The following is a 56802-nucleotide window of genomic DNA, read 5'->3' on the forward strand; positions in this document are numbered from 1 at the left end:
CGGTGACCTCGTCCCCCACGGCGGATTGCAGCGCGGGGTCGGTGAAGACCAGCTGCGACAGGGCGGCGTTCAGGTTCAGATCGACCGCGCGGGTGCCGCTGGTGGCGATGGTGCCGCGCAGGCCCAACTCTCCGATGCCGACGGTCACGTCGGGGCGCACGAAATCCGCCAGGGTCACGGTGGCGGTGACGTCCTCGCCCTGGTCCGCGTCGAACTGCGCCGCGATCACCGCCTGGCGCAGGGTCGGGCCATCACCGAAGGGCAGGGTGACCGGGCTGCCGTCCTCGGCCCCGATTTCACCGTTCAGGGCAAAGCGCTGCGGCCGGCCATCGGCGGCCAGCGCGAAGGACCCCGACAGCTGCACCGCCGCCGCCCGCAGGTCCAGCGCATCCAGCACCAGACCCTCGGGTCCGCTTTGGCCGTTGGCGGTCAGGCGGATGTCATCGCCCAGGAAGTCGCGCGCCTGGGGCAGAAGCACGGCGGTCAGATCGCCGCCCAGATCGGCGGCAAAGCGCTGTGCGCCATCGGCCTGACCGGTCAGCGTGACGGTCCCCGCCAGCCGGTCCTGCCCGTCCGAGGCCAACGAGATCTGCGCGGTGAAATCGTCCAGCGGCCCGTCCCCGTCCACCCGCAGCGACACCGAGGGCCGCCCGGGCAGGTCCAACAGACGCGCAGCGATGCCGTTCTCGGGCTCTTCCGCAGTGATCTCCAGCACCAGCTGGTTGGCATCCGGTTGCAGGTCGACCTGGGCGGTGATCTCTCCGGCGCGGTCCAGGCGGCGCAGCGACAGCGCGGTGGCCAGCCTTTCGTCGTCCAGCGCGGCATTGCCCGCAAAGGTAAAGCGCGCGGCTTCGCCCAGCACCGGTTCGCCCAGTTCAAGCGTGGTGATCGAGACCTCGCCCACGTTCACGGCCACCGGCAGATCGGGGATGGCAAAACCCGAGGCCTCGGCCTTGGCCGTGTCATCGCCCTTGGGCAGGCGGTTCACGGTCAGGGTTTCGGCCGACAGTTCCTCGACCTCCAGCCGCCCGCGCAACAGCGCGCCGCGGTTCCAGCGCAGCACGGCCCCCGAGAGCTCAAGCCAGATGCCGTCCTCGTCGGCGATGGTCATCCGATCAAGCGTCGCGGTCGAGGACAGCGCGCCCTGGAACCCCTGGATGTCGACGGTGCGGCCCGCGCCCGACAGGCTGTCCTGCAGCAGCCGGGTCAGGAAGCCTTCGCCATCCTCGTCCTGGGCGCGGCCCGTCCCGGGCAGCGCGGCAAGGGTGACGACCAGAAAGAGAGCAAGAAGATGTTTCACGACGCGAAGGTGCCTCGATGTGTCAGAGTGTCTGTAGGTGCGCGCAGGTCTTGGAACGCCAAGCTGTCTCAAAATGCCTGTCCAATCCCGACGTACAGGCTGACGCTGCGGCCCGCATTGGGGCCGGTGATGGGGGTGGCCAGATCGGCGCGCACCGGGCCGATCCCGGTCTTGTAGCGCACGCCTATGCCTGCGCCGCCGTGCCAGTTGCCGCCCGCGAACTGCGACGAGGCCGCGACATAGCCATAGTCCACGAAGGCCACGGCCCCGATGTTCCCGGTCACGTCGCCGCGCACCTCGGCCGAGAGCGCGGCAAAGCTGCGCCCGCCGGTCTTGGTGGCCCCGGTGCCCACGCCAAGCGATTGGTAGCCCTGGCCGCGCACGGTGCCGCCGCCGCCCGAGTAGAACAGGAAATCCGGCGGGGTCGAGGCGATCGAGGGCCCGATCACCGATCCCGCCTGCATCCGCCCGGCCAGCACGATCTTCTGCCCGATTTCCCGGTAGCCGCGCAGGTCCGCCGTGGCCCGCAGCCCGGTGGCCGATCCCGAAAGCCCGACAAAGGGCATCAGCTCGACCTCGGCAAAGGCCCCCTTGCGCGGGTCGGTGCTGTCGTCGCGGTTGTCCCAGGTCGCGCCGCCGGTCAGCAGCACGTGGCGGAATTCGCGGGTGCCAAAGCTGTCCCTGGTGCGGGCCAGGCGAAAGCCCAGCTCGCTCCGCAGGGTCAGCTTGTCGTTGATGATCCGGTCGACTCCGACGCCCAGTTCGACCTGGTCGGTCAGATATGTCGGCTCATCCTCGCGCGCGATCAGCGCCCGCAGGGTCAGCTGCGCATCCGGGTGGCGGAAGGCGGGCCGGGTCAGGGTGGCGGCAAGCGAATAGTCGATGCCGCCGGTCTGGCCGCCGATCCCGGCGACCTCGGCGTCAAAGCGCAGCCGTTCGGCCCCGCCAAAGAAGTTGCGGTGCAGCCAGTAGCCGGTCAGGCGAAGCCCCTCGGTCGTCGAAATCTCGGCCCCTGCGCCAAAGCGGCGGGGCTTGGCATCCTCGACCTCGATCACGGTGCCCAGGGTGTCGTTCGGGCCGATGGCCGCGTCCTCGGTCACATTGGCGGCGCGGAAGGCCCCGGTGCGGCGCAGCCGGCGTTCGGCCTTGTCGATCTCGTCGGGGTCATAGGTCTTGCCCTCGGGGATGCCGGCGATGGCGCGGATCCGTTCGGGGCGCACCGCGCTGTCGGCACTGTTCGCCGCGATCCGCGACGGCCCGAAGCTAAGCCGCGGTCCGGGCGTGATGCGAAAGGCGGCATCGACCTGGTTGCGGGCATGGTCGGCGGTGATCGTCTGGGCGGTGACGGCGGCCTTGGCGTGGCCGCTCTGGCGCCAGGCCTCGACCCCGTCCTGGGCGGCTTCGCGCATCACGGCGGTGCCGGCACGGGCCCCGGTCGTGAAGCCTTCGGTCAGGGTGTCCGACGAAGGCAGCGGCGCAATCTCGGCCTGGCCGAAGGTGAAGGCGGGGCCGGTGTCGACCGTGATCTCGATCCGGTTGACGGCGGCGGGCGGTTGCAGCGCCGACAGGCGCGCGGCCTCGCGGCCATCGACCCGGATATTCACCTCGGCGCTGAAATAGCCCTGTTCATACAGCGCGGCCAGGACCCGGCGGTAGTCGGCCTGGGCGGCGGCGATAAGGTCCTGCACGTCCGTCTCACCCTCGTCCAGGGCGGTCTGCGTCAGAGAGGCCGACAGCAGGTCGTCGCGCAGGTCATCGGGCGCGGTCAGCTTCAGCTCGGCCGCCGAAAGGGGCGCGCTGAGGGCAAGAGAAAGGCAGGCGGTCAGGCAAAAACCGGGCGCAGGGGCGCGGCGGACAAAGGGCATAAGGGCGGTGTCCCAGGGTAAATAGGCGTCTTCCCCAAAGTAGTCCTTGGCTGGCGGAGTTCCAGCGGATTCGCGCCCATGGCAGCCCACGCGCGGGGAATTGCCGCCTTGCAGGCCTGCAAAGCGCGCAAGCGGGCCGGGGGTGCTTCCGCAGGGGGCGGGAACGGGCTAGGGAAGGAGCGGACCAGCAGGAGAACCGGGATTTGACGCAGATCGGCACGGCGGCACGGGTGGCCCTTTCGCGGGCTTTCAGGGCGACCCGGCAGGGCGTCTGCGGTGCTGTGCTTTTGTGCGTTGGTCTAGTGGCGTGCCTTGGTGGAGGGGCGCTGGCGCAGGGATCACCCAGCCTGTTCGACGCCCGCCGGGATGGCGTATTGCCGCCCGGTGCGATCCGCCCGCCCGAGGATGTTGCAGGCGACGCGGCCGCGGATACCCCCGGCGTCGGCGACGTGGTTGTCACGCCAGAGCTGTCGTTTGGCCCTGCGTCCGAGACGCCAGAGATACCCGAGGTGCCTGCGCAAGAGGCCGCCACGCCGCCGGCGGATGACGCCGCGACAGACATCCCCTCCGCCGCGCCCGCGGATGCCGAAGGGGTCATCGCCGACATGCCCGCCGATGCCGCGCAGGACAGCGCCCGGGCCGAGGCCCCTGCACCACAGGGCGCGCCCGGGACGCGCACCCCGACCAAACGTCCTTTGCCGCGCCCGCAGGTGGCACCCGACCAGGTGGACCCCGACCCCGCCGCGAAAGCCCCAGCCGCAAAGCCCCCGCGCCCCGAGGGCTGCGCGGACCCGGCCAAAAGCCGCGACGCAGATGTCGCCCGCAATGCCGCGCAGATCGACGGCGCGGGCCTGTGTCTGCAGGAAACCGGCATCCGCGAACACGGGCGAAACTGGCGCTTTACCCGGATCGGCACAGCCGCGCCCGGGGGACCGACGATCCTGCTGCTGGACGACAGCGACGACGCGACGTTCGACCTTTCGCTTGAGGCTGCAACCCGGGGCACCACGCTGATCGCCGTCGAAACCGGCGAGGCGCGGGCCTTCGACGGTCAGGACCCGGCCCGCAACTTCGGTGCGACGCCCCGCGCCACCGCGAATTGCACGGGGATGGCCCCCGCGCCCTCGCCGCTGTTTGCCCAGGCCCTTGCCGATCTGATCCCGCAGGGACCGATCCTGGCCTTTGCCGCGCCCGACCCGGATCTTTCGGCCGCGCGCACCACGGACCGTCGGCGCGGCACGCTGGCCCCCGGCGGGGCTGCGGACCCGCACAGCCTGGTGCTGACGGCCGATCTGACCGCCCAGGCCGCCGATCTGCCGGACCTTGTGGCCGCGCTGTCGGCGCAGGGGCTGAACGCGGTGCACCAGCGCCTGGATCCGCCCGGGGGGTGCACGCTGCTGGACCATGCGGTGCTGACGAAACTGGGCCGCCCGCTTATCCTGCACGCGGGTCCCTCGGCGCGGGCGCAGATGCTGGATGCGGTGGTGATGGCGCTTAGGTCCTTGAAATAACACGACCCTCGGGGCCGGATCGGCGGCGAACCGCCCGCGCGGCAGCCTGTCCGCATCAAAGCCGGGGAACCCACCCCGCCACAGCGCGTTGACTGCCCGACAAGGGAGATGTCGTAGATGTTCAAGCCTAAGTTGATGCCCAAGGTGATGCCGGTTGCCCGTGTGAGCCTGCCGATCCGCCGACCCCGCCGGGAATGTTTCCTTGCCCTTACCGACCCCGAGACACTGTCGCGCTTCTGGCTGCATGACGCCGGTGACAGCTGTATCGAAGAAGGCGCGCAGCTGCGCTGGCAGTTCCGCGCGGACGCCCCCAGGATCTCGGTCCTGTGCCGCGAGATGCGCCCCGACTGCCTGATCCGGCTGGAACTGTCGAACGGCGTGCGCATCATGCTGACGCTGGACCGGCACGAGGACGGCGGCACCTTGGTGCATTACTGCGAATGCGGCTTCGGCGCGGATGCCGACACGGATGAGGTGTCGCAGGCGACCGAAGGTGCGGCGCGCATGCTGTCCGCGCTGAAAACCATGCTGGAGCCTGACGTTGCCGAAACGCCCGACCGGCCGCGTCTTCCCACGGCGGCCTGACCCCGGGGTCACCCCTTCCCGCGAAAGATCCCCAAACGGCGCCCCTGACGGGCGCCGTTTTGCGTTCCCGAGTCAAAATCCCGGCAAATTCGCTGAAAATCCGCCCAATTTACGGGCAATTTCCAAAAAGTACGCATGATAATTGAGCAAATATGGCGCAATCGCGCCGTTGCACGCCTTTCGCCCCGCAGCAGCGTTCCCCTGTTTGTCGAAAGCGCGTCTTGTGGCGACGCACCTGATCGAGGGTGCATCAGACGCGTGCGGCAGCCCACCATTCGCCAGTCCGGTAGCCACCGCACGCCAGCAACGATTACGTCGCTGAACGGCACATAGGGGTGAAGGGAGAGGAAATCAAACCATCCACCCGGTCGTTAGGCGACGTTCCACAGAGGGGACGTACATATGTCGCAATTTCTGAAGACCATGCTGGGGGCCGCTGCCGGCTCGATCCTGCTTGGGACCACCGCCATCGCCGCCGACGACACCATCAAGGTCGGCGTCCTTCATTCGCTGTCGGGCACCATGGCGATTTCCGAAACCACGCTGAAAGACACCGTTCTGATGCTCATCGAAGAGCAGAACAAGAAGGGCGGCGTGAACGGCAAGATGCTGGAAGCGGTCGTTGTCGACCCGGCGTCCGACTGGCCGCTGTTTGCCGAAAAGGCGCGCGAACTGCTGACCGTGTCCGAGGTCGACGTGATCTTTGGCTGCTGGACCTCGGTCAGCCGGAAATCCGTGCTGCCCGTGATCGAGGAACTGAACGGTCTGCTCTTCTACCCCGTCCAGTACGAGGGCGAGGAATCGTCGAAGAACGTCTTCTACACCGGCGCCGCGCCGAACCAGCAGGCGATCCCGGCCACCGATTACTACCTGGAAGAACTGGGCGTCGAGAAATTCGCGCTGCTGGGCACCGACTATGTCTATCCCCGCACCACCAACAACATCCTGGAATCCTACCTGAAGGACAAGGGCATCGCGGCCGAAGACATCTTCGTCAACTACACGCCCTTCGGTCATTCCGACTGGTCCAAGATCGTGGCTGACGTCGTCGCGCTTGGCGCAGACGGCAAGAAGGTCGGCGTGATTTCGACCATCAACGGCGACGCCAACATCGGCTTCTACAAGGAACTGGCTGCACAGGGCATTTCCGCCGAAGACATTCCCGTCGTCGCCTTCTCGGTTGGTGAAGAAGAACTCTCGGGTCTCGACACCTCGAACCTCGTCGGTCACCTGGCCGCCTGGAACTACTTCCAGTCCGCCGAATCCGAAGCGAACGACGCATTCATCACCGCATGGAAAGCCTTCGCCGGTGAAGAGCGTGTGACCAACGACCCGATGGAAGCCACCTACATCGGCTTCAACATGTGGGTGAACGCGGTCGAAGAAGCCGGCACCACCGATGTTGACCCGGTCCGCGAAGCGATGTGGGGCCAGGAATTCCCGAACCTGACCGGCGGCACCGCCGTGATGGGCACCAACCATCACCTGTCCAAGCCGGTGCTGATCGGTGAGATCCTGGAAGACGGCCAGTTCGACATCATCTCGGAAACCGATCCGGTTCCCGGCGATGCATGGACCGACTTCCTGCCGGAATCCGCAGTGCTGAAGTCCGATTGGAAAGAGCTGGAGTGCGGCATGTACAACACCGACACCTCCACCTGCGTCCAGCTGGAATCCAACTACTGATCCCGATGCGGGGCAGGGCCTTGGTCCTGTCCCCATGGATCCCGGTCGGGGCGGCCCTGCTGCCCTGACCTGCCTCACAGGTCCGCGGCGCGACATCCCCTGCCCGGATCCCGAACGAATTCTGTCCGACCGGTCCCCGCCCATGCTCTCTCGCCTTTTCTCGGCCCTGGTCCCCGGTTTGGGGCTGTTTCTTGCGCTTGCCGCCGCGCCCCTGCAGGCACAGGATGCGGATGCTCCGATCCAGATGCTCCTGCAGGAGCACGGCGAGATCATCCAGAAATCCTCGCGCCGGACGATCCAGCCCGCCATCGACGCCCTGCGCGACAGTGACCTGCCCGCCGCCAAGCTGGTGCTGGAAAAATGGGCCGCCCGCGAGATGTGGGTGGACGAGGCGACCGGGCTGTTTGTCTATGCCGAAGAGGTCGACCGCGACACGCTGCGCATCTTCGATTTCGCGGACGCAGGCGCGATCGCCGAGGTTCCGGACGAAGGCTATGACCAGCTGAAGCCCAACTCGGGCATCCGCGCGCTGATCGGCTCGGCCCTGGTGAAATTCCAGCTCTCCGATCCCGATCCGGCCGCGCGCCTGGCCGCCCTGACCGCGCTGGAACGCAACGGCAACGAAAGCCACCTGCCGGTGCTGCGCGCCGCAATCGAAGACGAACCCGACGCCGCGATCCGCGCCCGCAAGGAACGGATCGAACGGCTGCTGACCATCAGCTATGGCGAAACCCCCGCCGACCGCATTGCCGCGATGGAGGGCTTTCGCGGCGATCTGGGCGTTGACGCCCGGGCCAAGCTGAACCCGATCCTGACCACGAAAACCGAGATCTTCGCGGGCGAGATCCCCGCCACCCGCAACATCGCCCGCACCCTGCGCCCCGGCACGGATGACCTTTCGCGCATGGCGGCCTACCAGATGCTGGTCGAAGACGGGAAAGCCCCGGCCATGCTGTCTGAAGCCGCGCTTCTGTCGGCCATGCAGGACAACCTTGCCGATGGCGCGGTCGGTGGCGTGCCCGTGGGGCAGCTGTCCGATCCCGCGGCCCGCATGCGCGCCTACCTGGCGCTGGCCGAGGCCGGCACCGTGCCCCCCATCCCGACCGAGCCCGAGATCGACGCGGCCCTCGCCGCCCACAGCTTTGCCGAGGTCTATGCCGAGCCGGAGCCTTCCGTGACCTCGGCCGCGCGCGACGTGCTGAAATCCATCGAGCTTCAGGTCGGGCTGAACCAGTTCTTCGATCTGTCGCTGGATGCGCTGTCGCTGGCCTCGATCTACTTCCTGGCGGCGATCGGTCTTGCCATCACCTTTGGCGTCATGGGGGTCATCAACATGGCCCATGGCGAATTCATCATGATGGGGGCCTATACCGGATACGTGGTCCAGCAGGTGATCCCGAACTATACCGTGTCGATCATCGTGGCGATCCCGCTGGCATTTGCGGTGACCTTCGCCGCCGGTGTGGCGATGGAGCGGCTGGTGATCCGCTGGCTCTATTCCCGCCCGCTCGAAACGCTTCTGGCGACCTTCGGCATCTCGATCGCGCTGCAGCAGATCGCCAAGAACGTCTTTGGCACCCAGGCGCGGCCCCTGACCTCGCCCGGCTGGCTCGACGGGGCCTGGGTGATGAACGACGTGGTGTCGATTTCCTACATCCGGATCGCGATCTTCGTGCTGGCGCTGATCTTCCTGGGCTTCTTCCTCTTCCTGATGAAGAAGACGCGCCTGGGCCTGGAAACCCGCGCCGTCACCCAGAACCCGCGCATGGCGGCGTCGATGGGGATCAACCCCGACCGGGTGAACATGCTGACCTTCGGCCTGGGCTCCGGCATCGCGGGGATCGCAGGGGTGGCCATCGGGCTCTATGCCAAGGTGACCTCGGAACTCGGCTCGGATTATATCGTGCAAAGCTTCATGACCGTGGTCGTGGGTGGTGTCGGCAATATCTGGGGTACGCTGCTTGGGGCGACGATGATCGGTTTCCTGCAGAAGGGGATCGAGTGGTTCAACCCGTCGAACACCCTGGCCGCCCAGACCTACATGATCGTCTTCATCATCATCTTCATCCAGTTCCGTCCCCGGGGCATCATCGCCCTCAAGGGCCGCGCGGCGGGGGATTGATCCATGGCTCAGCTCTCTGTCCCCGCCAATGCCAACCGCGCGCCCCGCTTCCAGGGCCTGGACCTCTGTCACGCGCTGGATCGCCTCCGGCGGGAGTATTTGCAGCAAGATGATGCAGGCGGGCCGCGCCCCCATCCTCTTGCCGGAAATATCCCGGGGAGTGGCACCACTCTGCCAGGAGTGGCGCAAGGGGGCAGCGCCCCCTGCGACGATCTTCATCCCGCGCCCGAGGCCGGGGCAGGGGCGCGATCCTTCCCCGCCCAGACCCATACCGATCCCGCGCGCGACCGCGGACCCGACCACAAGGAGGCGCGCCAATGAGCCGGCCTTTCATCCTGCGCAACCCGTCGATCCTGGTGTTCCTGGCCGCTCTGGCGGCCTTCACCCTGGGCGTCACCCTGATGTCCGAGGCCTTCGGGTCCGGCGCGATATCGACCTCGTTCGTGAAGACACTTGGCAAGACGCTGTGCCTGTGCCTGGTGGCGCTGGCGATGGACCTGGTCTGGGGCTATTGTGGCATTCTCTCGCTTGGGCATTTCGCCTTCTTCGGGCTGGGCGGCTACATGGTAGGCATGTGGCTGATGTATGCCCGGACCGAGATCATCGTCGCCGAGGCCATGGCCAACGCGCCCATCCCGCCCACGGATCAGGAGGTGGTGGACGCCATCGGCACGCAGATCTTCGGGGTGGTCGGATCCTCGGACTTCCCCATGATCTGGTATTTCGCCTCTTCCCTGCCGGCGCAGCTGGCGCTGGTGGTGCTGGTGCCGGGGCTTCTGGCGCTGGTCTTCGGCTGGCTGGCCTTCCGGTCGCGCGTCACCGGCGTCTACCTGTCGATCCTGACGCAGGCCATGACGCTGGCCCTGTCGCTTTACCTGTTCCAGAACGAAAGCGGGCTGCGCGGCAACAACGGGCTGTCGGGGCTGCAGAACCTGCCGGGCGTCACCGCCGGCCAGGCCACCGTGTCGATCTGGTTCCTCTGGGCCTCTGCCGCCGCCCTGGCGCTTGGCTATGTGCTGTGTGCCTGGGTTGTCTCGGGCAAGTTCGGATCCGTGGTGCGCGGCATCCGCGATGACGAGGCGCGGGTGCGCTTCCTGGGCTATTCGGTCGAGGGCTACAAGCTGTTCATCTTCACCCTGACGGCGGTGATCGCGGCCATTGCGGGCGCGCTTTATTATCCGCAGGCGGGGATCATCAACCCGGGCGAGGTCGCGCCGATCGCTTCGATCTACCTGGCGGTCTGGGTCGCCATCGGCGGGCGCGGGCGGCTTTACGGGGCGGTCATCGGCGCGGCCTTCGTGTCTATCGTCTCGACCTGGTTCACCGGCGGGCTGGTGCCGTCGGTGCCGCTTGGGTTTTACACAATCGACTGGGTGGACTGGTGGCTGGTGCTTCTGGGCCTCAGCTTCGTGCTGGTCACGCTGTTCGCGCCCAAGGGCATCGGCGGGCTGGTCGACCTGGTGGCGGGGCGCATCGCACCCGACCGCCACGGCGCGGATTACGGCCCCGACAAGGGCAGCAAACGGCAAGGGGAGGGCCGGGGATGAGCTCCTTACTCGAAGTTTCGGGCGTCTCGGTCACCTTTGACGGCTACAAGGCGATCCGCAATCTCAGCTTCCAGATAGGTCAGGCCGAGATGCGGGCGATCATCGGCCCGAACGGGGCCGGCAAGACCACCTTCATGGACATCGTCACCGGCAAGACCCGGCCCGACGAGGGCCGCGTGCTCTGGGGTGAGAAATCCATGAACCTCCTGAAGATGAGCGAGGCGCGCATCGCGCAGGAGGGGATCGGCCGCAAGTTCCAGCGCCCCACGGTCTTCGAGGATCAGACCGTGCATGCCAACCTGCTGATGTCGCTGAAGAACCCGCGCGGATCCTTTCCGTGCCTCTTCTACCGCCCCAGCTTCAAGGACGAAGCCCGGGTCGAGGAGCTGGCCAGCGAAATCGGCCTCTCGGACGCGCTGACGCGCAAATCCGGAGAGCTGTCGCATGGCCAGAAGCAATGGCTGGAGATCGGCATGCTGCTGGCGCAGGAACCGCGGCTTCTTCTGGTCGACGAACCGGCGGCGGGCATGACCCTGGCCGAACGCGAACACACCACCGACATCCTGCGCGAGGCCGCCAAGACCCGCGCCGTCGTGGTGGTGGAACATGACATGGAATTCGTCCGCCGGCTGAACTGCAAGGTCACTGTATTGCACGAAGGATCGGTCCTGGCCGAAGGATCGCTGGACCATGTCACGGCCAATCCGCAGGTCATCGAAGTCTATCTGGGGCGGTAATCCATGCTGAACGTTGAAAACCTGACCCTGCACTATGGTCAAAGCCAGATCCTGCACGGCATCGACCTGAAGGCCGAAACCGGCAAGGTCACCTGCATCATGGGCACCAATGGCGTCGGCAAGACATCGCTACTGAAGGCGATTTCGGGCACGCATCCGCGATCGGGCGGGGCGATGATGCTGGACGGAGAGGACCTGGGAAAGATGCCGGCGCATCAGCTGGCCCACAAGGGCATCGGCTATGTGCCGCAGGGGCGGATGATCTTTCCGCTGCTCACGGTCGAGGAAAACATGCAGACGGCCTTCGCCTGTCTGCCCCGGTCCGAACATCACATCCCCGACGAGATTTTCGAACTGTTCCCGATCCTGAAGGACTTCCTGCATCGGCGGGGCGGGGATCTGTCGGGGGGGCAGCAGCAGCAGCTGGCGATCGCCCGCGCCATGATCACCAAGCCCAAGCTTCTGCTGCTGGACGAACCGACCGAGGGCATTCAGCCCAACATCATCCAGCAGATCGGACGGGTGATTGAATACCTGCGCGACAAGGGCGACATGGCGATCATCCTGGTCGAGCAGTATTTCGAATTCGCCTACGGCCTGGCCGACAGCTTCTACGTGCTGCGGCGCGGGGCGGTGACGGCCTCGGGCACCAAGGCTGATCTGACGAAGGATCAGTTGATGGCCGAGGTGTCGGTTTAGGCCTTAGCCGATCCCGATAAAGCTGAGGATGGCAAGCACGATGACGACGAGGCCGACGAGATAGATGATGCGGTTCATGGCGGGTCCTTTCACGTGTGGTTTCCTCACCAACCCGTGAAACCCCGAATGGGTTGCATCCGATCTTTCCGGCACGAACAGAGTCAGGTCAGATAACGACGCCAGGATGCGAGGCCAGCACGTCAGGGCTGGACGAGCGGCTCAGAACTCCATCCAGATCGTGATCGGGCCGTCGTTCACCAGCGACACCTTCATGTCTGCCGCGAATTGGCCGGTCTGCACAGGCACGCCCAGATCGGCCAGCGCGCGGGCGAAATGCGCGTACAGCCTGCGCCCGTCTTCGGGCGCGGCAGCAGAGGAAAACCCCGGCCGGTTCCCGCGGGACGTATCCGCGGCAAGGGTGAACTGCGACACCACAAGGGCCGATCCGCCGATGTCCAGGACCGACCGGTTCATCTTGCCCGCCTCATCTTCGAAGATCCGGCATTTCGACACCTTGGCCGCCAGAAGATCGGCGTTCGCCTCGGTATCGCCCTGCATGGCGCAGACCAGGATCATCAGGCCCGGCCCGCATTGGCCCACGACCTCTCCATCGACGCGAACGGCGGCTTCGCTCACCCGTTGCAATATCGCGCGCATCAGCCCCGGACCTCCAGGATTTCGTTCAGCGCAGCGCGTTCGGTGCGGAAATTGTTCGCGGGATGGTCGGGGTCCTCATAGCCGAAGGTGATCGCGCACAGGATCAGCCGGTCCTCGGGGATTTCCAGCACCTCGCGCACCACGTCGGAATGGAAGGCCACCGCCGCCTGCGGTACCGTCGCCAGCCCAAGCGCCTGGGTCGCCAGGCAGAAGGCCATCAGGAAGCCGCCCGAATCCAGCGCCCCATAGGCCCCCAACTCGCGGGTCGAGGTCAGGATCGCCGTATGCGGCGCGCCGAAAAGGTTGAAGTTCTCCATCGCCTGTTTGGCGGACCCCGCCCGGTCGCCCTTTTCCACGCCGACGGCCTCATACAGCTGCCAGCCGCAGGTGCGGCGGCGGTCTCCATGCACGCCGGGATAGCCCTCAGGGCCGGGTACATCGGGGGCGGGGGCGCGGGTTCCGGGCGCGGCCATCAGCGCGGCGCGCAGCCGGTCGGTTTCGGCCCCGCGCGTCACGATCACCTGCCAGGGCTGGGCATTGCACCACGAAGGTGCGCGCCCGGCGGCGGTGACCACCTGTTCGATCACATCCTCGGGCACGGCGCGATCCAGGAAGCCGCGGCAGGAGTGGCGGGCCGTCAGCAGCCCCATCAAGGTATCGTAATCGTTCATCTTTCCCCCTAAAATCCCTTTGGTTCAGGCCGCTGAAAAGGCCAGGCCCTAGCCGCCGTTCTGCGCCATCACATAGCCGATGATGCCCGCCACGATCGCACCTGCCACCACGGCCAGGGCGATCTTCCAGGGCGACCAGGGCCGTTCGCCCTGCACCCGGCCGGTGCGGCCGTTGACGACAAAGCGGTAGGTCTTGCCGCGGAACTTATAGGCCGCCATCCAGACCGGCAGCAGCACGTGCTTGAAGGTCACACCGCTGATCTGCGTTTCGATCCCATGCACCCGCTGGCGGTCGCCGCCGATGTCAAAGCGCACGTCGCGGTCGATGGTGCGGTCCATGATGGCGCGGGCTTCCTCGTAGCCCTCGGCCAGTTCGACCTGGTAGCCCTCGGCCAGGAAACCGGCCAGGAATTCCGGCGTATAGGGCTTCATCTCCGACAGGTCCCAGGGTTCCAGCGCGTCGGTGTATTTCTTGGGCAGCGACTTCGAGGCCAGCACAAGGATGTCGTCAAAGAACCGCGCAACCCGGCCCGAGACAGGGGTCCAGCGGATCTTCTGCACCTGGCGCTGTTCCGGCTTGCCTTCGTGCATCACGGTTTCGGTGACGTAGTAGATCGTGCCGCGTTCGCCGCGATAGCGTGACTTGGTGTCGGCGTCATAGGTCCAGTAGGGGACATAGATGCCGTCCAGCTTGCGCCCCTTGCGGGCGTAATCCTTCAGCCCATTGGGGGCGAACCACAGGCTGCCCAGCCAGTTGGCCATGGCCTGCTGTGCCTCGCGTTCCGAAAGCGCGAAGGGCAGCACCCCCTTGGGCTTGATATGCCGGTGCGTGCCGGTGCCGGTGACCACGGGCGTGGCGCAGAAGGGGCATTCATCCGCATGGGTGTCGCCGTCGAATTCCACCTGCGCGCCGCAGTTGGGGCAGCTGGAGACGCGGGTTTCCTCGATCTCGGCCTCTGGCAGACGGGCCTCGATCGCGGCGCGGAAGTCCAGTTCCCTGATGCCGCCCGCCCAGGGGCCGGGATCGGCCAGCGCTTCGGAATGGCCGCAATGGTCGCAGATCAGCTTCCCCTCGGCCGGGGCATAGCGGTAGTCGGCCCCGCATTGCGGGCAGGGAAAGCGATGGTCCTGGGTCATTGCGGGCTCCGGCTGGTGTCGGGCGGAAGGTAGAGCGGTCGGGGCCGGGGCGAAACCCCGGAACGTCGTGCGGGCGGAGGGGGTGGAGGGGGGCGCTGCCCCCTCCCGGCAAAGCGGGGCTTTGCCGGTTCACCCCTGGGATATTTTCGGCAAGAGGATGTCAGCGGGGCAGGCGGTGATCGAAGCTGACGATCTGGGCCAGGTCACGGCAGGCGGCAGAGGTGAAGCGCAGGACGATGCAGAACAGCCGCGCGTCGGAGGGCGTCAGGCGCACCCGGCCCGAGACCGAGGCCGTGCGCCCTTGGCTGACCACCTGTTCGACGGTAATCGACGCGGGCGGGGTCAGCCCGGTCAGGGCCCTGGTGATCTGCGCGCGGCCTGCCAGTACCCCGCCCGGGCGCTGCCACTGGGCATCGGCGGCAAAGGTCGAAGAATCGACCGTGCCGGCCCCGAGCATCGCCAGGGCGATGTCCTGCGCCAGCGCATTGCCGGACGCCGTGTCGCCGGGGCGTGAGGCCATGACCGCCTGAGCACCTGCCATGGATCACACGCCTGGCGGCGGGGGCGGCGGCATCACGGTAAAGAGCTGGGCCAGTTCCGTCACGTCCTCGGCCCGCATCCAGCCGTCCTGGCCGGCGGTCCAGACCATCGTGTCGCGGGTCATTCCGCCTTCGGTCACCATGCGGCCCAGCCGCGCCTTGGAGTAGGGGCCGTGGGTCGCGCCATTCTCGGCGATGTGCCAGACGTGTTCGACCGGCGGGGGCGGCGGCGCGGGGGGGGCGACCTGAACAGGGGCCTGCGGGGTCGGAGCGGCAGCCGCCTGGGGCCGCGCGCCCCAGGGGCCGCTTTGCGCCATCTGGTTGGCCATCGCCATACCCATCCCCATGCCTAGGCCCGCACCCATGCCGCCATCGCCGCCGGGGTTCGAGGCCGCGCGAGTCATTGCATCAGCGGCCGAGAACTGGGTGAACCGCCCCAGGTCGCCCACGATCCCCATGGAGGTCCGCTTGTCCAGCACCTCTTCCACCGCGGGGGGGAGCGAGATGTTTTCGATGTAAAGCTCGGGCAGGGTCAGGCCGTATTCCGCGATCACGCCCGAGATCTCGGCCGCGACCATCTTGCCCAGATCGGCGGTATTGGCGGCCATGTCGAGCACGGGAATGCCCGAGCCCGCGATGACGCGGGAGAATTCCTGCACGATGATGTTGCGGATCTGATAGCTGATCTCGTCCATGGTGAATTCACCATCGGTGCCGACGATCTCGCTTAGGAATTTTGCGGGATCAGTGACGCGGATCGAATAGGTGCCGAAGGCGCGGATGCGCACCGGGCCGAATTCCGGGTCGCGCGCCATGATCGGGTTCTTCGTGCCCCACTTGAGGTCGGTGAACCGGGTGGTCGAGACGAAGTAGACCTCGGACTTGAAGGGCGATTTGAACCCGTGGTCCCAGTGCTGCAGCGAGGTCATGATCGGCATGTTGTTCGTTTCAAGCATGTAGAGCCCGGGAGTGAACACATCCGCCAGCTGGCCTTCATGTACGAAGACCGCCGCCTGACCTTCGCGCACGGTCAGCTTGGCGCCGTATTTGATTTCATGCCCCTCACGTTCAAACCGCCAGACCAGCGTGTCGCGCGTGTCGTCGGTCCAGTGGATGACGTCGATGAACTGTCCGCTCAGGAAATCCAGGATGCCCATGTCAAATGTCCTTTCTCAACTCTCGCCGCCGATCAGCTCTGCCGCGATCCTGGTGAAGATCGGGCGGGCCTCATCGGCGCTTTGTCCCGGGCGCAGCCGGGGATCGTACAGCATTTTCAGCAGCATTTCGTCATGCGTGGTCAGCAGCGCGAATTCGTCGTCGTCGTTGAAGATTGACGGCCGGGCGCGGGGGCTGTCATTGGCCAGGCCAAGCCCCTGGGCCATTTCCTCGTGATAACAGCTTTTGCGGACCAGGTCGGGGTGTTCGGCCCGGACCAGCGCGATCGCCTGCCCATAACCCGAGGTGCCGTCGTCGCGCGAAAACGCCACGACGAGGCAGTGGATCGCCCGGGGCAGACGTTCGAAGATGCCAAGCGCGCTTGAGGAGATGTCGGGCACGATCTGCTGCACCCGCGACACCACGAGGTCATGATCGTCCTCGCCCATCACCAGCACGTTAAAATTGGCCCCCGTCTGTGCGCCTTCGCCGACAAAGCCGATCTGGTGGCCGGTCAGACGGGCCAGCCGGGCGGTATAGTCGCGCACGGTCGCGCTGTCTTCGACGCGCAGGTCCTGCGGGACCGAGGGGCCGAATTCCACCGCGACCTTCACCGGGCCGGGCCAGCGGCGCAGCCGGGCCTGGGCCCCGCCGGATCCACGCAGGCCCGCGCCCCGGGCGTATTCGTCGTAGAACACGATGCGTTCGAAATTCGCCGCCAGCTGGCGGGCATTGAAGGGCGTATCGACCCCGCCGCCATCGGTGCGCAGCAGCCCCTGTGCCAGCAGGTCCGCCTGGATCGCGGAATAATAGCGCGCCAATGCCTGGGATTGCTGCGACGGCCCGGCGGGCAGTGCGGCGGGCACCGGGCTGGGCCGCGCATTGGGCTTCAGCGTGGGCGTCGGCGCGGCCAGCTGACAGGCCGCGACGGTGGCACACAGCGCAAGCGCCACTGCGGCGCGCCCGCGCCGGACATACGGATGCCCTGCGTCCCGGCCCGTGTGGCCACGCGGACGACCGCGCAGACGCGCGGCCAGATCCGCCAGCCCCGAAGGGATATGCGCCTTGCCCCGCATCCGAATTTACGCCTGCGGCACCGAGGTCGCGGCCGTATCGCCCACGCCGTCGGCGCGCGCCTTGGCGGCGGCCAGCGTGTCACGCAGATCGGCTTCCATCTTCTTCAGGTCTTCTTCGGCGGCGGCGCGCTTGGCCTTGCCTTCGTCGGCGATCTGCAGGCTTTCCTCGATCGTGCCGATCAGGTCGGCATTGGCCTGTTTCACGGCCTCGATATCAAAGACGCCGCGCTCCATCTCCTGGCGGATCATCTTGTTGCTTTCGCGCAGGTTCTGGGCGTTGGCCTTCAGCAGTTCGTTGGTCAGGTCGTTGGCTTCGCGCACGGCCGACGCGGCCTCGGCCGAGCGCTGGATGGTCACCGCCTGGGCCAGCTGGGTTTCCCACAGCGGCACGGTGTTCACGAGGGTCGAGTTGATCTTGGTCACCAGCGACTTGTCGTTTTCCTGCACCAGCCGGATCGAGGGCAGCGACTGCATCGTCACCTGGCGCGTCAGCTTCAGGTCATGCACCCGGCGTTCCAGATCGTCGCGCGCGGCGCGCAGGTCGCGCAGCTCCTGCGCCTTCATCACCTGTTCGCCCTCGGGGGCGGCGTTCACCGCCGCCTCCATCGCGGGGATGTCGGTGGCATCCAGGCGCGCCAGCTTTTCTTCGCCGGCCGCAATGTACAGCGCCAGTTCGTCGTAGAAGGCGAGCGTCTTTTCATAGAGCAGGTCCAGCGACTTGATGTCCTTCAGCAGCTTGTGCTCATGGCTCAGAAGCTCTTCGGTGACGCGGTCGATCTGGTCCTGGACCTCTTCAAAGCGGGCGGTGAACTTGGCAAAGGGCGCGGCGCGGCCCAGCAGTTTTTCCCAGAAAGACCGCTCGCGACGGACATCCAGTTCGGACACCGAAAAGCCGCGGATCGTGGTGACGATGTTGCGCAGGCTGTCACCGGCGGGGCCCACATCCTTGTTGCGCACGTCCTGCAGCATCGCCTGAGAGATCGTCTGAAGTTCGGCCTGGGCCGAAGAGCCGAAGCGCACGATCGATCCGGTGTCGGTCATGTCCAGTTCGCCAATGCGCTTTTCGATCTCGGCGCTGGTCGGCGCGTCGGCCTGGGCCAGGGGAACCAGCGCATCTGCGGGCGCGGGTTCGGGCAGGACGACGGCGGTGACCGCTTCGACCTCTTTCAGGGTGTCTGCGGCCTTGGCGCGAATATTCTCGGACATCACTTCTCTCCACTCCACCGGCGGTGCCGGGTTCTGTTCCACCTATGCGGGGCCGGACCTGATCGGACCCCAGTCTGGTCCTGCTCGGGTCTTACTCGGGCCGGACCCCTTCGCGCTGCAGCCTTTCGCGCAGCACCTCGATTTCAACCGTCATGTCACCTGCATCATCGGACAAAAGCTTTTGTGTCCGTGCTGCGAAGTTTTCTTCAAGATCCGTCAGAAGTGCCTCGTAATCGGCACGGGCCTGCGGGCTTTGCGTGCGGGCATAGAGATCGGCGAACTTCACCGTCGCGTCCCGCGCGCCCTGCAGATAGATGCCCAGGTACTTCCGCGCCGCAGTCAGGTCGCGCGGGTCATTTTCAACTGTGCGGAACAGACCCCGCGCCACGGTCTGAAAGCGATCCACCCGGGCTTCCAGCTGGCGGTCCTGGGCGCGTTTGATGGCGTCGGACATGGCGGTCAGATGCGATTCTGCCCGGTCGATGGCGCGCGCCACGCGGTCGGTCTGATGCAGGTCGACGCCCTCCATCCCCTTGTCTTTCAGGGGGTCGAGGCCAAAGGCCATGGAATGCAGCACAGCCCCAAGAAGGGCGTAGACCCCGGCGGCAACCGGCCCGTGCCCGGCGAAACCGACCAGCGCCAGCCCCACCCCGGTCAGGGCCGAGCCAAGGATCTTGCGCGGCAGGGCGGGGCGTCGGGCGACCTTGCGGGCCTCATAGGCCTCTTCGGCGCGCAGCCCTTCGCGGGTCAACCAGGCCGCCCCGATCAGCGCACCCAGGGCCAGCAGGTATTGCGCCATCACGATCGGGTCGGAGCCGAAGGCCTTCCAGATCAGCGGGAAGGGCGCAAGGAACAGAAGGTTGACGCGCAGACCCGCGCGGGTGCGTTTCGCGCCGCGAAAATTGCCGGGGGTGCCGGATGCGCCGCCGCCGGGCTGCGTCTTGGGTGCCCCCTGCGCAGAGGTCTGACCGGATTGCCCACGGGGGCTGAATTCTCCGCCGTATCGCTGTGCCATTACGCCCCCGCTGCCGTCACGCTTGCGTAAAGGATCAGGGCCAGAAGAAGGAAAAAGGCCAGTTTTTGCAATCCGCTGCCGGTCATGCCACCCCCGTTGGAAACCCCGTCACTTGGCGTCCACACCATATGGGGTGAGGATTACACGAATGCTATCCCTCTGCATAGTCACGCGGTTTCCGCCGTAACGGAAGAGGCGGATTTACGACTTTGGCCGCTTGCGCGTCAAGCGGGGGCGTTTTGCGGGCGCGGGACCGTCATCCCAGGGGGCATTTGCGGATTGATCGCGGACGCCCTTGCCCTTGGGCAGGGGCGGGCGGGGCTTGGGGCCCTTGCCCTTGACGGGGGCTTTCGCGGCGTCGGGGCCTTTGCCAGCGGGTTTGCTAGAGGGTTTGCCAGCGCCCTTGCCGGCAGGACCCGTGGAAAAAGTCGTCCGGCTGAAGGTCGCCTTGCCCGCCGGGGCCTTCGGCGCTGCTTTGGGGGCGGGCCGCTTGCCCCGGGTCACGCGGGGGCGGGGGGCGTCGTCGTCCTCGGGCTCCATCCCCAGCTGGTCGCGCAGCACGCGGCGGCGGACTTCCTCGACCTCGCCGGGTTTCAGCGGACCCAGCTGGAAGGGGCCATAGGACACGCGGATCAGGCGGTTCACCGACAACCCGATGCTTTCCATGGCGCGGCGGATTTCGCGGTTCTTGCCTTCGCGCAGGCCCACGGTCAGCCAGGCGTTTGCGCCCTGCTGCCGGTCCAGCGCAACCTGCATGGGCTGAAAGATTTCCCGGTCCACGACCACGCCTTCGCGCAGCGGCGCAAGGCTGGCGTCGGTCGGGTTGCCCTTGACCCGCACGCGGTATTTCCGCAGCCATCCGGTTTCCGGCAGCTCAAGCTTGCGCTTCAGCCCGCCGTCATTGGTCAGCAGCAACAGCCCTTCGGAATTCAGGTCAAGCCGGCCCACGGACATCACGCGGGGAAGCTCCTCGGGGAGGTCGTCGTAGATCGTGGGACGGCCCTGTTCGTCCTTGTGGGTCGTCACCAGCCCCGTGGGCTTGTGATACAGCCACAGCCGCGCCGGTTCCGGCGCATCCAGCGGGCGGCCATCCACGGTGACCTTGTCGCGGGCGGTGACGTTCAGCGCGGGGCTTTCGATCACCTTGCCGTTCACGCTGACCCGGCCCTGGCCGATCATCTTCTCGGCCTCGCGGCGCGAGGCGACGCCGGAGCGGGCCAGCACCTTGGCGATGCGGTCCCCTGCGGGCGACTTGGCCGCGCCTTCGGACTGGCCTTCGGTTTGAGACACGTCAGAGGGCTTGCCCCCCGGTTTCCCGCCGGGCGACGCGCGGCGCGGACCTGCGGCCTTGCCCTTGCGGGCGGCGAAGGAGGATTTGGCGGGATCTTTGCGGTTCTGGCTCATGCCCCCGCCATACAGGCTTTGCGGCGCTTGCGGAAGACGGGAAGCTGGGGCAGACCAAGCCCATGGGGTTCACGTCTTTCATGGATCAGGCGCTGGAAGAGGCGCAGGCCGCTGCCGCCCGCGGCGAGGTGCCCGTGGGCGCGGTGCTTGTCGATCCGGCGGGCCGGATCGTCGCGCGGGCCGGGAACCGCACGCGGGAACTGTCGGACCCCTCGGCCCATGCCGAGATGCTGGTGATCCGCGACGCCTGTGCCGCCGCCGGGTCGGAACGGCTTCCGGGTCATGATCTTTACGTCACGTTGGAGCCCTGCGCCATGTGCGCCGCCGTCATCGCCAATGCGCGGATCGCGCGGCTGTATTACGGCGCGGCGGATCCGAAATCGGGCGGCGTGGCGCAGGGCGCGCGGGTCTTTGCCCATGCCCAATGCCATCATACCCCCGAGGTCTATGACGGCATCGGCGCGCAGGCCGCCGAGGCGCTGTTGAAGGATTTCTTCCGCGGCCGCCGGTAGCGCGGGGATCCGAATGAAGATCCGATTACAAGTCCTGGGGCCAGGGTGGGTTCGCCCCCGCCCGCGACACGGTAACCGCCGCCGCCCGCACGCCCAGATCCAGCGCCTGTTCCAGCGCCGCGTCGGACAGATCCCACAGGGCGGATTTCGTCAGCAACCCCTGCTGCGACAGGCTGGCCAGAAGGCCCGCGTTGAAGGTATCGCCCGCGCCGATCGTATCGACGACCTGAACCGCCCGCGCCGGCACCGTCACGCTGCGGCCGTCGCGCATATAGCCCGTCGCGCCCTTGTCGCCCTTGGTCATTACGACCAGCGACGGGCCGAGGTCGAACAACTGCGCCAACCGCGCCTCGGCCGGGGTATCGCCGGGCAGGAGCCAGTCCAGATCCTCGTCCGAAACCTTTACGATGTCGCTTTGCGCCAGCATCGCACTCAGCCGGTCGCGATAGCGCCCCGGATCGCGGATGAAATCGGGCCGGATATTGGGGTCGAGCATCACCGCCCGCGTCCCGCCTTCGCGCGCAAGCAGGGCACGATAGGCCTCGGCGCAGGGTTCGATCATCAGGCTGATGCCGCCCAGGAACAGCGCCGTGACGCGGGCGTCCAGCGCCGGCATGTCGTCGGGTGTCAGCATCCGTCCGGCGGTGTTTTCGTCATGGAAATCATAGGTGGCCTGGCCGTTCTCAAGCCGCACGAAAGCCAGCGTGGTGAAACGGTCCGACCGGACGCAAAGGTCTGATGACACAGCGCTTTCCGCCAGCACCTGTTCCAGCTGCTGGCCGAAGACATCGCGCGACAACCCGGTCAGCATCCCCGTGGGCGCGCCCAGCCGGCCAAGCGCCACGGCGGTGTTGAAGACCGCACCGCCGGCAAAGGGCACGAACCCGTCGCGACCCGCCGCAGCGGGTGCCGTCGTGGGGAAGGGGATCATGTCGATCAGGGCTTCGCCGGAACACAGGATCATGGTCAGTCCTCGCTTTGGCACCCGTCCCGAAGCGGCGGGCGCGACTCTCTGACCCACGGGACTACACCCACTTTTTTACGCGCGACAAGAAAAATTTTTCGCGGTAAAGTTTGCGGTGAGAATTTTGTAAAGAAGACCGGGTTGGACAGGATGCAGGGTAACAAGATCCGCAATATGGACGAATTCGCCGCGCTTTGCGGCATTTCGCGCCCGACCGTGTCCAAGTATTTCCACGACCCCGCCAGCGTGCGTCCCAAGACACGGGCGCGCATCGAACAGGCGCTGGCGGACTATGACTACACGCCCAACATTTTCGCCATGAACCAGAACCGGAAGCTGACGAAGAACGTCGGCATCGTGGTGCCCTACCTGGCGGATCCCTTCTTTGCCGAGATCGCGCGCAACCTGGAACAGCGCTGCATCGACGCGGGCTATCGGCCCAGCCTGCATTCCTCGCACGGGAAACCCGAGCTTGAGAACGACATCCTCGACAGCCTGCGGTCGCTGAAACCGGCGGGCGTGCTGCTGGCCCCGCTTGGCCGTGTCTCGGACCCGGGGGTGATCGAGAAATTCTGCGCCGATGTGCCCACGGTCCTGTTCGACAGCTACCTGCCGGATGCGGGCCTGGCCTTTGTCGGGTCGGACAACCCGCAGTTCTCGCGGTTGATGGTCGATTACCTCTGCCGGACGGGCGAACCGCCCTGTTTCTTCGAGATGAAGCACCCGACCAACCCGAACGCCAACCGGCGGCGGCAAAGCTATATCCAGGCAATGACCGCCCTTGGTCACGAACCGCAGATCTTCCAGGCCGAGGGCAAGGGCTGGGACTTCGAAGAGATCGGCCGCCGCGAAGGCGGCAGGGCGCTGGCCGAAGGGGCCTTCCGCACCAACACCGTGCTCTGTTCCAACGACCGTCTGGCAATCGGTTTCCTGTCGGCCTGCTACGAAAGCAAGATCCGCGTCGGCATCGAGGCCGACTGCGACATCCGTGTCGCGGGCCACGACGACCACCCGTTTTCGCGCTTTACCTGCCCGTCGCTGACCACGGTCGCCCAGGATTACGAGGAAATCTCGCGCCGCTCGGTCGAGCTTTTGTTCGCCGCGATCGAGGGCGACAAGACCGAGGGCACGGCGGGCGGCACGCGGCAGGATTACTTTCTCGAGGGCAGCCTGATCATGCGGAAGTCCGCGTGAGTAAAGCTGAAACTTTCCGCGCGTAAAATTTATTTTGACAGCGCGATCAGCTTTGCCCTAGGGTCCCCGCAGTTACATCCAACGCTAGGGAGGATTCGGATGTTCTTGAGGAACGCACTTCGTGCGGCGACGGCTCTTACGCTGGTGACCGCAGCAACCGCGCAGGCCGACACGATCACCATCGCAACTGTGAACAACGGCGACATGATCCGCATGCAGGGTCTCACCGAGGAATTCACCAAGGCGACCGGCCACGAGGTCGAGTGGGTGACGCTGGAAGAAAACGTTCTGCGCCAGCGCGTGACCACCGACATCACCACCAAGGGTGGCCAGTTCGACATCATGACCATCGGCATGTACGAGACGCCGATCTGGGCCAAGAACGGCTGGCTGGTCGCGCTGGACGACCTGGGCGACGACTATGACGTCGACGACCTGCTGCCCGCGATGCGCGACGGTCTCAGCTATGACGGCACGCTGTATGCCGCGCCCTTCTACGGCGAAAGCTCGATGATCATGTACCGCACCGACCTGATGGAAAAGGCCGGTCTGGACATGCCCGAAGCCCCGACCTGGGAGTTCATCCGCGACGCCGCCGTTGCGATGACCGACAAGGAAAACGAAGTCTACGGCATCTGCCTGCGTGGCAAGGCCGGCTGGGGCGAAAACATGGCCTTCCTGACCGCCATGTCCAACTCCTTCGGGGCCCGCTGGTTCGACGAAAACTGGACCGCCCAGTTCGACAGCGCCGCCTGGAAGGACACGCTGACCTTCTATCTCGACATGATGGACCGCGCGGGCCCTCCGGGCGCGTCGAACAACGGCTTCAACGAAAACCTGTCGCTGTTCCAGCAAGGCAAATGCGGCATGTGGATCGACGCCACGGTTGCGGCGTCCTTCGTGACCAACCCGAACGATTCCTCGGTGGCTGACAAGGTCGGCTTTGCGCTGGCCCCCGACACCGGCAAGGGCAAGCGCGGCAACTGGCTCTGGGCATGGGCGCTTGGCATCCCGGCCGGCACCGACAACGAAGCTGCCGCGAAAGAGTTCATCTCCTGGGCGACCTCCAAGGCCTATATCGAACTGGTCGCCTCGAAAGAAGGCTGGGCCAACGTCCCCCCGGGTGCGCGTACCTCGCTCTATGAGAACGAGAACTACAAGGACATCCCTTTCGCGCAGATGACCCTGAAGTCGATCAACTCGGCCGATCCGCTGAACCCCTCGGTCGATCCGGTGCCCTACCAGGGTGTCCAATTCGTCGCGATCCCGGAATTCGCGGGCATCGCCACCGAAGTCGGCCAGGAATTCTCGGCCGCGCTGGCCGGCCAGCAATCCGCAGATGAGGCCCTGGAAAAAGCCCAGGCCCTGACCGTGGATGCCATGGAAGCGGCCGGTTACTAAGGCTCCTTACGCGGGGGGTGGGCCAACTGCCCCCCGCACCCTTATTCTGATCCCGAATTCCGTCGCTGTTCGGCCACCCGTCGGCCGTCCCCGATCCCTATCCCGTCCAGGCCTCCGATCTGTGCTGTGACCGGCACCGGACCCGGACCAAGACCCGCCCCGTGGCGTTCGGCCCGGCCCCTGATTGGCCCGATCCGTCGACCCACCCAACACGCGTCCCGCAGGAGGTGCATTGTGGCAACCAAGGCTTCGCGTTCCGCAGCCCGGCTGATGATGGCCCCGGCCGTCGTCCTGCTCCTGGGGTGGATGCTCGTCCCCCTGATCATGACGCTGATCTTCTCGTTCAAGAAGTACCTGCCGCTGCGCGGTGGCGACCTGGGCTGGGTCGGCTTCGACAACTACGTGCGGTTCGTCACCTCCTCGGCCTTCTGGCCTGCGGTTCAGGCGACGCTGATGATCGTCGGCGGCGTTCTGGCCATCACCGTGATCTTCGGCGTGCTTCTGGCCATGCTGCTGGATCAGCCGATGTGGGGGCAGGGGGTCGTGCGGATCCTGGTGATCGCACCCTTCTTCGTCATGCCGACCGTCTCGGCGCTGGTCTGGAAGAACATGTTCATGGACCCGGTGAACGGCGTCTTTGCACATCTCTGGAAGGCTTTCGGGGCCGAGCCGATCCAATGGCTGACCCAGGCGTCCCTGCCGTCGATCATCATCATCGTCGCCTGGCAATGGCTGCCCTTCGCCACGCTGATCCTGCTGACCGCGATCCAGTCGCTGGACGGCGAACAGCTCGAGGCGGCGGAAATGGACGGCGCACCGCCCCTGAAACGCTTCTGGTACATCGTCCTGCCGCACCTGGGCCGCGCCATCACCGTGGTCGTGCTGATCCAGACGATCTTCCTTCTGGGCATCTTCGCGGAAATCTTCGTGACCACCCAGGGCTCGTTCGGGACCAAGACGCTGACCTACCTGATCTTCCAGCGCGTGCTGGAAAGCCAGAACGTGGGCTTGGGCTCTGCCGGCGGCGTCTATGCCATCATCCTCGCCAATATCGTCGCGATCTTCCTGATGCGGATCGTGGGAAAGAACCTCGATGCCTGATCGCCTGTCCCGCGCCCGCCCCATCCTCTTGCCGAAAATATCCCGGGGGGAGTCCGCAAGGACGGGGGGCAGCGCCCCCCACGCCCCCCTGGCCCCAAAGCGGGCCGCCAACCGGGAAAGGAGTTGAGCCATGGCCCGCGCTGTCACCAACCAACGCAAAGCGATCAACACCGCCTTCGCCTGGGCGATCGGCCTGCTGATCTTCTTCCCGATCCTCTGGACGATCCTGACCTCTTTCAAGACCGAGGCCGAGGCGATCGCCTCGCCGCCCTACTTCCTGTTCTTCGACTGGACGCTGGAAAACTACGCGGTGGTGCAGGAACGGTCTAACTACGCGCGCTACCTCTGGAACTCGATCGTGATCGCCGGGGGCTCGACCCTCCTGGGCGTGATCATCGCGGTGCCGGCGGCCTGGTCCATGGCCTTCGTGCCGTCGAAACGCACCAAGGACATCCTGATGTGGATGCTCTCGACCAAGATGCTTCCAGCAGTGGGCGTGCTGTATCCGATCTACCTGATCTTCATCAAAATGGGCCTGCTCGACACCAAGATCGGCCTGGTCGTGGTGCTGATGCTGATCAACCTGCCGATCATCGTCTGGATGCTTTACACCTACTTCCGCGAAATCCCCGGCGAGATCCTGGAAGCCGCACGGATAGATGGCGCAACCCTGCGCGAGGAAATCCTGTACGTGCTGACGCCGATGGCGATCCCCGGCATTGCCTCGACCATCCTGCTGAACGTCATCCTCGCCTGGAACGAAGCCTTCTGGACCCTCAACCTGACCGCCGCCAAGGCCGGTCCGCTGACGGCCTTCATTGCCAGCTATTCCTCTCCCGAGGGGCTGTTCTACGCGAAACTCAGCGCCGCCAGCACCATGGCGATCGCCCCGATCCTCATCCTTGGCTGGTTCAGCCAGAAGCAACTTGTCCGCGGCCTGACCTTCGGCGCGGTGAAATGATCCCGCCCCTTTGGGGTAGGCAATAGTAAGGGAACAAAACCATGGGACGCATCACGCTCGACCAGGTCACCAAGAGCTTCGGTTCCGTTCAGGTGATCCCGCCGCTGGATCTGACCATCGAGGACGGCGAATTTACCGTGTTCGTCGGCCCCTCGGGCTGCGGGAAATCCACCCTGCTGCGCCTGATCGCGGGGCTCGAGGACATCTCCTCGGGGCAGATCCGCATCGACAAGCAGGACGCCACCCATGTGCCGCCCGCGAAACGCGGCCTGGCGATGGTCTTCCAGTCCTACGCGCTTTACCCGCATATGTCGGTGCGCAAGAACATCGCCTTCCCGCTGAAGATGGCGCAGATGGACCAGGCCGAGATCGACCGCCGCGTGAACGGCGCGGCCGAGGTGCTGAACCTGACCGACTACCTTGACCGCCGTCCCGGACAGCTTTCGGGCGGTCAGCGTCAGCGCGTGGCCATCGGCCGGGCGATTGTCCGCGAACCGGCGGCCTTCCTGTTTGACGAACCGCTCTCGAACCTCGATGCGGCGCTGCGCGTCGGCATGCGCCTTGAGATCAGCGAACTGCACAAGCGTCTCAAGACGACGATGATCTACGTGACCCACGATCAGGTCGAGGCCATGACCATGGCCGACCGGATCGTCGTGTTGCAGGCGGGCGTGATCGAACAGGTGGGATCCCCGCTGGAACTGTACCGCGAACCCCGCAACCTGTTTGTCGCGGGCTTCATCGGCAGCCCCCGGATGAATTTCATCGAAGGCCCCGAGGCCGCGAAATACGACGCCCATACCATCGGCATCCGTCCCGAACATATCGCCGTGGCCGAAGGCGACGGGGCCTGGTCCGGTGTCGTCGGCGTGGCGGAACATCTGGGGTCCGACACCTTCTTCCACATCCACGAAACCGGGCTGGCCGAAACGATCACCGTGCGCGCCGATGGCGAAGTGGGCTTCAACCACGGCGACCGGATCACCCTGTCGCCCCGCACCGACATGATCCACCGCTTCGACGCCAGCGGGCTGCGCATCGCATGACCCGGCTGGCTGGAAAAACCGCGCTGATCACCGGCGCGGCCCGCGGCATCGGCCTGGCCTTTGCGCAGGCCTATGTGGCCGAAGGTGCCCGCGTGGCGATTGCCGATATCGACATCGCCCGCGCCCGCGATGCGGCTGCCGGGATCGGTGACGCGGCCATCGCGGTCGAAATGGACGTGACCCGGCAGGACAGCATCGACGCCGCCGTCGCCGCGACCGTCGACCAGTTGGGCGGCATCGACATCCTGGTCAACAACGCCGCCATCTTCACCGCCGCCCCGATCGCTGAGATCACGCGCGACGACTTCGCCCGCACCTTCGACATCAACGTCGCAGGCACGCTCTTTACCCTGCAGGCGGTGGCGAAACACATGATCGACCGGGGGCAGGGCGGCAAGATCATCAACATGGCCTCCCAGGCCGGGCGGCGCGGGGAATCCTTGGTCGCCGTCTACTGCGCCACCAAGGCCGCGGTGATCAGCCTGACCCAATCGGCCGGTCTGAACCTGATCGAACATGGCATCAACGTGAACGCCATCGCGCCCGGCGTGGTCGATGGGGAACACTGGGACGGCGTGGACGCCTTTTTCGCGAAATACGAAGGCAAAGCCCCGGGCCAAAAGAAGAAAGAGGTCGGCGAAGCCGTGCCCTTCGGCCGCATGGGCACCGCGCAGGACCTGACCGGCATGGCGGTGTTCCTTGCCTCGGACGACGCCGACTACATCGTCGCCCAGACCTACAACGTCGACGGCGGCAACTGGATGAGCTGACCGTGAGGTCGGCCAGGGAAGACAAGAATGAAGCTTTCGAACGCCACGCTGGACCAGCTGCCCGAAGGGATCGCCCGCCCGAGTTATGATCGCGCGACGCTGACCCCGGGCATCCTGCACATCGGCCTGGGCAATTTCCACCGCGCCCATCAGGCCTGGTATCTGCACCGTCTGATGCAGGCCGGTCAGGCGCAGGACTGGGCCATCCTGGGCGCGGGTGTCCGCGCCTACGACGAAGCGCAGCGGGTGAAGCTGGCCGAACAGGACTATCTGACCACGCTGATCGAACTGGACCCACAGGGCACGCAGGCCGAGGTCGTGGGCTCGATGATCGGCTATGTGCCGATCGCCGACGACCACGCCCCCCTGATCGCCGCCATGTCGGACCCGGCCATTCGCATCGTGTCGCTGACCGTGACCGAGGGCGGCTATTACCTGGATCCCGCCACCAAGAAATTCGATCCGACCCACGCCGACATCCGCCATGACGCCGGCCTGTCCAACGCGCCGCGCACCGCCTTTGGCGCGATCATCGCCGCCCTGCGCAACCGCCGTGACGCGGGGCACGGGCCGTTTACCTGCCAAAGCTGTGACAACCTGCCCGGCAACGGCCGCCTCCTGCGCGAGGTCGTGGTGTCCCTGGCCCGCCTGTCCGACCCGGAGCTGGCCGACTGGATCGACATCGAATGCAGCTTCCCCAATTCGATGGTGGATTGCATCGTGCCCGCCACCGGCCCGCGCGAGGTTCAGCTGGCCCGGGATCTCGGGATCGAGGACGCCGCCCCCGTCACCCATGAGAACTTCCGCCAATGGGTGCTCGAGGATGACTTCTGCGCCGGGCGCCCCGCGTGGGAAGACGTCGGTGCCACCTTTACCGACCGCGTGCATGATTACGAGGCGATGAAGCTGCGGATCCTCAACGGCGGGCATCAGGTGATCGCCGCCCCGGCCGAGGTGCTTGGCCTGACGACCATCGCGGAGACCATGGCCCATCCGCAGATCCGCGCACTGTTCCGCAAAGTCGCGCTAGAGGAAATCGGCCCCCATGTTCACGACGTCCCCGGCATGACGCCCGCGCAGTATGTCGACCTGATCGACCGGCGGTTTTCCAACCCCGCGATCCTCGACACCGTGCGGCGCGTGGCCTTTGACGGATCGTCGCGCCACACCGGGGCGGTGCTGCCGGTGATCCGCGATGCCATCGCCGCCGGAACGCCCCTGGACGGTCTGGCCCTAAGCCAGGCGCTGTGGTGCCGGATGTGCGAAGGCACCCGCGAAGACGGCACCACGGTCGAACCGAACGATCCCTTCTGGGCCCAGCTTCAGGCCGCTGCCAGTGCCGCCCGGACCCGCCCCGCCGCCTGGCTGGACCTGCGGCAGTTCTATGGCGATCTGGGCGACGATCCGCGCTTTGCCGGTGCCTTCGACCGCTGGCTGCGCGCGCTTTGGGCCGACGGGGTCGAACCGACCCTGGCCGCCTATACTGGGTAGGCCATGGCGTACCTCGGGATTGATCTTGGCACCTCGGGTCTGCGGGCGCTTCTGGTGGATGACGCGGGCAGGCCCCTTGCATCGGTCGAACGCGCGCTGAGCACGCAGCATCCGCACCCCGGCTGGTCCGAACAGGACCCCGCCACCTGGATCGCCGCGCTGGAAGCCGCGGTGGCCGAGCTTCGGGACACCGCGCCCGATTTCGCCGCGATCCGGGGGATCGGCGTTGCGGGGCATATGCACGGCGCGACCCTGCTGGACGCCTCTGACCAGGTGATCCGCCCCTGCATTCTGTGGAACGACACCCGCAGCCATGCCGAAGCCGCCGCTTTGGACGCCACGCCCGGCCTGCGCGAGTTGTCGGGGAATATCGTCTTCCCGGGCTTCACCGCGCCAAAGCTCGCCTGGGTACGGGCGCATGAACCGGACCTATTTGCCCGCGTGGCCAAGGTGCTGCTGCCGGCCGCCTATCTGAACCTCTACCTGACCGGCGATCACGTCGCCGACATGTCCGACAGCGCCGGGACCTCCTGGCTGGACGTGGGCGCGCGGGATTGGTCGGACACCCTGCTGGACGCAGGAGGGCTGCGCCGCGACCAGATGCCCCGGCTGGTCGAGGGCAGCGCCCCCGCCGGTCAGCTGCGCCGCGATCTGGCGCAGGCCTGGGGGCTGGGGCAGGTCACGGTGGCGGGCGGTGCGGGCGACAACGCCGCCGCCGCCTGCGGCATCGGGGCCCTGGCCGAGGGGCAGGGGTTCGTATCCCTTGGCACCTCGGGCGTGGTTCTGGCGGCGCGCGACGGATACCATCCCGCCCCCGAGACCGCGCTGCACACCTTCTGCCATGCGGTGCCGGGGCGCTGGTACCAGATGGGGGTCATGCTGTCCGCCGCCGGGTCGCTGTCCTGGTTGGCGCAGATGGTGGGCCGCAAGCCCGCCGATCTGGTCTCTGACCTGGGCGAGGCGCTGACCGCCCCCGGAGCCGTCACCTTCCTGCCCTATCTCTCGGGCGAACGGACGCCGCACAATGACGCCGCCGTGCGCGGGGCCTATACCGGATTGTCCGCCGGCACCGACCTGGCCGACATGACCCGCGCCGTGCTGGAAGGCGTGGCCTTTGGCCTGCGCGACAGTGCCGAGGCGCTGCGGGCCACCGGGGCCCAGCTGGATCAGCTGTTTGCCGTGGGCGGCGGGGCGTCGTCCCGGCTGTGGCTTCGGATGATCGCCACGGCGCTGAACGTGTCGCTGGCCCTGCCTGCGGGGCGCGAATTCGGCGCGGCCCTGGGCGCTGCGCGGCTGGCCATGGTTGCCGCTGGGGCGGACGAGGCCCGGGTGATGTCGCCACCGCAGGTGGACGAGGTGATCGCGCCGGATGCGGATCTGCGTGCGGCGTTTGATGACGGCTATGCGCGGTTCCGGGCGCTGTATCCGAAGCTGGCGGGGTAGGGGGGCTGCTGGTGCTGCCCGCCGGCGTGTTCACCATATTGGATTACGGTCCGTCGCGCTGAGCTTCTGCGCTGGATCTCACTTTGCCATCAAAGCACCGGTCCTGAGAATACTGTCCCGCCCGGCGGCACGCCGGGCAGCGCCGACCCGCCCCCCTGGGGCGGCGCTTATGCGCCTCCCCGCGGGCCGGCGCTGCCCTTGGCGAAGACCTCGGAAGTTGGCGTGCCGGTTTGAGGCGACCTGCGCCCCGTGGCTCCACCCGAGTTCAGGCTTCACGGGCCGGTGCTGCCCTCTGTGTGGACCTCTGAGGAAAGAGAGCCGGTTCGGGTTTCCGAAGGCAATTCGCGCCGGTAAAACGCGATTGGCTTATTTGGACGCAATCGGACAAGCGAAGAGCAGCTTTTCGGCCCCCCATACCCTCCCCCAAAACAAACCGGCGGCCCCAAGTGAAGCCGCCGGTCAAAACTCAATCAGAAACCCGGATCAGAAGGTCTGATCATAGTCCCCGACCGCCGGTTCGGTGCGGATCACATCGTCGATCTCCTGGAAGATCGCGCGCAGCTCCGCCTCGGACTCGGAACTCTCGCAAACCACCACCAGGTTGGGCGTGTTCGACGAAGCGCGCACCAATCCCCAGGAGCCGTTGTCCAGGATCACCCGGGCGCCGTTCACGGTCACGACCTCTTTGATCGGACGGCCGGCAAAGCTGTCGCCGGCCTCGGCCTTGGCGACCAGTTTCTCGACCAGCCGCTCGAGGATGTCGTATTTCTCGGTATCGGCGGCATAGGGCGACATGGTGGGTGTCGACCAGGTCTTGGGCAGGGCCTTGCGCAGGTCCGACATCTTCATGTCCGGGTTACGGTCCATCAGCTTGCAGATCTCGACCGCGACGCGCATGCCGTCGTCATAGCCACGGCCCACGGGGCTGGCCATGAAGTAATGGCCCGACTTCTCGAACCCCGCCAAGGCACCCAACTCGTGCACGCGGCGCTTCATGTGGCTGTGCCCGGTTTTCCAGTAATCCGCCTTCACGCCATTGGCGCGCAGTTCCGGGTCAGAAGCAAAAAGCCCGGTGGATTTCACATCCGCCACGAAGGTCGCGTTCGGATAGATCTTGGACAGGTCGCGGGCCATGATGACACCCACCTTGTCGGCAAAGATCTCTTCACCCTCGTCGTCGACCACGCCACAGCGGTCGCCGTCGCCGTCAAAGCCAAGCGCCATGTCGGCACCCGAGGCTTTCACGCTGTCGGACATGTCGTGCAGCATTTCCATGGCTTCGGGGTTGGGGTTGTAGTTCGGGAATGTGTAGTCGAGCGTATTGTGGCTATCGACCACCTCGACCCCGATGCGTTTGAAGACCTCGGGCGCAAAAGCGGCGGCGGTGCCGTTGCCGGTGGCGCAGACGACCTTCAGCTTGCGGGACATTTTGAAATCCCCCACGAGGTCGTCGATATAGGCGTCCCAGACACCGTCGACGAATTCATAGGACCCGCCTGGGCGCGGTTCGCCCTTGCCTTCAAGCACGATGTCCTTCAACTCGCCCATCTCGTCGGGGCCGTGGGTCAGGGGCATGTCAAAGCCCATCTTCACGCCCGTCCAGCCGTTCGGGTTGTGCGAGGCCGTGACCATCGCCACCGCGCAGCCGCCCAGGTGGAAGCTGCTGAAATAGGCCATGGGCGTGATGCAGGGGCCGATGTCGCGGACCTTGATGCCGGCCTGCATCAGGCCCAGGATCAGCGCGTTCTTGATGGCCAGCGAATAGTCGCGATAGTCGTTGCCGACGGCGATCTCGGGCTTGATGCCGCGCTTGTGCATCTGCGTGCCAAGACCCAGGCCCAGGGCGGTCATGCCGGGCAGGTTGATCTCGTCCGGGTATTTCCAGCGCGCGTCATATTCGCGGAACCCCGTCGGCTTGATCATCGCATCGCGCAGGAATTCCCAGGTATTCGGGGTCACGTCAGCAATCGGTTTGGTCACGTCAATCTCTCTTCTGTCAGGCGCGGACCGGGGGCCCGCGGGTCTTTTATATGTCACATGCCGTTGTAACGGCTTGATGGGGGCGCGTCAGCCAATCCTGTCCGAATGACCAGGCAACCCATCCGTTTTGGAAACTTTGCCGTAATCTTCGGCCCATTGGTCCCTAGCTCGACACCTGTTCGCGCAGAATCGACGCGGTGAGCGAGATCATCAGGTAGATCCCCGAGAGGATCAGGAAAGCCAGGATCGTGTTTTCGAACTTGCGCGGATAGCTGGGATCCTCGGCCGCGACCGGGTTGACCGAGGTGGTGAGGTACCGCACCTGTCGGTTCGCCTCCAGCTCGGTCTGTTTTTCGTTCTGCAGCGCGGATTGCAGGAACAGATCCGCCGTCGCCAGGTCGGCCTGGGCCATCTGGATGCGCGCGGCCTTCTCCGCCAGCGAGGTCTCGCCGGTGGTGGCATCGGTCATCTTGGCGTTCAACTCGGCCAGCAGGGCGCGCAGCCGGCGCACATCGCCTTCGACCCCTTCGACGCGGGCCTGGTTGGGCCGGACGTTGTCCAGAAGCGCCTGAAGCTGCAGCTCTTTCTCTTGCAGCTGGACCTCGTAATTCGAGATCTGCGTGCGGAGCGAGGCGATATAGCCCTCGGGGTCGACAAAGTTGTCTTCCTGCAGCCGCACCAGCGCCTCTTGCGCGACGCGGCGTTCTTCCTTGGCCTTCTCAAGCGAGGCACGCGCCGTGGCCATGCCGTCTTCGCGCTTGCGGCGCGACAGCTCGTCCACGCGTTCCTCGGCATAGGTGATCAGGTGATCGGCGAATTGCGCGGCGATGGCGGGATCGGCGGCGGCGACCTCCATCTTGATGACCCCTTCGGTCGGGTCATAGGCAATCTTCACGTATTTCTTGTAGACCTTGTAGGCGTCTTCGTTCGATGGCGTGTCGGCCATGCGCTGGATCGGGTCGATCCAGTCCTGCGTGAAATGCGCCTTGAAGCCCATGTCCTCGTCCAGCCGCAGCATCGCGTCCTTCGACTGGAGATAGCTTTGCACCGCGATGGCGTCCTGGTTGGTGGCAAACTGGGTGCCCTGCAACAGCCCACCGATGCCCGACCCGCCGGCGTTGTCGGCCTGCAGGATCAGGAACTCGGCCTTTGACGAATACATCGGCGTGGCAATGGCATAGAAGTAATAGCCCGCCAGGATCGCCGGGGCGAAAACGAAAAACGACAGCCGGGTGAACAGCAGGACCAGCCGGCGGCGGCGGCGGCGCGCGATGTCGCGCTGGATGTCCATGATCTCTCGCGCGCGGCGGTCGGCGGGGTTCACCTCGGTCGAGGGAAGGTTGGCCTGATCCAGCGGCACGGTCTTGGGAAGCGTTTCCCCGCGCTTGGCGGGCACGCCGGCCTGCGCGGTTGCGGCCCCGGCAGCGGCCCCGCCCGATCCGGCACCGGGCACCACCAGTTCCAGCATGTTCGTGGGCTTGAACGGGTCGATGCCCTTGGCGCGCAGCTGGCGCACGGCGTCGAAATCGCTGGTCGGGGCCAGCCCGTATTTCTGCGCCACGCGCCGCGCCATGCGCAGCTGGCGGCCCGTAAGGCCTTCGCGGCGGATCGCGTTGATGTCGGTCTCGGCGCTGACTTCTGTGTCTGAACTGACCTCACCGCTGCGGGCGGTGTTGGTCTTGGCGGGCTGTGCCGCATCGGCAGGCGTGGCAGGGGTGGGCTGCTGCGCCGGGGCCGCGCCCTCGGGCTGACCCTGGGCCGGGGCGGACCTGCGCGGTGTCTGGGCGGCGCGCGGGGCCTGGCCGTCCTTCAGCGCGGCCAGCGATGCCGCGCGGCGGCGCGCCACATCGGCCATGGAATTGGCGGCCCCGGCGGGGGCTTGCGGCGGTGTGGCCCCAGCCGGGGTCTCGGGCGTTTCAGGCGCGGCGGCCCCTTCGCCCGAGGCCTCGGGACGGGGCTGCGCGGCACGCGGCGCGCCATCGTCGGCCTTGCGGATGCGGAATTTCCTAGCCTTGGGTTTCGTAGTCATAGAGCTGTTTCGCTTCTTCCAAGGTGTCGAACATATGCAGCTGGCCGCCCATCAGAACGGCGGCCTCACGGGCGAATTTCTGTAGCGTCTCGGGCTGGTGCGACACGATCACCACCGTCGTCGTGCGCAGCCGTTCCCGAAGGATGTCCCCGGCCTTGCGGTTGAATTCCACATCCGTGCTGGCCGGCATGCCTTCGTCGATCAGGTACATGTCAAAGTCTAGCGCCAGCATCAGCGAAAACGAAAACCGCGCCCGCATGCCCGACGAATAGGTGCCAAGAGGCTGGTCGAAATATTCCCCCAGCCCGCACAGCCAGCGGCAGTAGGCCTCGACGTAATCCGGGTCCAGCCCGTAGATCCGTGCGATATAGCGCGAGTTCTCCATGGCCGAGTGCTTGTTGACCACGCCGCCCATGAAGCCAAGCGGGAACGAGATGCGGCAGTCGCGCCTGATCTCGCCCTCGTCCGGTTTTTCCAGCCCCGCCATCATGTTGATCAGCGTCGTCTTGCCGGTGCCGTTCGGGGCAAGAATGCCCAAGGACCGGCCAAGCTCTACCCGGAAGGAGACCTTGTCGAGGATCACCTTGCGCTGGCTGCCGGTCCAGAAGGACTTGCTCACGTTCTCGAATTCGAGCATCGGCTCGCTCCGGGGTCTGCTCTGCCGTTACCTTAGGGTTGATCGGTTAACGGGCTTTGGATTTTTGCGCCAATATGGCGGATTTTGCCCACAGCTGCCAAGCAAAGACATGTGAGCGACGTGTAAGAACGTGAAAACCGGGGCATTTTGGCCCCGGTTTCGCGGTCTTTAGGTGGATTTCCCGGTCTCAGGCGATCAGCGGCGCGGCCAGGGACCAGGCCAGACCGGCCAGAAGCGCGCCGATCATCGCCAGGCCGACATAGGCGGCGAAGACCCGCGGCTTGACCAGCGCCCAGACCGCCACCGCCGCCGGGATGCAGGTCACGCCGCCCGCCACCACAAAGGACATCGCGGCTCCGGGGGCCATGCCCTGCTGCAACAGCCCGTCGACCAGCTGCACCGCCGCATAGCCGTTCAGATAGGCCGGGGCCCCGACCAGTGCGCCCAGCACGATCGGCATCAGCCCGTCGCCGCCCAGCACCCCGGCGATCCAATCGGCGGGCACATAGGTCAGCATCAGGCTTTCGATCAGATAGGCCAGCACCAGCCATTTCAGCAGGAAGACGGCGTTCTCCAGCACCGCATCCCGGAAGGTGGTGCGGCGGGCGGGATCGCTCCAGAACCGCCAGACGGGCCGACCGGAAAAGGGCTGTTTCACCCCGCAGCAGCCGCCGACCTGGGGTTTTTCCCGCAGCGGATCCGCAAACACCGGTGATCCCTTGGCCAGCATCGCCACAAAGCCGCCCAGCAGGCCAACCCCGACCGCCGCCAGCGTCTTGCCAAGCGCGAAGGGCAGGCCAAGCGCGCCGCTGGTCACCACGAACATCGCCGGGTCCATCAGCGGAGAGGCCAGCCAGAAGGCCATGACTGCCGACAGGGGCGTGCCCACGGCCAGAAGCGCGGCGATAAAGGGGATCACCTCGCACGAACAGAAGGGCGACAGGCCGCCCAGAAGGGCCGCCATGACGATCATCCGGACCTCGTTGCCCTCGAACGCGCGGGCGATCGTCGTTTCCGCCCCCGAGGCCTTGAGGTATCCGATCGCCAGCACCGCCACCGCGATGATCGGCGCGGTATTGGCCAGCGCCCGGGCGGCAAAGCCCAAGGTCGGGCCCAGCTGGGGCAGGTCGGTCAGCGCCAGCACCACAAGGATCAGGGCCGAGGCCGCCCAGGCCTTGTCGATGCGCCGCCAAAGCTGGCCCAGGGGGCTGCCGCCGGGGGTGTCGTGGGAATGAAGCTCAGCCATGGTCGTGTCCTTTGGCGGTGTCGCAGGTGTCCGCGTCGGCGCAGCATTCGCGCAGCAGGAACCCGGCCAGATCGTGCAATTCGTCATAGGCCACGGCGGCACAGATGATGCTGCGGCCCTGTTTTTCCTGCCCGACCAGCCCGGCCTGGGTCAGGATCTTCATGTGATGCGTCAGGGTCGATCCGGTGATGCCGGTCCGGTCCCCGAGCGCGCCGATGGTCAGGCCCGCAGGCCCCGCCCGCACCAGGGTGCGCAGCACCAGAAGCCGCTGTTCGCTGCCAAGCGCCGCAAAGGTCGACGCCGCCTGTTCCAGTCGCAGCCCGCCGGTTTCGGTGTCAGATAGATCAGGATGATTCATTTTCATGATTCTAGAAATATCGAAGGGATGGCGCTCCGGCAAGACATTTCGAAATCCTTCGAAGTATTCACCCGGCGCGCGCCCCGCTTTGCCCTTGCCCTTCCGCCCCCGGGCCCCATGATCCTGCCCATGACCGCCCCCGCTGCCCCCGCCACAGACGACCTGATCCCCCGTATCCGCGCCTGCCGGATCTGCGCCGACCGTTTCGCCGCCAGCGCCACCCGCCATGCGCCGCGTCCGGTGCCCTGGTTCGCGCCCTCGGCCCGGATCCTGATCGCGGGGCAGGCCCCGGGCTTGCAGGTGCATGAAAAGGGCCGGCCTTTCGACGACCGCTCGGGCGACCGGCTGCGCGACTGGCTGGGGATTGATCGGGACACCTTCTATGACCGGACCCGCATCGCCATCGTGCCCATGGCCTTCTGCTTTCCCGGCTATGACGCCAGGGGATCCGACCTGCCGCCGCCAAAGATCTGCGCCGAAACCTGGCACACGGAGGTCCTGCAGGCATTGCCCCAGGTCCGCCTGCGGATCGTCATCGGGGCCTATGCGCAGCGCTATCACCTGGGGGCGCAGGCCTATGCGGCGGTGAAACCCTTCCGCGACCATCTGCCGGACACGATCCCCTTGCCTCATCCGTCGTGGCGCAATACCGGATGGCTGAAACGCAACCCCTGGTTCGGAGCCGAGCTTCTGCCGGTCCTGCGCCAAAGGGTGAAGGAGGCCCTGACGTGACCGAAACGACCCCGCTGGATACCGCCCACGCCGCGATGGAGGCAGCGCCCGACGATGACGCCGCCCGCCTGCGGTTCTACGAACGCCTTGCCGACAGCGAATTGTTCCTGATGCTGACCGAGGAAGTCTCGGGCGATCAGATCAGCCCCGACCTGTTCGAATTGCCCGACGCCACCTTTGCGCTGGTCTTCGACCGAGAGGACCGGCTGGCCCAGTTCGCCGGGCGTGCGGTGCCCTATGCGGCGCTGTCGGGCCGGGCGATCACCGGCATGATGGCAGGGCAGGGCATCGGCCTTGGCGTGAACCTTGATGTCGCGCCCTCGGCCATCCTGATCCCGCCGCAGGCGGTGGACTGGCTGGCGCAGACCCTTTCGGCCGCGCCGGATGAGGTCGAGGAACGCATCGCCGAATTCACCCGCCCCGCAGCCCTGCCTGAATCGCTTCTCACCGCGCTGGACACGAAGCTGGCGATGACCGCCGGGCTGGCGCGTCAGGCCTATCTGGTCGGCACAACGTCTGAGGCCGGGACCAAGGGGCATCTGCTGGCCTTTGTCGCGGCACAAGAAGACGCACGCCCCGCGCTGGCCAAGGCCGTGGGCGAGGCGCTGACCTTCTCGGGGCTGGACGCGGGCGTGCTGGATGTGGGGTTCTTCGATCCGCATGATCCGGCGGCAGCGGCGCTGGCCCGCCACGGTCTGCGCTTTGACCTGCCCGAGCCCGAGGCCCCCCGGAAGGTCGAACATGTCGCCCCCGGCAGCGACCCGGACAAGCCGCCCAAGCTGCGCTGACATCTGCCAAAGAAAAAGGGGCTGCCCGGTCGATCCGCCGGGCAGCCCCTTTTACGTGATGTTTGTATCTGGTTCCGCGGCCAGAACCGGCAAGGATTACAGCGGCCAGATGAACGGGATACAGGCCGAAACCAGAAGCCCCATGGACAGGTTCAGCGGGATGCCCACCTTCATGAAGTCGGTGAACTTGTAGCCGCCCGGCCCGTAGACCATCATGTTGGTCTGATAACCGATCGGCGTGGCGAAACTGGCCGAGGCCGCGACCATCACCGCCACCACCAGCGGGCGCGGGTCGATGCCCACCACCTGCGCCAGCCCGATGGCAATCGGGGTCACCACCACCGCCACAGCGTTGTTCGACACCAGTTCCGTCAGGATCGAGGTCAGCAGGTAGATCGACCAGATCACGAAGAAGGGCGGCAGCCCTTGCAGGAAGGGTGCGACCGCGTTCACGATCAGCTCGACCGCGCCGGAATGCTCCAGTGCTGCACCCACGGCGAGCATGGCAAAGATCATGGTCAGCAGCCGGCCTTCGACAAAGGAAAACGCCTCGTCCGCGTCGATGCAGCGGGTCCACAGGACCACCGCGACCGCCAGCACCGTCAGCAGGAAGATCGGCGCCACGCCAAAGGCCGCAAGCCCGACGATGGCCAGAAGGGCGCCGATGGCGATCGGGGCCTGTTCGCGGCGATAGGCCCGGCCCGTGGGCTGGGTCACGTCGACCATCTCCATTTCCTGCGACAGGCGGCGGATGTCCTCGGGCGCGCCTTCAAGCAGCAGGGTGTCGCCGACGCGCACAATGGTCTCGTCCAGCTGGCGGCCTATGTTCTGGTTCCGGCGATGCACGGCCAGCACATAGACCCCGTAGCGGCGGCGCAAGCGCATGGACCCAAGCGCACGGCCGACCATCTTGCAGCCCGGCGCGATCAGCGCCTCGACCGTGGTCGTCTCGACGGCGGAAATCTGGTCAACGCGCTTCAGGCTTTTCGTGCGCTGCAGCGACAGAAGTTCCGAGATCTGACTGCGCAGCACCACGATGTCGCCGACCTGCAGCACGACCTCTTTCAGGTTGCGGCGCAGCGACTGGTCGCCCCGCACCACGTCGATCAGCCGCACGCCTTCGCGCTTGAACAGCTGCACGTCCAGCACCTCGCGCCCGATCAGGTTGGAATCCGGCGGCACCACAGCCTCGGTGAAGAACTTCATCTTCGAGCGGTCCGACAGCATGTCGGCCATGCTGTCGCGTTCCGGCAGCAGCCAGCGGCCCACGACCACCAGGTACAGCATGCCCCAGGCGACGACGACCAGCCCGATCGGCGTGACCTCAAAGATCGAGAAGGGCGCAAGCCCCTGCGCCCGCGCGACACCATCCACCAGAAGGTTGGTCGAGGTGCCGATCAGCGACAGCGTGCCGCCCATGATCGCGCCGTAGGACAGCGGGATCAGCAGACGCGAGGCATTGATGCCCAGCTTGCGCGCCAGCTGCACGAAGACCGGGATCATCACGACGACGACGGGCGTATTCGCCACGATGGCCGAGGCCAGCACCACGAAAGCCATCAGCGCGGCAATCGCCACCCTGGGCCGGGACGAATAGCTTTCCGCCAGCTGGGTGAAGGCATCCAGCGCCCCGGTCCGCACCAGCGCGCCCATGACAAGGAACATCGCGGCGATGGTCCAGGGGGCCGGGTTCGACAGCACCGACAGCGCGTCGTCATAGGGCAGAAGACCAAGGAACAGCAGGATCGCCACGCCGCCGATGGCGACGACCTCGGTCGGATAGATCTCTCGTACGAAGAGAACGAACATCAGCCCCACGACCATAAGGGTCAGCACGGCTTCTCCGGTCGGAGAAATGTTCAACAGGTCCAGCAAGATGTGCTCCGCCTTGAGTTCAGGCCCCGTGTCCCTTGCGGAAGGCCGGGGCGATATCGCGGTCCCTATCTAGAGGCGGCAGAGCCGTGATCGCAAGGCCGCACTTGCACGCATCGGGCCATCGCCTTGGAATAGGACGGATTTCCCGGCGGCTTTGCCCCGATGGGGTCAATTGCCCTTGGGCTTGGCTTTGGCGGGATTGGCGGTGGTCGCCCGGGCGCAGGGCCGGACGGATTGTCCGCCCCGGGGCGCGGCTGCCGGGACTGGGGGCGACTGGGGCGGTCACACCAAGGGCCGTGAAGTCCCGCCCAGAGGCAGTTCAGACCGGTGCGGGCCCCGACTGCTGCAGCGTACCGCCCTGGCGCACCATCTCGATCCGGGTGGCCATGCCGGTGCGGTCGTCGGTTTCCACGTAGACGCCCGACAGGGTCGCTTCACCCTTGGCGGGCTGGAACCGGCCCTTGGACATGCCGGTGACAAAGCGGCGCAGCGGCTCGGCCTTGTCCATGCCGATGACGGAATTGTAGTCGCCGCACATGCCCGCATCCGACAGATGCGCCGTGCCGCCGGGCAGGATCTGCGCATCGGCCGTGGCCACATGGGTATGGGTGCCGACCACGAGGCTGGCCTTGCCGTCGCACCAATGGCCCATGGCCATCTTTTCCGAGGTCGCTTCGCAATGCACATCGATGATCGAGGCCTGCACCAGCCCGCCCGCGCGATGCGTCTTCAGCACCGTTTCAATGGCCGAGAATGGATCGTCATAGGGCCGCGACATGAAGACCTGCCCCAGTACCTGCGCGACCAGCACTTTGCGCCCGCCGGGTGCATCGAAGATGCGATAGCCCTTGCCGGGGGCGGACCGCGCATAGTTAATCGGCCGGATGATGCGGTTTTCCTGTTCGATGAAACTCATCATGTCCTTCTGATCGAAGGCATGATCGCCAAGGGTGATGACATCGGCCCCCGCGGCCAGGATCAGCTTGGCATGTTCCGCCGAAAGCCCCGCGCCATTGGTCGCGTTCTCGCCGTTGACCACGACGAAATCCAACTTCCACGCCTCGCGCAGGCGGGGCAGGGTTTCCTGAATGGCCGTCCGTCCGGACCGGCCCACGACATCACCGAGGAAAAGCAGTTTCATGACTTTTGCCTAAGCGCGGCGGGCGGAAAGGGCAAGGGGGCGCAGCGACTTGGATGGGGCCTTTGCTCGGGTGAGCCGCGGCGCATCTATTCCAGCCGGGCCAGGGGATGGTGACGGATCTCATCTGCCAGTCCGCCCAGAAGCCGTCGCACAGTTCGACCTTCGGCGGTCTCCATTGGCAGATCGGCCTGCACCTGTTCGAGCGTACCCAAAAAAACGGACCAACTGAAGGCAACGACTCGCAGATCGTCCAGAAGATCCGGAAGCAGGTCCATGACGGGATCAAGCCGCTTGAGGACGCTGCTCTTTGCACCGCCGAGAATGGTGGGGAGCTGATCCGCCCCGATCTTGTCCAGCGGGAAAGGAAAGGCACCGGCGGTCAGGTCGTCTGGGCGTGGCGCGATATAAGCCAGTACAAGAGGTTTGCGATGCGCCGTTGAACGCCGCTCCAGCGCAAAGGCGAGCATGTATTTCGCCAGTTGGTCAAGCGAGGTGAGGGCGTCGAACTTCAGCTCGACGGCGATCGACCAGTCGGTGCCGGTAAAGAAGCCGTCGGGCTGACAGATATTATAAAGCTTGTCGACGCCCAGTGTCTGGCCAAGTTCGCGTCCGTGGCTTTTCAGGCTGTCGCTTCGGTCTTCGTCAAGCAGTCGACAGAAGATCCGGTTGGTCAGCGCCCCGTCTAGGATACCAAAGGTCAGATCGAACAGGTGATTGAAGGTCTCTTCCTGGCGCCGAACGGTGGTGGCAAAGGATCGCGCCGTCGTCGCACGACGGTAAAGCGGGCCGTTGGCATTTGTCATCGCCACCGGGACCGATACGCGATCCCCTTCAATCTGCCAGTGACTGCGCGAGATCGATTTCAAACCAAGATACTTTGGCGTCCAATATAGTTGTTCCAGCGCGTCCCAATACTTGGTTGTCCAATTCATTCGCGCCTCGCAATCTGTCTTGGTAAACTCAAAATGTCCCCATCACACCATCACTACAAAGGCCAGAACACAAGGATCGCCGGGATCGACACCGCGACCACCAGGATCTCCAGCGGCAGGCCCATGCGCCAGTAGTCGCCAAAGCGATAGCCGCCGGGGCCCAGGATCAGCGTGTTGTTCTTGTGACCGATCGGCGTCAGGAAGGCCGAGGACGCCGCGACCGCAACCGCCATCAGGAAGGGGTCGGGCGACACGTCCAGCCCGCGCGCCATCTGGATGCCGATCGGGGCCGCGACAATCGCCGTGGCGGTGTTGTTCAGCACGTCCGACAGGGTCATCGTCACCACCATCAGCGCCGTCAGGATCGCCCAGGCGGGCCAGCCGTCGGTCAGCCAGATCAGCGATTCCGCGATCAGGGTCGTCCCGCCCGAGGTCTCGAGCGCCTGGCCAAGCGGGATCATCGACCCCAGAAGCACCACGACCGGCCATTCGACGTGATCGTACAGCTCTTGCAATGGCACCACGCGCATCAGCACATAGGCGATGACCACAAGGCCCAGGGCGATCGCCAGGTCCATCACGCCCAGGCTGGCCAGAAGCACCGCGCCCGCGAACATCCCGATGGCGGCCCAGGTCTTGGTGTCCTGGGTCACCGCCAGCCCGCGGTCGGCCAGCGTCAGACAGCCCAGCCATTCGGCCACGTCGCTGCCGGTGTCTTTCTGCACCAGCAGCAGCAGGATGTCGCCCGGCTGCACCACGGTCTTGCGCACCTGGCTGGTGATCCGCCGTCCCTGGCGCGAGATCCCCATCAGCACGGCGCGCTGCCGCCAGGACAGGCCGATCCCCTGCGCGGTCTTGCCGTTCAGGCGGCTTTCGGGCTTCACCACCATCTCGATCACGTCGAGCCCTTCGCTGTCGGCGGTCAGAAGCTCCTCCCTCCGGTCGTCCGAAAACGCCAGGCTGAGGGTCGAGCGGAATTCGTCCAGCGCCTCGGGCGAGGCTTCCAGCACCAGCGCGTCGCCGGCCTGGATCACGTTGTTGCGGGCGTTGCCATACAGGCGCTTGCCGTTGCGGATCAGGCCGATGATGGCCACATCGGCCTTTTCGGCGGTCTCGTGCAGCTCTCCGACGCGGCGGCCGATCTGCTTGGAGCCCTCGGGCACCGTCAGTTCCGCCACATAGGGGGCCAGGTCCGATCCGCGCACCACCGCATCCTCGCGCGCGGGGATCAGCCGCCAGCCGACCAGCGCGACAAAGGCCAGGCCCGCCAGCGCCGCGACCCCGCCCACGGGGGCAAAGTCGAACATCGAGAAGCTTTCGCCCAGGCTGTCCTGGCGGATCGTCGCGATGATGATGTTGGGCGGCGTGCCGATCAGGGTGACCATGCCGCCAAGGATCGTCGCAAAGGACAGCGGCATCAGCGACAGCCCCGGCGCGCGACCCGCCTTGCGCGCGGTCTGGATGTCCACCGGCATCAGCAGGGCCAGAGCGGCCACGTTGTTCATGAAGGCCGACAGCACGCCGCCGATCCCGCCCATGATCGCGATGTGGCTGCCAAGCGACCGGGTGCTGTCCACCAGTGTCCGGGTGATCAGATAGACCGCCCCCGACCGCACCAGCCCGGCCGAGACGATCAGCACCAGCGCCACGATCAGTGTCGCCTCGTGGCCGAAGCCTTCAAAGGCGTGCTCCACATCGACGGCACCCAGCACGACCGCGGTCATCAGCGCGCCGAAGGCCACGATGTCATAGCGCCAGCGCCCCCAAAGCAGCAGGGCGAAGACGGCACCGAAGATGGTGAAAAGGATGATCTGTTCGCTGTTCATGCCCGAATTTCTTTCATGCGCAGTATGATGCCGTGAGACTAAGTAACCTAACGTGTCCCCGCGCCGCGCCTAGGGCAAATGCGCCCGGCGGCGGAATGGGGCCGCAGGTTTCTTTTCTGGGGGCCTGTTCGCTTGGCTCGGCGGGGACCGGCCCGATCTTGCCGGAAAGCTCCGGTAAGGCCCTACGCCCGGGGCACAGGTTCGGTTCCGGCCACACCCGGTTTTCTGCGCCGCGACGGGGCTGCCAAAAGCGCCCCGCGTCAGCCCTCCAGGATCAGGACCCGCACTGCCTCGATCACGTTGTCGACGGCCACGGCGGCCAGCACCATGCCCATGACGCGGCTGACGATGGCCGCCCCGCTGGCGCGGATGACCCGCAGGATCGGCCCGGCCAGCAGCATCAGCACCAGCGCACAGCCCAGAACCGCCAGCATCACCGCCGCCGTCACCGCCTGTTCCGGCACCGAAAAGCGGTTGTTGTCGGTCAGCAGCACGATGGCCAGCATCGCGCCCGGTGACGCGATGGACGGCACGGCAAGCGGAAAGATCGCCGGCATGCCGTCGCCCCGTTCCGGCCCGCCGGATGTCGCGCCCGATCCGTTCATCGGCTGGCCGAAGATCATCGTGAAGGCAAAGGCGAACAGGATCAGTCCGCCCGCGATCTGGAACGCCGGCAGCGAAATGCCAAGCGCGTCGATCAGGAACTGGCCGAACACCAGGAAGAACCCCAGCACCAGCGCCGCCACCCCCGCCGCCTGGAAGGCCGTGCGCCGCAGCGCTTCGGGGGCCTGGCCGGCGGTGACGGCAACAAAGACCGGGATGGTCCCGATCGGATCGATCACGACCCAGAGAATGACGAATTGTTCAAAGATGGTCATGACGGCGGGCCAGATGATCGGATGCTCGGAGCTGAGGGAAAAGGGAAGGGGCGTTGACCTGTCCGATATAGGGGCTGCGCGCCTGCGTCCAATGGCAATGCGCCGCATTCGGCACATTCCGCGCGTAAACCGGGGCAGAGATCTGCCGACCGTTGCCAATAGGGCGCGAAAGCCGCCCACAGCGCTACCCGCTTGCCCAGACCCCGGCCGGTGACATATAGAACAGCCGATCATTTTCAGCCGAAAGACGAGGTCCACATGGCCGGCCATTCAAAATGGGCGAACATCCAGCACCGCAAGGGGCGTCAGGACGCCGCGCGGTCCAAGCTGTTTTCCAAACTGTCGAAGGAAATCACCGTCGCCGCGAAGATGGGCGACCCCGATCCCGACAAGAACCCCCGCCTGCGCCTGGCGGTGAAGGAAGCAAAGTCGCAGTCCGTCCCCAAGGATGTGATCGACCGCGCCATCAAGAAATCCCAGGCGGGCGACGGCGACGATTACGAAGAAATCCGCTATGAGGGCTATGGCCCGAACGGCGTTGCGGTGATCGTCGAGGCGATGACCGACAACCGCAACCGCACCGCCTCGACCGTGCGGTCGACCTTCTCGAAGAACGGCGGAAACCTGGGCGAGACCGGGTCCGTGGGCTTCATGTTCGACCGCAAGGGCGAAGTGACCTATCCCGCCTCGGTCGGGGATGCGGACACCGTCATGATGGCCGCCATCGAAGCCGGGGCCGAGGATGTCGAAAGCAGCGAGGACGGGCACGTCATCTATTGCGCCGACACCGATCTGAACGACGTGGCCACCGCGCTTGAAGCCGAGCTGGGCGAATCCGAATCGACCAAGCTGATCTGGAAGCCGACCACCACCACCGAGATGGACCTGGACGGCATGCAGAAGCTGATGAAGCTGATCGACGCGCTGGAAGACGACGACGACGTGCAGCGGGTCACCGCGAACTTCGAAGCCTCGGACGAGGTGATGGAGCAGCTTTGATCCATAGGGCACCGCGCTGTGCCCGGGTCTGACCTGCAAACATGAGCACGATTGAACAGGGGCCGGTCCTTCGGGATCGGCCCTTTTCCTTTGCCCTTATGAGGGATGGCCCGGTCAGCCCGTGGGATCGGTGATCAGTGCCCTGCGGGCCGCCGCACAGATCGCCCGCGTCGCAGGGGCCAGCGCCGGGGCCATCCGCCGCGACACCTGCCAGTAAAGCGGCGTGTCCAGCGGCTGATCCGGGCGCAGGACCACCAGCCGCCCTACGTCCAGCACTGGCTGCACCAGCGACAGCGGATTCACCGCCCAGCCCAGCCCAAGCGCCGCGGCCTCGGTAAAGGCCTGGGTCGAGGGCAGGTAATGGGTCGCCGGCACCGGTCCGGGCCCAAAGCATTGCTCCAGCCAGTCCAGCTGAAGCCGGTCCTTGCGGTCATAGGTCATCATCGGGGCCGCCCGCAGGGCCGGGCCGGTGATGCCGTCGGGACAATGCCGCGCCAGGAATTCCGGGCTGGCCACGGCAACATAGCGCAGATCGCCCAAGGGATGGCTGTCGCAGCCCGTGGGCGGCACCGCATGGGCCGAGACCGCGCCCGCGACCTCGCCCTTGCGCAGCCAGTCGCCGGAATGGTCCTGGTCGTCCACCACGAGGTCGTAGAACAGCCCCGGCAGGGCCTCTTGCGCCCGGGCCAGCGCCGGCAGGAACCACGAGGCCAGGCTGTCCGCGTTCACCGCGATCCGCACGGTGCGCTGCCCCTGACCGGCTTCGGCAAGATCCCCAAGCACCTGCGCCTCCATCAGCGCCACATCCTCGGCATGGCGGGCCAGGCGGTCGCCCAGGGCGGTGCCCAGGCAAGGCGTGCCGCGCAGCACCAGCGGCTGGCCCACGCGGTCCTCCAGCGCGCGGATCCGTTGCGAGACCGCCGATTGCGTCACCCCAAGAACCTGCGCCGCGCCTTCAAAGGACCCGACACGCAAAAGCGTGGAAAGCGTCTGCAATTGACCGGCGTCGATCATAAGCAATCCTAATGCAGGGCAAGCATTTTGAATTTCCCTTATCACTTGCGGCCCCCTATCGCTAGGCCCGGATCGCTGCCCCGGTCCTTCCACCCGACCGATCACCGCGGGCCAATGGCCAGACCGGCCCGCCCCAGGATCGGCCCCGCGGATTGAAACGGGACCACGACGCACCGACCCAAAAACACGACCCAAGACACGACCCAAGACCCAAAGGACCCCGATGATGACCAGTGACGCCGCCTCTGCCTTTCTTGCCGCCTACGGGCTTGGCCTGTCGCTGATCGTGGCGATCGGGGCGCAGAATGCCTTTGTGCTGCGCCAGGGCCTGCGGCGCGAACATGTGCTGCCCGTGGTGCTGACTTGCGCGATCTCGGACGCGGTGCTGATCGCGGCGGGGGTGGCGGGCTTTGCCGGGATCTCCTCGGGGGTGCCCTGGCTGGTGCCGGCGATGCGCTATGGCGGCGCGCTGTTCCTGTTCGTCTACGGGGGGCTGGCACTGCGCAACGCCTGGCGCGGCGGGCAGGCGCTGACCCGGGCCGAGGGGCCGACGCCCGGACTGGGCCGCACCATCACCATCTGTCTGCTGCTGACCTGGGGCAATCCGCATGTCTACCTGGACACGGTCGGGCTGATGGGGGCGATTTCCTCGGGCTATCACAGCAAGCTGGCCTTTGCCTTGGGCGGCGCGCTGGCCTCGGCCAGTTTCTTCACCGCGCTCGGCTTTGGCGCGCGCTTCCTGGCTCCGGTCTTTGCCCGGCCCACGGCCTGGCGCTGGCTGGATGCGGTGATCGGCGTGGTGATGTGGTCCATCGCGCTTTCGCTGCTGTGACCGGGGGGCGAAGGGCGCGCGCCATATCAATGGCAATATCAATCAATGTCTGAATGAATGGGGAAATGAAACGTTTCCTCTTGCTGCGCGCATCGGGACATGCGATGCCAATTGCATGACCACAGCATCTAATTCGCGCCCGGTCGAGGGCATCCTCTGGACATTCGGCGCAGGCATCCTGTTCGTCGGCGTCAATGTCTTCGTAAAGCTCCTTGGCCCCGTCATGCCCGCCGCCCAGATGGCCTTTATCCGCTATGGCCTGGGGCTGGCGCTGCTGATCCCGACCTTCCGCGTGATCGCCCGCATGCGGCTGACCCGCCGGCAATGGGGGCTGTTCGCGATCCGGGGCGCGCTGCATTCCGTCGGCGTGGCCATGTGGTTCTATGCCATGGCGACGATCCCCTTGGCCGATGTGACGGCGATGAACTATCTCTCTCCGATCTACATCACGATCGGTGCGGCCATCTTCATGGGCGAAAAGCTGGCGATCCGCCGCATCCTAGCGGTCGTCGTGGGCCTGGTCGGCGCGGTGGTGATCCTGCGCCCGGGGTTTCGCGAAATCGGGCCGGGGCATCTGGCAATGCTGGTCGCGGCGCTGCTGTTCGCCTGCAGCTACCTTCTGGCCAAGCATCTGACGGATGAAACCGACCCGGTGGCGGTGATCACCATGCTGTCGGTCTGGGTGACGATCGGCCTGCTGCCCATGGCGGCCCCGGTCTGGGTCACGCCCAGCTGGTTCGAACTGTCGCTGCTGTTCGCCACCGCCTGTTTTGCGACGCTCGGGCATTACTGGATGACGCTTGGCTTCCGCGCCGCGCCGATCACCGCGACCCAGCCCGTCACCTTCCTGCAACTGGTCTGGGCCGTGGCCCTGGGCGTGATCCTGTTCGACGAACCGATCGATCCCTTCGTGATCCTCGGCGGTCTGATGATCATCAGCGCGATCAGCTTCATCACCTGGCGCGAGGCCGTGGCCAAACGCCGCCAGATCACCCCGCCGGTGCCGCCGCAGAAGATGACCTGAGCCTTGCGCCTTGTTGCGTCCGCCCTGCTGTCGGCGGGCACCCCGGGCACCTGCGAAATTTTGCACAGCCTCTCCGGCAGGGGCGCACGGCCGCCGCACGGGTCGGGACTGGTCTTGCCCCCGCCCGCGCGCTAGGTCTGGGACATGAGCGATGATACCCCCAAGGACCTGTCCCAGGACTTCCCCCTAGATGGCCGCAAGGGCCTGCCCGAACATCTGCGCGTTCTGGCCGACCTCTATCCGCGGACCGAATGGCGGGGGCATCCGAACTTCAACGATCTGACGTCTTTCTGGCTTGAACGTCATGGCATGTTCCGTCAGCTCAACGACCTGCTGGTGGAAAGCAGTGAAAAGCGCTTGGACGGGGCCAACCCGCGTTATGGGCGTGAGCTGCAGCACTACACCTCGATGTATCTCAACCAGCTGCACGGCCACCACCAGATCGAGGATCACCACTACTTCCCGCAGTTCATCCCCCTGGACCGCCGGCTGGAGCAGGGGTTCGAGATCCTCGACCGCGATCACCACGCGCTCGACGGTCATATCCATGCGCTCGCCGCCTCGACCAACGCCGTGCTGCAGAAGATCGCCGCCGGCGACAACGATGAGAAAGAGGCCCGCGCCCTTCTTGACGCGCAAAAGGCCTTCCGTGCCTTCCTGCACCGCCACCTGGAAGACGAGGAAGACTTGGTGGTCCCCGTGATCCTGGAATACGGCGCGGCCCTGTCGTGATGGTTCATGTCCGGGTGTAGGCCCGGGCCTTCCGACCTGTGCTTTGCCCTGATTGGCCCTGTTCAGACCCGTGCTCTGCCCTGGTCGGCCCTTTTCGGACCCGTCCTGCGTCGCACGCCCCTTGATCCGGCCTTTCCCACTCGGGCCCGGGCGGGACCAAATTGGGCCTGACCGTTTGCCAGAGCGCTTAAGTTCCGATCAAAAGTGCCTCGAGAAGCCGCGTCTTCAAACGCCCGCTTCCCCCGCAATGCTCGGCAACCAAATGATCGCTTCTCAGAACCCGGGTATCTCCAGGGCCTAAAGACTCAATCCCCGAAGACACCCGCTTCTCACCCCGGACCCCCAGGCCACCTCAGGCACCACCCGGCACCCTCCCGACCCCTCAGCCCGCCCCAAAACCCGACCCCTCAGCCCGCCCCAAAACCCGACCCCCAGTCAGATCCCCTCCGCCATCCGTGCCTTGCGCGAAGAGGACAGCTTCATCCCTGGCGCATTCAGCATGTCGGGCGGCCCGACCCAGGCATAGGCCAGCAGGCAGGGCACAAGATCGGCGGTGGTGATGCGGTGCTCGTGATCGGGGCGGTTCAGGATCAGCGACCCGGGCGCATAGACCGCCGCGTCGTTCTCGGACCAGGCCCCCGCGACCGAGATATAGCTCTCCTCGATCCGCGCATGGCTGTGCTGCGGATAGGTGGTGCGTGGGGCGAACAGCACGAAGCCAAGGATCAGCTGATCCGACAGCACCGGCCCCCTTGGCCCCAGCACCTCGCAATAAGCGTATTTCTGCGCCAGTGCCTTGGGCACCTTCTCGTAGCCGTACTCCCAGGTCAGCTGATCCGCGACTCGTGACAGCGCGCGTGACAGCCCGTGCATCACGCCGCGTTCCCCGATGTCGAGCGCCCGGTTCAGATGCGCCGTCACCGGCTTGGCTGCCGCCTGGCGCGGGGCCACGGGCGTCTCTCCGGTCAGGACCCGCGACAGCGCGTCCCGCACCCGCTTGCGATGCGCCCGGATCGCCTTTGACCCGCCGTCCGACCCGTTGCGATAGACCAGGTCGAACTCGCGCAGCAGGTAGATCCAGTCCGGACACTCCTGCAGCCCGCGCGCTCCGCCTCCATCCTTCTCGACCGCCCCTGTCATCCTCTTGCTCCAAATATCCCGGGGAGTGTGAGGGGCAGCGCCCCTCACCCCCGTCCGGGCCTTCAGGCCCGGACACAATCAAAAACCACCCCGGGCCTTCAGGCCCGGACATCATAAAAAGCCAACCCGGGCCGATCGGCCCGGACACTCTAAGTCCCGCCCGGCCAAAGCGGCCCGATCAAGACCTCCGTCACGCTCAGGTGCGCGCCCCGATCAGACCGCGACAGGCGCAGGCGATCAACCCCGGCACCGACGCCGCGCATGCCGCAAACGAACAGGCCCGCCGGATCGCTCCGACGGGCCCAGTTCTGACTCTCACCCGATACTCAGGCGTCGATCGAGCTTCCGATGGTCGCCCAGACCAGGCCGCCATCAACGGCGATGGTCTGACCCACCACGTAGTTGCCCGAACGCGCCGCGAGGTAGATCGCCGCGGCCGAGATATCCTCGCCATTGCCGATCCGGCCCGTGGGGATGCGCTTGGCCACCTCGTCGCCATGATCGCGCGCCGCGCGGTTCATGTCGGATGCAAAGGCCCCCGGTGCGATGCAGTTCACCAGGATATTGTCCTTCAGCAGACGCGCGGCCACGCGGCGCGTCAGGTAGATCAGGCCCGACTTCGAGGCATGGTAGGCATAGGTTTCCCAGGGGTTCAGCCGCAGCCCGTCGATCGAGGCGATGTTGATCACCTTCGACGGCTCATCCGCCGTTGCATTCTTGGCCAGCAGGTCGTGCATCTTCTGGGTCAGGAAGAAGGGCGACTTCAGGTTCAGGTCCATGGTCTTGTCCCAGCCCGATTCCGAGAACTCCAGGTACTCTTCCCCCCAGGCCGCACCGGCGTTGTTGACCAGGATGTCGACGTGATCTTCCTTGGCCTTCAGGTCGGCGACAAAGGCCTCGATCCCTTCCATGTTGGACAGGTCGTGGGGCAGGGCGATGCACTTCGGCCCCAGCTCCTCGGCGGTGTCGACACAGGCCTGGGCCTTGCGTGCGGTGATGTAGACCTTGGCGCAGCCCGCCTGGATGAAGGCCCGTGCGAAATGCTTGCCGATGCCGCGCGACCCGCCGGTCACGACCGCGACTTTGCCCTCAAGTGAAAAGAGCGTGCTGATATCCATGAAAATTCCTCCCGTATTGCGGAAGCATATTCCGCACGGGTCGGGCCTAGGGTCAAGGCGAAAGCGTTTCGACGCAGGGTCACATCCGCCTGGCGGAATTGATCCCCCATACCGGGCGCTCGGGTCGCCGCACCGCGACCACGGCGGGTGCCCCGCCTAGAACGCCTGCGCCGCCGCCACCGCGCGGCCCCAGGCGGCGTATTTCTCGTCCCGGGTCGCCGCGTCCATGCCGGGTTCGAACCGCGTTTCGCTGGCCCATTGCGCGGCGAAGTCCTGTGGCCCCGGGCAAAGTCCCGCCCGCCAGCCCGCCAGCCAGGCCACGCCCTTGGCCGTCGTCTCCAACACCGCGGGCCGGTCGACGGGCGCGCCCAGGATGTCGGCCAGGAATTGCATCGTCCAGCCCGAGGCCGTCATCCCCCCGTCGACCCGCAGCACCGTATCTTCGCGCCCCGCATCCGCCAAACCGGCAGCCGCCCAGTCGTCGCGCATCGCGTCCAGCAGATCGCGGGTCTGGTAGCCTACGCTTTCCAGCGCCGCGCGGGCCATTTCCGCGGGGCCGGTGGCGCGGGTCAGGCCAAAGACCGCGCCACGACACTCGGCATTCCAATAGGGCGCGCCAAGGCCGGTGAAGGCGGGCACCATGACCACCTGCTGCCCGGCGTCGGCCTGTTCCGCCAGGGCCTGCGTCTCGCCGGCCTCGCGGATCATCCGCAGCCCGTCGCGCAGCCATTGCACCACGGCCCCGGCCACGAAGATCGACCCCTCCAGCGCATAGGTGACCTCTCCGTCGAACTGATAGGCCACCGTGGTCAGCATCCGGTTGCGGCTGGGCACCATGTCCGTCCCGGTGTTCAGCAATGCGAAACAGCCGGTGCCATAGGTGGATTTCATCATCCCCGGCGACAGGCAGGCCTGACCGATGGTCGCCGCCTGCTGATCGCCCGCCACGCCCAGGATCGGGATCTCTTGCCCGAACAGATCCGGCCGGGTCACGCCAAAGTCGCCGTTACAGTCGCGCACCTCGGGCAGCATTTCGATCGGCACGTCGAACAGGGCGCAAAGCGTTTCGGACCAGCACCCTTCGCGGATGTCATACAGCATCGTGCGTGCGGCATTGGTGGCATCGGTGGCATGCACCGCGCCGCCCGTCAGCTTCCAGATCAGATAACTGTCGACGGTGCCAAACAGCAGCTGCCCGGCCTTTGCGGCCTCGCGCGCGCCCGGGTGCTGATCCAGCAGCCATTTGACCTTGGTGGCCGAGAAATAGGGATCCAGCAGCAGCCCGGTCTGGCGCGTCACCTCCTCTTCGTGGCCCTGATCCTTAAGCATGGCGCAGATCTGGGCGGTGCGGCGGTCCTGCCAGACGATGGCATTTGCCAGGGGCTCTCCGGTCCGTGCATCCCAGATCAGCGTGGTTTCGCGCTGGTTGGTGATGCCGATGGCCGCCACATCCCCGGCCCGCAGCCCGGCCCGTTCCAGCACCGCGCGCGAGGTGCTGGCGACGCTGCCCCAGATGTCGCGCGGATCATGTTCCACCCAGCCCGAGTGGGGATAGATCTGGCGGAACTCCTCTTGCGCGCTGGCAATGGGCGTCAGGTCGGGGGTGAACAGGATCGCCCGGCTTGATGTGGTGCCCTGATCAATAGCAAGGATATGTGTCATCTGGTGGTCCTTCTCCCTGCGGTCAGAGAAGTCCGCGCCGGCGGGGAAGTCAACGCATCGCCCCCGGTCTTCGTCCTGCGTCTTGTCCTGTTCCTTGTCCCGAGCCTTGTCCTGCGGATCGGCGGCCATTTGATCCCAATCAAAGCGGGACCACCAATGAACCATTTATCTGGGCTCAGCCAAAGGAGGGATACGATGTCCAACACACCCCACGAACTGCACGATGATTTCCCCGAACACGCCGAAGCCATCAGCGTGCTGAAACAGGTCGATGCCCATTTCGCCCGCATGGCCGAGGAATATCACGCCCTGAACCGCCAGATCCACCGCGCCGAAACCAATGTCGAACCGATGGAAGACCTGGCCATGATCGAGCTGCGCAAGGAACGCGGCGCGCTGAAGGACAAGCTTTATGCTGTGCTCAAGGCACCTCAGCCGACCTCGTAAGGCAGGGTCGCGCGGGCGTTGACGTCGATGGTCAGCCGCCGTTCCAGCGGCGGGACGGACCGCTGGTGGCAGTGCTCGCGTTCGCAGATCCGACACGAAATCCCGATCGGCTCGAAGGTGTCGGGCCGGCCGGGATCCAGGTCATCGGCATAGACGATGTCCGAGGCATGGGTGACCTCGCACCCCAGGGCGATGGCAAAGCGCCGGTCCGGTGCGCCCCAGCTGCCCCCCGGTTTCGACACATCCCGAGCGATTGAGATATAGCGCACCCCGTCCGGCGTTTCCGCCAGCTGGCGCAGGAACCGGCCCGGCGTTTCAAAGGCGCGGTGCACGTTCCACAGCGGGCAGGCCCCGCCGAAGCGCGCGAATTGCAGCCGGGTGGCCGAATGCCGTTTGGTGATCGTGCCCGCCTGATCGACCCGCACGAAGAAGAAGGGAATGCCCTTGGCCCCGGGGCGTTGCAGCGTCGACAGCCGATGCGCCACCTGCTCGATCGAGGCGCCAAAGCGCAGCGCCAGAAGCTCCAGATCATGGCGGACCTCTCGGGCGGCCTCAAGGAAGGCTCCGTAGGGCATCATCGCCGCCCCGGCAAAGTAATTGGCCAGCCCGATCTTGGCGATGGACCGCGCCGCGTCGGTCTGGAACCGCGCCAGGTCCAGCGTCGCCTCAAGCAGCGGATCCTGTTTCAGCAGCGCCACCTGCAGCAGCAGCTGGAAGGTCTGGGTTTCATGCGCGGCCCGGCGCGACAGGGTCAGTTTCTTGGTCTCGGGGTCGTATTGGCGCAGCTTCTGGGTGTCGCTGAATTCGACGCGGATCCCCATGTTGCCCAGGGTAGACACGGCGCGCACGCGCACGTTCTTGTCCTGGTCGCCGGGGCGGGCGGCCTCGGCAGTGCCCAGGGGGCTAGCGAAATTCTCGGCCGCGCGGTCGACCGCGTCGATGTAATTGTCGCAATAGTGGAAGAAATCCCGCACCTCGTCCCAGGGCGACGGCAGGGTGCGCGCATCTTCCCGGCCCAATGCCTCGTCGAGCGAGGCAAGCCGTTCATGGGTCTGCCGGTAGGCCCGGTGCAGATGCAGGAAGGCGCGGGCCAGCGCCGGCGCGTTCGAGGCGGTCAGCCGCACATCGGCCAGCGGCGGGGCCACATCGGCCAGGATCGGATCCGCCATCGCCTCGCGCATGTCGGACACCAGCCGTTCGCTGTCGCCGGTCGACAGTTCCGTCACGTCGAAACCGAATTCCTGCGCAAGCGACAGGACCACGGTGGTGGACACCGGGCGGTTGTTGTTCTCCATCTGGTTCAGATAGGGCAGGGAAACGCCAAGCTTGGCTGCGAAATCCTTCTGGGTCAGCCCCAGGCGCTGGCGCGTTTCCCGCAGCTTCGCGCCCGCATAAAGTTTCTTGGTTGCCATCCCGGTCACCGTCGAATTTGCAAGTTTCCACTTTGATATGGGTAACTTTGCAAATTGACCTTAACAAGGGATTATCGTGCGAGGCGACGCTCTCTCCACACCACGGCGAGGATCGCCAGGACGCTGGCGGTCGAGGTCAGGGTCATGATCACGATGAGCGGCGTTTCGGTGCCGCCTTGTGTCAGGACCGCCCCGCCAAGCGCCG

General features: G+C 66.1%; 51 protein-coding genes (2 of these 51 only partly in view). 23 read left to right on the forward strand and 28 right to left on the reverse strand.

Features of this window, described 5'->3' with window-relative positions; all coding sequences use genetic code 11:
- Together BMX99_RS01600 and BMX99_RS01605 are read right to left on the reverse strand one after the other, a co-directional pair.
- Positions 1-1300: the start of a translocation/assembly module TamB domain-containing protein gene (locus BMX99_RS01600; protein ID WP_093446296.1), read on the reverse strand. The gene continues 2810 nt to the left of window position 1, outside the view; the window shows 1300 of its 4110 coding nt (coding positions 1-1300); its start codon is at positions 1298-1300; the stop codon falls past the left edge of the window.
- A gap of 68 nt (positions 1301-1368) precedes the next feature.
- Entirely contained in the window at positions 1369-3165 is a 1797-nt protein-coding gene (locus BMX99_RS01605; RefSeq protein ID WP_093446303.1) for an autotransporter assembly complex protein TamA, read from the reverse strand.
- Positions 3166-3539: 374 nt separating this feature from the next.
- Here BMX99_RS01605 and BMX99_RS01610 point away from each other — a divergent pair, with 374 nt between their 5' ends.
- From BMX99_RS01610 to urtE, 7 genes are all read left to right on the forward strand, one after another.
- Positions 3540-4676 carry a hypothetical protein gene (locus tag BMX99_RS01610; protein WP_093446305.1) on the forward strand — a complete coding sequence of 379 codons (1137 nt, stop codon included), beginning with the start codon at positions 3540-3542 and terminating at the stop codon, positions 4674-4676.
- A 117-nt stretch (positions 4677-4793) separates the two neighbouring features.
- The gene (locus tag BMX99_RS01615) at positions 4794-5261 is read left to right on the forward strand and encodes an SRPBCC domain-containing protein (protein ID WP_093446307.1); all 468 of its coding nucleotides are present in this window, start codon (positions 4794-4796) and stop codon (positions 5259-5261) included.
- Between the two features lie 402 nt (positions 5262-5663).
- Positions 5664-6947 (forward strand): urea ABC transporter substrate-binding protein, encoded by a 1284-nt coding sequence (gene urtA / locus BMX99_RS01620; protein ID WP_409371754.1) that lies wholly within the window; start codon positions 5664-5666, stop codon positions 6945-6947.
- A gap of 142 nt (positions 6948-7089) precedes the next feature.
- Positions 7090-9069, forward strand: a complete 1980-nt coding sequence (gene urtB / locus BMX99_RS01625; RefSeq protein WP_093446309.1) for an urea ABC transporter permease subunit UrtB — start codon at positions 7090-7092, stop codon at positions 9067-9069.
- Positions 9070-9386: 317 nt separating this feature from the next.
- A complete protein-coding gene (urtC, locus tag BMX99_RS01630; RefSeq protein WP_093446311.1) occupies positions 9387-10616 on the forward strand; it encodes an urea ABC transporter permease subunit UrtC in 1230 nt (409 codons plus the stop codon).
- Positions 10613-11353, forward strand: a complete 741-nt coding sequence (urtD, locus tag BMX99_RS01635) for an urea ABC transporter ATP-binding protein UrtD (RefSeq protein WP_093446313.1) — start codon at positions 10613-10615, stop codon at positions 11351-11353. Before urtC ends, urtD begins: the two co-directional genes overlap by 4 nt.
- 3 nt (positions 11354-11356) lie before the next feature.
- Complete coding sequence (urtE, locus tag BMX99_RS01640) at positions 11357-12052, forward strand: urea ABC transporter ATP-binding subunit UrtE (RefSeq protein WP_093446317.1); 696 nt, start codon at positions 11357-11359, stop codon at positions 12050-12052.
- Between the two features lie 219 nt (positions 12053-12271).
- Here the strand turns inward: urtE and dtd are convergent, their stop codons facing one another.
- The 9 genes from dtd to BMX99_RS01685 all read right to left on the reverse strand — a co-directional run bounded on the left by dtd (position 12272) and on the right by BMX99_RS01685 (position 20912).
- The gene (dtd, locus tag BMX99_RS01645; protein ID WP_093446320.1) at positions 12272-12709 is read right to left on the reverse strand and encodes a D-aminoacyl-tRNA deacylase; all 438 of its coding nucleotides are present in this window, start codon (positions 12707-12709) and stop codon (positions 12272-12274) included.
- The gene (locus BMX99_RS01650; RefSeq protein WP_093446323.1) at positions 12709-13380 is read right to left on the reverse strand and encodes a nitroreductase; all 672 of its coding nucleotides are present in this window, start codon (positions 13378-13380) and stop codon (positions 12709-12711) included. Before BMX99_RS01650 ends, dtd begins: the two co-directional genes overlap by 1 nt.
- Positions 13381-13428: 48 nt before the next feature.
- Positions 13429-14517, reverse strand: coding sequence for a TFIIB-type zinc finger domain-containing protein (locus BMX99_RS01655; protein ID WP_093446326.1), 1089 nt, complete (start codon positions 14515-14517; stop codon positions 13429-13431).
- Positions 14518-14677: 160 nt separating this feature from the next.
- Positions 14678-15058 carry a nuclear transport factor 2 family protein gene (locus BMX99_RS01660; RefSeq protein ID WP_093446329.1) on the reverse strand — a complete coding sequence of 127 codons (381 nt, stop codon included), beginning with the start codon at positions 15056-15058 and terminating at the stop codon, positions 14678-14680.
- A 3-nt stretch (positions 15059-15061) separates the two neighbouring features.
- Positions 15062-16213 carry an SPFH domain-containing protein gene (locus BMX99_RS01665; protein WP_093446332.1) on the reverse strand — a complete coding sequence of 384 codons (1152 nt, stop codon included), beginning with the start codon at positions 16211-16213 and terminating at the stop codon, positions 15062-15064.
- Positions 16214-16228: 15 nt separating this feature from the next.
- Positions 16229-17287 carry a DUF2927 domain-containing protein gene (locus tag BMX99_RS01670; RefSeq protein ID WP_170848802.1) on the reverse strand — a complete coding sequence of 353 codons (1059 nt, stop codon included), beginning with the start codon at positions 17285-17287 and terminating at the stop codon, positions 16229-16231.
- 6 nt (positions 17288-17293) lie between these two features.
- A complete protein-coding gene (locus BMX99_RS01675) occupies positions 17294-18493 on the reverse strand; it encodes a toxic anion resistance protein (RefSeq protein ID WP_093446335.1) in 1200 nt (399 codons plus the stop codon).
- Between the two features lie 91 nt (positions 18494-18584).
- Positions 18585-19508 (reverse strand): 5-bromo-4-chloroindolyl phosphate hydrolysis family protein, encoded by a 924-nt coding sequence (locus BMX99_RS01680; RefSeq protein WP_093446338.1) that lies wholly within the window; start codon positions 19506-19508, stop codon positions 18585-18587.
- A gap of 201 nt (positions 19509-19709) precedes the next feature.
- Positions 19710-20912 (reverse strand): pseudouridine synthase, encoded by a 1203-nt coding sequence (locus BMX99_RS01685; protein WP_093446341.1) that lies wholly within the window; start codon positions 20910-20912, stop codon positions 19710-19712.
- Positions 20913-20974: 62 nt separating this feature from the next.
- On the opposite strand from BMX99_RS01685, the gene BMX99_RS01690 reads away from it, so the two are divergent.
- Complete coding sequence (locus BMX99_RS01690; RefSeq protein ID WP_093446344.1) at positions 20975-21424, forward strand: nucleoside deaminase; 450 nt, start codon at positions 20975-20977, stop codon at positions 21422-21424.
- A 25-nt stretch (positions 21425-21449) separates the two neighbouring features.
- Here BMX99_RS01690 and BMX99_RS01695 read toward each other — a convergent pair whose 3' ends face one another.
- Positions 21450-22388 carry a carbohydrate kinase family protein gene (locus BMX99_RS01695; RefSeq protein ID WP_093446347.1) on the reverse strand — a complete coding sequence of 313 codons (939 nt, stop codon included), beginning with the start codon at positions 22386-22388 and terminating at the stop codon, positions 21450-21452.
- A 150-nt stretch (positions 22389-22538) separates the two neighbouring features.
- Here BMX99_RS01695 and BMX99_RS01700 point away from each other — a divergent pair, with 150 nt between their 5' ends.
- The 8 genes from BMX99_RS01700 (at position 22539) to xylB (ending at position 31795) form a co-directional block, all read left to right on the forward strand.
- Positions 22539-23582, forward strand: coding sequence for a LacI family DNA-binding transcriptional regulator (locus tag BMX99_RS01700; RefSeq protein WP_093446350.1), 1044 nt, complete (start codon positions 22539-22541; stop codon positions 23580-23582).
- A gap of 99 nt (positions 23583-23681) precedes the next feature.
- On the forward strand, positions 23682-24983 hold the full coding sequence (locus BMX99_RS01705) for an ABC transporter substrate-binding protein (RefSeq protein ID WP_093446354.1): 1302 nt from the start codon (positions 23682-23684) through the stop codon (positions 24981-24983).
- A gap of 234 nt (positions 24984-25217) precedes the next feature.
- Positions 25218-26084, forward strand: a complete 867-nt coding sequence (locus tag BMX99_RS01710; RefSeq protein ID WP_093446357.1) for a carbohydrate ABC transporter permease — start codon at positions 25218-25220, stop codon at positions 26082-26084.
- Positions 26085-26214: 130 nt separating this feature from the next.
- Positions 26215-27045: a carbohydrate ABC transporter permease gene (locus tag BMX99_RS01715; RefSeq protein WP_093446359.1), complete on the forward strand. Its 831-nt coding sequence runs from the start codon at positions 26215-26217 to the stop codon at positions 27043-27045.
- A gap of 41 nt (positions 27046-27086) precedes the next feature.
- Positions 27087-28091 (forward strand): ABC transporter ATP-binding protein, encoded by a 1005-nt coding sequence (locus BMX99_RS01720; RefSeq protein ID WP_093446362.1) that lies wholly within the window; start codon positions 27087-27089, stop codon positions 28089-28091.
- Positions 28088-28861 (forward strand): L-iditol 2-dehydrogenase, encoded by a 774-nt coding sequence (locus tag BMX99_RS01725; RefSeq protein WP_093446365.1) that lies wholly within the window; start codon positions 28088-28090, stop codon positions 28859-28861. Before BMX99_RS01720 ends, BMX99_RS01725 begins: the two co-directional genes overlap by 4 nt.
- A gap of 27 nt (positions 28862-28888) precedes the next feature.
- A complete protein-coding gene (locus BMX99_RS01730; protein WP_093446371.1) occupies positions 28889-30352 on the forward strand; it encodes a mannitol dehydrogenase family protein in 1464 nt (487 codons plus the stop codon).
- 3 nt (positions 30353-30355) lie between these two features.
- On the forward strand, positions 30356-31795 hold the full coding sequence (gene xylB / locus BMX99_RS01735) for a xylulokinase (protein ID WP_093446375.1): 1440 nt from the start codon (positions 30356-30358) through the stop codon (positions 31793-31795).
- A 483-nt stretch (positions 31796-32278) separates the two neighbouring features.
- Here xylB and BMX99_RS01740 read toward each other — a convergent pair whose 3' ends face one another.
- The 5 genes from BMX99_RS01740 to BMX99_RS01760 all read right to left on the reverse strand — a co-directional run bounded on the left by BMX99_RS01740 (position 32279) and on the right by BMX99_RS01760 (position 38051).
- The gene (locus tag BMX99_RS01740) at positions 32279-33775 is read right to left on the reverse strand and encodes a phosphomannomutase/phosphoglucomutase (RefSeq protein WP_093446378.1); all 1497 of its coding nucleotides are present in this window, start codon (positions 33773-33775) and stop codon (positions 32279-32281) included.
- A 163-nt stretch (positions 33776-33938) separates the two neighbouring features.
- On the reverse strand, positions 33939-35804 hold the full coding sequence (locus BMX99_RS01745; protein WP_093446380.1) for a capsule biosynthesis protein: 1866 nt from the start codon (positions 35802-35804) through the stop codon (positions 33939-33941).
- A complete protein-coding gene (locus BMX99_RS01750; protein WP_093446383.1) occupies positions 35782-36441 on the reverse strand; it encodes an ABC transporter ATP-binding protein in 660 nt (219 codons plus the stop codon). The genes BMX99_RS01745 and BMX99_RS01750 overlap by 23 nt, the downstream gene beginning before the upstream one ends.
- A gap of 187 nt (positions 36442-36628) precedes the next feature.
- Positions 36629-37687: a permease gene (locus tag BMX99_RS01755; protein WP_093446386.1), complete on the reverse strand. Its 1059-nt coding sequence runs from the start codon at positions 37685-37687 to the stop codon at positions 36629-36631.
- Positions 37680-38051, reverse strand: coding sequence for an ArsR/SmtB family transcription factor (locus tag BMX99_RS01760; protein WP_093446389.1), 372 nt, complete (start codon positions 38049-38051; stop codon positions 37680-37682). The genes BMX99_RS01755 and BMX99_RS01760 overlap by 8 nt, the downstream gene beginning before the upstream one ends.
- 123 nt (positions 38052-38174) lie before the next feature.
- Here BMX99_RS01760 and BMX99_RS01765 point away from each other — a divergent pair, with 123 nt between their 5' ends.
- Together BMX99_RS01765 and BMX99_RS01770 are read left to right on the forward strand one after the other, a co-directional pair.
- Positions 38175-38777: a uracil-DNA glycosylase family protein gene (locus BMX99_RS01765; RefSeq protein ID WP_093448382.1), complete on the forward strand. Its 603-nt coding sequence runs from the start codon at positions 38175-38177 to the stop codon at positions 38775-38777.
- A complete protein-coding gene (locus tag BMX99_RS01770) occupies positions 38774-39565 on the forward strand; it encodes an SseB family protein (protein WP_093446393.1) in 792 nt (263 codons plus the stop codon). Before BMX99_RS01765 ends, BMX99_RS01770 begins: the two co-directional genes overlap by 4 nt.
- Before the next feature lie 96 nt (positions 39566-39661).
- Here the strand turns inward: BMX99_RS01770 and BMX99_RS01775 are convergent, their stop codons facing one another.
- The 5 genes from BMX99_RS01775 to BMX99_RS01795 all read right to left on the reverse strand — a co-directional run bounded on the left by BMX99_RS01775 (position 39662) and on the right by BMX99_RS01795 (position 46217).
- Positions 39662-41389, reverse strand: a complete 1728-nt coding sequence (locus BMX99_RS01775; protein ID WP_409371762.1) for an SLC13 family permease — start codon at positions 41387-41389, stop codon at positions 39662-39664.
- A 370-nt stretch (positions 41390-41759) separates the two neighbouring features.
- Positions 41760-42581, reverse strand: coding sequence for a TIGR00282 family metallophosphoesterase (locus BMX99_RS01780; RefSeq protein ID WP_093446397.1), 822 nt, complete (start codon positions 42579-42581; stop codon positions 41760-41762).
- Between the two features lie 86 nt (positions 42582-42667).
- Positions 42668-43513 carry a hypothetical protein gene (locus BMX99_RS01785; RefSeq protein WP_093490900.1) on the reverse strand — a complete coding sequence of 282 codons (846 nt, stop codon included), beginning with the start codon at positions 43511-43513 and terminating at the stop codon, positions 42668-42670.
- A 53-nt stretch (positions 43514-43566) separates the two neighbouring features.
- Positions 43567-45339 carry an SLC13 family permease gene (locus tag BMX99_RS01790; RefSeq protein WP_093446404.1) on the reverse strand — a complete coding sequence of 591 codons (1773 nt, stop codon included), beginning with the start codon at positions 45337-45339 and terminating at the stop codon, positions 43567-43569.
- Positions 45340-45599: 260 nt separating this feature from the next.
- A complete protein-coding gene (locus BMX99_RS01795; protein ID WP_093446407.1) occupies positions 45600-46217 on the reverse strand; it encodes a MarC family protein in 618 nt (205 codons plus the stop codon).
- 258 nt (positions 46218-46475) lie between these two features.
- Here BMX99_RS01795 and BMX99_RS01800 point away from each other — a divergent pair, with 258 nt between their 5' ends.
- A complete protein-coding gene (locus tag BMX99_RS01800) occupies positions 46476-47216 on the forward strand; it encodes a YebC/PmpR family DNA-binding transcriptional regulator (RefSeq protein ID WP_093446410.1) in 741 nt (246 codons plus the stop codon).
- A gap of 114 nt (positions 47217-47330) precedes the next feature.
- Here BMX99_RS01800 and BMX99_RS01805 read toward each other — a convergent pair whose 3' ends face one another.
- Positions 47331-48230 carry a LysR family transcriptional regulator ArgP gene (locus BMX99_RS01805; protein WP_093446413.1) on the reverse strand — a complete coding sequence of 300 codons (900 nt, stop codon included), beginning with the start codon at positions 48228-48230 and terminating at the stop codon, positions 47331-47333.
- Between the two features lie 226 nt (positions 48231-48456).
- Between BMX99_RS01805 and BMX99_RS01810 the strand changes: the two genes are divergently transcribed.
- From BMX99_RS01810 to BMX99_RS01820, 3 genes are all read left to right on the forward strand, one after another.
- Positions 48457-49062 carry a LysE/ArgO family amino acid transporter gene (locus tag BMX99_RS01810; protein ID WP_093448384.1) on the forward strand — a complete coding sequence of 202 codons (606 nt, stop codon included), beginning with the start codon at positions 48457-48459 and terminating at the stop codon, positions 49060-49062.
- Between the two features lie 115 nt (positions 49063-49177).
- On the forward strand, positions 49178-50086 hold the full coding sequence (locus BMX99_RS01815; RefSeq protein ID WP_093446416.1) for a DMT family transporter: 909 nt from the start codon (positions 49178-49180) through the stop codon (positions 50084-50086).
- A 144-nt stretch (positions 50087-50230) separates the two neighbouring features.
- The gene (locus BMX99_RS01820) at positions 50231-50818 is read left to right on the forward strand and encodes a hemerythrin domain-containing protein (RefSeq protein ID WP_093446419.1); all 588 of its coding nucleotides are present in this window, start codon (positions 50231-50233) and stop codon (positions 50816-50818) included.
- Positions 50819-51253: 435 nt separating this feature from the next.
- Here BMX99_RS01820 and BMX99_RS01825 read toward each other — a convergent pair whose 3' ends face one another.
- The 3 genes from BMX99_RS01825 to glpK form a co-directional block, all read right to left on the reverse strand.
- On the reverse strand, positions 51254-51958 hold the full coding sequence (locus BMX99_RS01825; RefSeq protein WP_093446423.1) for a dimethylsulfonioproprionate lyase family protein: 705 nt from the start codon (positions 51956-51958) through the stop codon (positions 51254-51256).
- Between the two features lie 326 nt (positions 51959-52284).
- A complete protein-coding gene (locus tag BMX99_RS01830) occupies positions 52285-53076 on the reverse strand; it encodes an SDR family oxidoreductase (protein ID WP_093446426.1) in 792 nt (263 codons plus the stop codon).
- 156 nt (positions 53077-53232) lie between these two features.
- The gene (glpK, locus tag BMX99_RS01835; protein ID WP_093448385.1) at positions 53233-54738 is read right to left on the reverse strand and encodes a glycerol kinase GlpK; all 1506 of its coding nucleotides are present in this window, start codon (positions 54736-54738) and stop codon (positions 53233-53235) included.
- Between the two features lie 195 nt (positions 54739-54933).
- On the opposite strand from glpK, the gene BMX99_RS01840 reads away from it, so the two are divergent.
- Entirely contained in the window at positions 54934-55185 is a 252-nt protein-coding gene (locus tag BMX99_RS01840; protein WP_093446429.1) for a YdcH family protein, read from the forward strand.
- On the opposite strand, the gene BMX99_RS01845 is transcribed toward BMX99_RS01840, so the two are convergent.
- Both BMX99_RS01845 and BMX99_RS01850 read right to left on the reverse strand, forming a co-directional pair.
- A complete protein-coding gene (locus tag BMX99_RS01845; RefSeq protein ID WP_093446433.1) occupies positions 55170-56597 on the reverse strand; it encodes a helix-turn-helix domain-containing protein in 1428 nt (475 codons plus the stop codon). The two genes, BMX99_RS01840 and BMX99_RS01845, sit on opposite strands and share 16 nt — an antisense overlap.
- Before the next feature lie 71 nt (positions 56598-56668).
- A protein-coding gene (locus BMX99_RS01850; RefSeq protein ID WP_244525614.1) for a multidrug effflux MFS transporter crosses the window boundary here: on the reverse strand, positions 56669-56802 show its end. It continues 1078 nt past the right edge of the window; the window shows 134 of its 1212 coding nt (coding positions 1079-1212); its start codon lies beyond the right edge, outside the window; its stop codon occupies positions 56669-56671.

The sequence above is a fragment of the Pseudooceanicola nitratireducens genome (assembly GCF_900109195.1).
In the GTDB taxonomy this organism is placed as follows: domain Bacteria; phylum Pseudomonadota; class Alphaproteobacteria; order Rhodobacterales; family Rhodobacteraceae; genus Pseudooceanicola; species Pseudooceanicola nitratireducens.

What these genes read in the sequence shown, in the direction of transcription:
- BMX99_RS01730 (WP_093446371.1), top strand. Translation starts at nt 28,889, where the DNA reads ATGAAGCTTTCGAACGCCACGCTGGACCAGCTGCCCGAAGGGATCGCC.
- BMX99_RS01775 (WP_409371762.1), bottom strand. Translation starts at nt 41,389, where the DNA reads ATGGTCGTGGGGCTGATGTTCGTTCTCTTCGTACGAGAGATCTATCCG.
- BMX99_RS01700 (WP_093446350.1), top strand. Translation starts at nt 22,539, where the DNA reads ATGCAGGGTAACAAGATCCGCAATATGGACGAATTCGCCGCGCTTTGC.
- BMX99_RS01780 (WP_093446397.1), bottom strand. Translation starts at nt 42,581, where the DNA reads ATGAAACTGCTTTTCCTCGGTGATGTCGTGGGCCGGTCCGGACGGACG.
- BMX99_RS01650 (WP_093446323.1), bottom strand. Translation starts at nt 13,380, where the DNA reads ATGAACGATTACGATACCTTGATGGGGCTGCTGACGGCCCGCCACTCC.
- BMX99_RS01795 (WP_093446407.1), bottom strand. Translation starts at nt 46,217, where the DNA reads ATGACCATCTTTGAACAATTCGTCATTCTCTGGGTCGTGATCGATCCG.
- BMX99_RS01720 (WP_093446362.1), top strand. Translation starts at nt 27,087, where the DNA reads ATGGGACGCATCACGCTCGACCAGGTCACCAAGAGCTTCGGTTCCGTT.
- urtB (WP_093446309.1), top strand. Translation starts at nt 7,090, where the DNA reads ATGCTCTCTCGCCTTTTCTCGGCCCTGGTCCCCGGTTTGGGGCTGTTT.
- BMX99_RS01845 (WP_093446433.1), bottom strand. Translation starts at nt 56,597, where the DNA reads ATGGCAACCAAGAAACTTTATGCGGGCGCGAAGCTGCGGGAAACGCGC.
- xylB (WP_093446375.1), top strand. Translation starts at nt 30,356, where the DNA reads ATGGCGTACCTCGGGATTGATCTTGGCACCTCGGGTCTGCGGGCGCTT.
- BMX99_RS01705 (WP_093446354.1), top strand. Translation starts at nt 23,682, where the DNA reads ATGTTCTTGAGGAACGCACTTCGTGCGGCGACGGCTCTTACGCTGGTG.
- BMX99_RS01815 (WP_093446416.1), top strand. Translation starts at nt 49,178, where the DNA reads ATGACCACAGCATCTAATTCGCGCCCGGTCGAGGGCATCCTCTGGACA.
- BMX99_RS01725 (WP_093446365.1), top strand. Translation starts at nt 28,088, where the DNA reads ATGACCCGGCTGGCTGGAAAAACCGCGCTGATCACCGGCGCGGCCCGC.
- BMX99_RS01785 (WP_093490900.1), bottom strand. Translation starts at nt 43,513, where the DNA reads ATGAATTGGACAACCAAGTATTGGGACGCGCTGGAACAACTATATTGG.
- BMX99_RS01745 (WP_093446380.1), bottom strand. Translation starts at nt 35,804, where the DNA reads ATGACTACGAAACCCAAGGCTAGGAAATTCCGCATCCGCAAGGCCGAC.
- BMX99_RS01715 (WP_093446359.1), top strand. Translation starts at nt 26,215, where the DNA reads ATGGCCCGCGCTGTCACCAACCAACGCAAAGCGATCAACACCGCCTTC.
- BMX99_RS01830 (WP_093446426.1), bottom strand. Translation starts at nt 53,076, where the DNA reads ATGGATATCAGCACGCTCTTTTCACTTGAGGGCAAAGTCGCGGTCGTG.
- BMX99_RS01790 (WP_093446404.1), bottom strand. Translation starts at nt 45,339, where the DNA reads ATGAACAGCGAACAGATCATCCTTTTCACCATCTTCGGTGCCGTCTTC.
- urtA (WP_409371754.1), top strand. Translation starts at nt 5,664, where the DNA reads ATGTCGCAATTTCTGAAGACCATGCTGGGGGCCGCTGCCGGCTCGATC.
- BMX99_RS01680 (WP_093446338.1), bottom strand. Translation starts at nt 19,508, where the DNA reads ATGGCACAGCGATACGGCGGAGAATTCAGCCCCCGTGGGCAATCCGGT.
- BMX99_RS01760 (WP_093446389.1), bottom strand. Translation starts at nt 38,051, where the DNA reads ATGAAAATGAATCATCCTGATCTATCTGACACCGAAACCGGCGGGCTG.
- glpK (WP_093448385.1), bottom strand. Translation starts at nt 54,738, where the DNA reads ATGACACATATCCTTGCTATTGATCAGGGCACCACATCAAGCCGGGCG.
- BMX99_RS01840 (WP_093446429.1), top strand. Translation starts at nt 54,934, where the DNA reads ATGTCCAACACACCCCACGAACTGCACGATGATTTCCCCGAACACGCC.
- BMX99_RS01805 (WP_093446413.1), bottom strand. Translation starts at nt 48,230, where the DNA reads ATGATCGACGCCGGTCAATTGCAGACGCTTTCCACGCTTTTGCGTGTC.
- BMX99_RS01655 (WP_093446326.1), bottom strand. Translation starts at nt 14,517, where the DNA reads ATGACCCAGGACCATCGCTTTCCCTGCCCGCAATGCGGGGCCGACTAC.
- BMX99_RS01810 (WP_093448384.1), top strand. Translation starts at nt 48,457, where the DNA reads ATGACCAGTGACGCCGCCTCTGCCTTTCTTGCCGCCTACGGGCTTGGC.
- BMX99_RS01755 (WP_093446386.1), bottom strand. Translation starts at nt 37,687, where the DNA reads ATGGCTGAGCTTCATTCCCACGACACCCCCGGCGGCAGCCCCCTGGGC.
- BMX99_RS01825 (WP_093446423.1), bottom strand. Translation starts at nt 51,958, where the DNA reads ATGACAGGGGCGGTCGAGAAGGATGGAGGCGGAGCGCGCGGGCTGCAG.
- BMX99_RS01690 (WP_093446344.1), top strand. Translation starts at nt 20,975, where the DNA reads ATGGGGTTCACGTCTTTCATGGATCAGGCGCTGGAAGAGGCGCAGGCC.
- BMX99_RS01665 (WP_093446332.1), bottom strand. Translation starts at nt 16,213, where the DNA reads ATGGGCATCCTGGATTTCCTGAGCGGACAGTTCATCGACGTCATCCAC.
- BMX99_RS01670 (WP_170848802.1), bottom strand. Translation starts at nt 17,287, where the DNA reads ATGCGGGGCAAGGCGCATATCCCTTCGGGGCTGGCGGATCTGGCCGCG.
- BMX99_RS01800 (WP_093446410.1), top strand. Translation starts at nt 46,476, where the DNA reads ATGGCCGGCCATTCAAAATGGGCGAACATCCAGCACCGCAAGGGGCGT.
- BMX99_RS01675 (WP_093446335.1), bottom strand. Translation starts at nt 18,493, where the DNA reads ATGTCCGAGAATATTCGCGCCAAGGCCGCAGACACCCTGAAAGAGGTC.
- urtE (WP_093446317.1), top strand. Translation starts at nt 11,357, where the DNA reads ATGCTGAACGTTGAAAACCTGACCCTGCACTATGGTCAAAGCCAGATC.
- BMX99_RS01750 (WP_093446383.1), bottom strand. Translation starts at nt 36,441, where the DNA reads ATGCTCGAATTCGAGAACGTGAGCAAGTCCTTCTGGACCGGCAGCCAG.
- BMX99_RS01615 (WP_093446307.1), top strand. Translation starts at nt 4,794, where the DNA reads ATGTTCAAGCCTAAGTTGATGCCCAAGGTGATGCCGGTTGCCCGTGTG.
- BMX99_RS01660 (WP_093446329.1), bottom strand. Translation starts at nt 15,058, where the DNA reads ATGGCAGGTGCTCAGGCGGTCATGGCCTCACGCCCCGGCGACACGGCG.
- BMX99_RS01695 (WP_093446347.1), bottom strand. Translation starts at nt 22,388, where the DNA reads ATGATCCTGTGTTCCGGCGAAGCCCTGATCGACATGATCCCCTTCCCC.
- BMX99_RS01820 (WP_093446419.1), top strand. Translation starts at nt 50,231, where the DNA reads ATGAGCGATGATACCCCCAAGGACCTGTCCCAGGACTTCCCCCTAGAT.
- BMX99_RS01765 (WP_093448382.1), top strand. Translation starts at nt 38,175, where the DNA reads ATGACCGCCCCCGCTGCCCCCGCCACAGACGACCTGATCCCCCGTATC.
- dtd (WP_093446320.1), bottom strand. Translation starts at nt 12,709, where the DNA reads ATGCGCGCGATATTGCAACGGGTGAGCGAAGCCGCCGTTCGCGTCGAT.
- BMX99_RS01605 (WP_093446303.1), bottom strand. Translation starts at nt 3,165, where the DNA reads ATGCCCTTTGTCCGCCGCGCCCCTGCGCCCGGTTTTTGCCTGACCGCC.
- urtD (WP_093446313.1), top strand. Translation starts at nt 10,613, where the DNA reads ATGAGCTCCTTACTCGAAGTTTCGGGCGTCTCGGTCACCTTTGACGGC.
- BMX99_RS01685 (WP_093446341.1), bottom strand. Translation starts at nt 20,912, where the DNA reads ATGAGCCAGAACCGCAAAGATCCCGCCAAATCCTCCTTCGCCGCCCGC.
- urtC (WP_093446311.1), top strand. Translation starts at nt 9,387, where the DNA reads ATGAGCCGGCCTTTCATCCTGCGCAACCCGTCGATCCTGGTGTTCCTG.